We start from the raw sequence: 57,671 nt of genomic DNA on the forward strand, positions 1-57,671 counted from the left end.
GACCCCGAGCCGGGCGATGAGGCCCCCGACGGCGACGTCCGCCAGGTGACGACGGCCCGGGAGGCGCTCGACTCCGGCGAACCGTGCGTCGTCGACGCCGGGGCGCTGGAGCTGCTCGACGGGCCGCGGCCCCGGGCCGGCGCCCGCACCCTGCTCACGCCGCACGCGGGCGAGCTCGCGCGGCTCCTTTCGCGGATCGAGGGCGACGAGGTCACCCGCGAGGAGGTGCAGGCCGACCCCGTCGGGCACGCCCGCCGCGCCGCGAACGCCGTCCATGCGACCGTGCTCCTCAAGGGGTCGACGACCTACGTCGTCCCGCCGCAGGTCAGCGGCCTGCCGGTGCGGGTCGTCGCCGACGCGCCCGCATGGCTGTCGACCGCGGGATCGGGGGACGTGCTCGCCGGGCTCACCGGGACGCTGCTCGCGGCGGGTCTGGACCCGTACGACGCGGGCAGCGTCGCCGCGACGGTGCACGGGTTGGCCGGGCACGAGGCCAACCCGGGCGGACCGGTGCGCGCCCTCGATGTGGCGCACGTCCTGCCCCGCACGATCGCCGCCCTGCTGCGCCGTGCCGCTTCGTGAGAGAAGCTGAGAGAATAACTCTCCGGTAACGTCCACGAGCGACCGATGCGGAGGGCGAACGATACGCGGACCGGAGGTCTCGGCCCGCAGGAGGAGGTCTGCGATGCCGCCACGGGGCGTGCCCGAGCTGGGCAACAACGCATGGGACGGAGGCGACTGGGTCTCCCGGTCGGCCGTCGGCGTGGGGCTGGGGATGGCCGCCGCGGGGATCACCGCCGCCGCCGGGCTGGCCGCCGACCGCCTGAGCCGCGACCGGCGCACCGCCGTCGCGCTCGATGCGAACCTCGGCGAACGCCGTTTCAAGGAGACCCCCGACACCGAGCTGACCGTCCGGGCCACCGACGGGGTCGAGCTCCACGTCGAGATCGACGAACCCCGCGAGGGCAGCGGGGCGGGGCGGCCGACCGTCCTCCTCTCGCACGGCTACTGCCTCAACCTCACCTCCTGGGTGTTCCAGCGGCGGGCGCTGCGCGCGGCCGGGTACCGGGTCGTGCTCTGGGACCAACGCGGCCACGGCAGGTCCGGCATGGGGGAGAAGGAGTCCATCTCGATCGACCAGCTCGGCCAGGACCTCTACCGGGTCATCGAGGCGGTCGTGCCCACCGGCCCGATCGTCCTCGTCGGGCACTCGATGGGCGGCATGTCGATGATGGCGCTCGCCCTGGAGTACGAGGAGTTCGTGCGCTCCCGTGTCGTGGGCGCCGCGTTCGTCGCCACGAGCCCCGGTGACCTCTCCGGTGTGTCCTACGGGTTCGGCCCCCTCGGCGGAAAGCTCATCCGACGCCTCACCCCCCTGACGTCGTCGCTGCTCGCGCCGCGGCAGAAGCTCGTCGACACGGGCCTGCGCCAGACACGCGACCTCGTCGACTTCGTCGTCAACCACCTGAGCTTCGGCTCGCCGGTGCCGCTCTCGGTCGCGCAACTCGCGACCGACATGATCTTCGGGACCCGCATGGAGGTCATCGCCGCGTTCTTCCCCGTGTTCGACGAGCACGACAAGCGCGATGCCCTGCGGGCGTTCGACGGGGTCGAGACGCTCGTCATCAGCGGCACCGCCGACCGCCTCACGCCCCCCGAACACAGTGAGTCGATCGTGCGGTTCATCCCGGGCGCCGAGCACATCCTCGTCCTCGACGCGGGGCACCTCATCATGCTCGAACACCCCGACGTCGTGAACGAGCACCTGCTCGACCTGCTCGTCCGCGCCGGCCGCGTCCACTCCGGGCCTGCGCCGCGACGGGTGCGCCAGGAGGTCAGCGACGTCGCCGCCCGTCGGGCCGCCCGCCGGGCCCGACGCAGGGAGCGCCGTGACGCTACCGCCTGACGTGCCCGGCGCCGCCTCGTCGCCGGCCGGTTCGCCCCCCGGTCCCCCCTCCGACACACCGACGGTGAGGAGCCGGGAGCTCCTCGCGACCGACCTGCCCACCGCCGAGTCCACCCGCGACGTCGGGCGGTTCCTCGGCGGTGTCCTGCAGGCCGGGGACGTCGTCGTGCTCGTCGGCGAGCTCGGGGCCGGCAAGACGACCCTCACGCAGGGCCTCGCCGACGGGCTCGGCGTCCGGGGGCCGATCACCTCGCCGACGTTCGTGCTCTCCCGGGTCCACCCCTCCACGGTCGGCGGCCCGGCGCTCGTCCACGTCGACGCCTACCGCCTCGGCGATGCCGCCGAGCTGGAGGACATCGACCTCGATGCGACCGTCGCCGACTCCGTCACCGTCGTGGAGTGGGGGAGCGGCATGGCCGAACAGCTCTCCGACTCCCTGCTCGTCGTCGAACTCGTCCGCCGCACCGGTGCCGACGCCCTGCACGAGGCCGTGGAGGACACCGTGGACGTCGGCCCGCCGGAGCCCTCGACGGGCGAGATCGCCTCGGCGGTGCAGGACGCCGAGGACGACGTGCTCGCCGAGGACCACGACGACCCCCGTGCGATCCGCGTCATCGGTGTCGGCCCCCGCTGGCAGGACGTGCCGCCGCTCGGCTGAACGCGCCGCCGAAGGTTGGCTCGAGCGGGACCGGGGCGGCCACGGGAAGCCACCCCCCCTGCGCGCCCTGCGAGCGCCCACCGGAGCCCGGGCGCGTCTGGGTTGTCGGTGGGCTGGCCTACCCTGATCGGGTGCTGCTGCTCGCCCTCGACACCTCCACCTCCGCCGTCTCCGTCGCCCTCTGGGACGAGCGGGGACAACTCGCGTCCTCGCACGTCGTGGATCCGCAGGCCCACGGCGAGATCCTCGCGCCGGGCATCCGTGAGGTGTTCGCGACGGCCGGTCGGCGTCCTGCAGAGCTCACCCATGTCGTCACGGGGGTGGGGCCGGGGCCGTTCACCGGGCTGCGGGTCGGCATCGTCACCGCGCGCACGCTCGCCCACGTGGTCGGGCTCACCGCGGCGGGGCTGAGCGGGCTCGACGCCCTCGCCCACCGCGCGTGGACCTCCGGTGTCCGCGAGCGCATCCTCGTCGCCACCGACGCGCGCCGCAAGGAGGTCTACTGGGGCGTCTACGACCTCGACGCCGAGGGCATCCACGCCCACGACGATCCGCAGGTCGGACCGGCCGCCGAGCTGCCCGCAGACGTCCGCGCTCTCCCCAACGTCGGGCGTGGGGGCCTGCTCTACGCCGACGCCCTGCCCACCCGGGTCGTCGTGTGCGAGGACGCGCTCGACGTCGACGCCGCCGACCTCGCCGACCTCGCGCGCCGCCGCCTTGCTGCGGGACACGAGCTCCTGCCCGCCGAGCCGCTCTACCTGCGTCGTCCGGATGCGGTGCCGTCGGCGACCGTCAAGTCGGTGCTGCGGCGATGACCGCCGTTCGCACCCCGTCGCTCGACGTGCCGCCGCTGGTCTCCCCGCGTCTCGTCGAGGAGTTCGCGGCCCGCGGAGCGCGCCTGCGGGAGATGGCGTGGACCGACATCCCGGCCCTCGCGGCACTGGAACGGGAGGCGTTCGCCGACGACGCGTGGAGCGAGCAGTCCTGGTGGGCCGAGCTCGCCGGCCGACCACGGCGCGAGTACCTCGTGCTCGTGGGCGGCGCGCAGGCGCGCCCGTCCTCGCAGGGGCGTGCCCTCGACGCCGTCGCGAGCGTGGGCGTGGGGGGCGAGACGATCCTCGGGTATGCCGGGCTCGACCATTCCGGTGACACCGCCGACGTCATGACGATCACGATCGCGCCCGAAGGGCGGCGGCGCGGCCTCGGGCGACTGCTGCTCGACGTCCTCGTCGAGCGAACCCGCGCCCGCGGCGAGCACCACCTCCTGCTCGAGGTCCGGGCCGACAACGCGCCCGCCCTCGCCCTCTACGCCGCCGCCGGGTTCACCACGCTGACCACCCGGCGCCGCTACTACCCCGGAGACGTCGACGCGCACGTCATGCGTCTCACCCTCGAAGGAGTGTCATGACCACCTCTCCCACGCCCACGGCCCCGCTCGTCCTCGGCATCGAGTCCTCCTGCGACGAGACCGGCGTCGCGATCGTCCGCGGGCAGGAGCTGCTCGGCAACGCGGTCGCGAGCAGCCTGGAGGAGCACGCGAGGTTCGGCGGGGTGATCCCGGAGATCGCCTCCCGAGCCCACCTCGAGGCGATGGTGCCGATGATCGACGAGGCGTGCGATCAGGCGGGGGTGTCCCTCACCGACCTCGATGCGATCGCCGTGACGAGCGGCCCGGGTCTCGCGGGGGCGCTGCTCGTCGGCGTCGCCTCCGCGAAGGCCCTCGCGTTCGCGCTCGACAAGCCGCTCTACGGCATCAACCACCTCGTCGCCCACGTCGGTGTGGACGTGCTCGAGCACGGCACCCTGCCCACCCCGATGGTCGCCCTCCTCGTTTCCGGTGGGCACACGAACCTCCTGCTCGTACGCGATATCGGCAACGACGTCGTCTCCCTCGGCCAGACCATCGACGATGCGGCCGGCGAGGCGTACGACAAGGTCGCGCGGCTTCTCGACCTGCCCTACCCCGGAGGGCCGCACATCGACCGCCTCGCGGCCGAGGGCGATCCCACCGCGATCGCCTTCCCGCGCGGGCTCACCTCCGGACGTGACATGCAGCGCCATCGCTACGACTTCTCGTTCTCGGGGCTCAAGACGGCCGTCGCCCGGTGGGTCGAGACCCGGCGCGCCGCGGGGCAGGACGTGCCCGTCGCCGACGTCGCCGCGAGTTTCCAGGAGGCCGTCGTCGACGTCCTCACCCGCAAGGCCGTGCTGGCGTGCGCGGAGCACGGCGCGACGCACCTCCTCATCGGTGGCGGGGTCGCCGCGAACAAGCGGCTGCGGGCGCTCGCCGAGGAGCGCTGTGCCGCAGCGGGAATCACGATGCGGGTACCGCGGCCGGGTCTGTGCACCGACAACGGGGCCATGGTCGCCGCGCTCGGCGCCCAGCTCGCCATGGCCGGCGCCGCCCCCTCGCCGCTGGACCTGCCCACCGATTCCTCCATGCCGATCGAACTCGTCCACGTGGCCGACGTGGCCTGAGACGGGCCCCTCCTGCTCGGGCAGACCGCCGACACCCATGGATGTGGGGGTGTGCCCACGGGGTGGCCTGCCCTACGGTGATCGGGTCGGGCCTCGAGGCCACCACCGCGCGAGGGGGACGAGGATGGGGAACGAGATGCAGGGCACGCAGGAGTGGGGGTCCACGGGCATGGACACGAACACCGGAACGAGGCGGCCCCCCGAGACCGTCCGGGTCTCGGTGCCGTCCTCGACCGTCAGCGAGGCCGGGCCGCGCGGACGGTCCCGCCCGGGAAGGGCCCTCGCGCTCGCCGCGGCCTGCACCGTCGCGCTGACCGGGTGCGCCATCCCCGCGGAGCCGGGCTCGATCGCCTCCTCGGCCCGGGCGGCCCGCGGCGCGAACCCCGACGGCACCGACCCGCAGGACGGCGTCGGCGCGACGACGGCGCGGACCGAGAACGGCGCCGCCGGCGAGAGCGGCCCGGCGGCGCGCCGGCCTGCCCGGGATGTCGCCCTCGGCAACGCCCCCCTTGCCTCCGGGACTCATGCCGTCACCGCGGGAACGCTCACCGCCGGTTCGCCGCACGCGGCGACGACCCCGTCGTGGCGCACCCAGACGCGTCGGGAGATCGGGAACATGAGTACCCGAAGGCTCGCGCAGCAGCTCGTGGTCCCCAACTTCGGGTCGGTGGAGGCGGGCTCCCGCGGGGTGGCGGCCGGGTACGGCGGTGTCATCGTCATGCGGTCCTCGCTCGCCCCCGGGACGAAGGCCGCCGCGAGCGCCAAGGCGGCCAACAAGCGGTATGCCGCAGCGATGCGTGCCAGCGGGCGGTCGTGGCCCGCGTTCATCTCGATCGACCAGGAGGGCGGCCCCGTCACCCGCATCGACGCGCCGCTCACCGAGTTCCCCGCGGCCATGGCGCTCGGTGCCGCGACGGACCCGGGCCTCGCGACGCAGGTGGGGCGTGCCTCCGGCGCGGAGCTCACCGGGCTGGGGTTCACCGTCGTCATGGCGCCGGTCGCCGACGTGACGATGCCTGCCGACCGGACGATCGCCGTCCGGTCGCCGAGCTCCGACCCTGCGCGGGTCTCGCGTGTCTCGCAGGCCTACGTGGCCGGGTACCGCAGCGCCGGGATCGTGCCCGTCGTCAAGCACTTCCCCGGCCACGGCGGCGTCACCGCCGACACCCACCACTCCACGGCGGTCCTCACCTCGTCGCGGGCGGCGTTGGAGAAGCGGGACCTGCGCCCGTTCCGCGATCTCGTCAAGGCGGGGGCGCCGGCCGTCATGACCTCCCACGTCATCGCCACCGCGTTCGACCGCAGACGGCCCGCATCGCAGTCCAGGCCCGTCACCACCGACCTGCTCCGCAGGGACATGGGTTTCTCGGGTCTCGTCGTCACCGACTCGCTCGGGATGAACGCCGCCTCCGCGGGCCTCGCCCGAGGCGAGGAGACCGTCCGTGCCTTCGAGGCCGGTGCCGACGTCGCGCTCATGCCGCCGGACCCGCAGGCCGCCGTCAGCGCGGTGGAGAAGGCCGTGCGTAGCGGACGCCTCTCGCGGGCCCGGCTCGAGCAGTCGGCGATGCGGATGGTCGTCGCGCTCCGTACCCGTGGCGGCACGGTGCGTCCGGCGGCTCCCGGGGCGAACCAGGTCGTCGCGCGGCGCGTCGCCGCGGCGTCGATCACCCAGGTCGCCGGCACGTGCGGCAGTCGACTCGTGGGTCGGGCCGTGGCGGTCAGCGGAGGCACTCCGACAGACCGTGACCGGTTCACCCGCGCGGCCAGGGCCCGGGGACTGCGCATCGGCGGAGCGGGGGCCACCCGCGTCGTGCTGCTCGGGGGAGGGGCCTACCAGGTGGGCACGGGCAAGCAGTCGGGGGCGACCACGGGATCCGGGGACGTCCTCGTCGCCCTCGACGCGCCGTACGGTCTCACCCGGGGCAGGGCCAAGGCCCGCCTCGCAACGTACGGACGCACGCCCGTGACCTTCGACGGTCTGCTCGACGTCCTCACCGGGCGCACGACGGCGAGGGGGAAGCTGCCCGTCACCGTGGGGCACTGGCGGATCGGATCCGGTTGTGGCTGATCCCCGCCTGATCGTCGCCGGGGCCGTGCTCCATCGGCGGCACCTGCTCACCTCGATCGCCGCCGCGCTGCGGGTGGCGACCGAGGAACCGGGCGATCTCGCGGGCGCCGGGGCGCTCGCCGCGCTCGCCGCCGCCGCGACGGCGGGACGGACGGGGGTCGAGGTCGTCCTCGTCGCGAACGTCGGCGACGACGGCGTCGGGCGAGGGGCGGCGCAGATGCTGGCCGCGGAGGGGGTTCGCGCCCGACTGACCGATTCGGGCGCCACGGGGGAGTATCTCGTCCTCGACCCCGGCACCGGCGAGGTCGAGGAGGTGCTCGTCCTTCCCCGCACGGGGACCGTGGATCGGGCCATGGCCCTGGAAGAACTCGCGCGTTGCCACCCCGGTGATGTGCTCCTCGCCGACGCGCCCACGCTCGTGCACTGCCCCGAGCTCGTGCGCGCCGCCTACGACGCCGACGTCCAGGTCGTCCTCGACCTGCACCCGATGCTGTCCGAGGCGCTCGCGGACGTCGCCGCCCTCGCGGACGTCGCCGTCGTCGACGCCGCCGGCGCCGGTGCCATCGCCGATGCGACCGCGTCGCCCGCCTCGCTCGCCGTCCACGCACCGTTCGGGTCGTGGTGGGACGAGCTGCGCCACGAACCGCCGGCGGACGTGCCGGCCATGATCGACTCGGACGCTCCGCACCGCTTCGCCGGGGCCCTCGCCGCCGCCCTCGCCGCGGGATACGACCGTCCAGAGGCGTTCGAACTCGCGGTCCGCGCCGCCACCTCGCGTCCGACTCCGCTCGCCACCTGAAGCCGGGCCGAGCGCCACGTCGACGACGCGAGCGCGAGCCCGTGAGCGTCGACGGTGCGGGACACCGCACCTCGCGGCACCGACGCGCTTCGCCGACCGGACCCGAAACCCCGGTCATGGCGCTCGCCGCTGCCCCGGAGGCGCGGTGGCGACCTCATATCTCGTGATCAGAGGCTGCGACCGGCGGGCTCGGTGTCCTCGTGCGGGTCGAGGCCCTTGCCCCGCAGCAGGCGGTACCAGTAGACCGGCGGCTGGACGACGAGATCGAAGAACATCAGCGCCCTCAGCGGCCTGGCGAGGGAGAACGCCGAGAACGTGCGGTACTCGTGGCCGTCGCGCAGGCGCTCGGCGAGCATCAGGCGTCGGCGGTCGAGGGGGATCGGTGCGACCGTGTATCCGTCGTAGTGGAGGAAGGTCGCGCCGGAACGACGCGCGAAGATGTTGTGGGCGAGCACCGGCACCTGCGGCCGCAGACCACCGCCGGAACTCGGGGTCTCGAGCGTCGCGGCGTCGCCGAGTGCCCACAGGCCGGGGTGGTCGCGGTGCTCCAGCGTGCTGGGGTCGTTGGCGACGAGCGTCGTGTCGGGGTCGGTGAGACCGGACTCGACGAGCCAGGCGTGGCCCCGGTGCGGAGGCGCCAGGTGCATCGCGTCGTAGGGCAGGTCGAGGTGGCCGCCGCCCGCGACGGCGATACGCGCGAGGCGGTCGTCGGGGTCGATGCTCTCGATGCGCGCCGACGTGTGCAGCCGCACGCCGAGCCGACGGAGTTCGTCGCGGAGGCGGTCGTCGGCGCGGTCGAGACCGAACGGCTGCGCGTCCTCGAGGACGAGCGTGATGTCGATGTCGTCGAGGCATCCGGTGCGCCGCCAGTGGTCGGCCGCGAGGAACAACGGCTTGAGACCGACGCCCGGGCACGGGGTGTTGCGGTTGGAGACGAGGAACAGCGCCCGACCGCGGCGAAGGTCCCGCAGCACGGCCCAGGTGTGCGGCGCCAGCTCGGCGGTGTAGTTCGTCGAGCCGTAGGCCGAACGGCAGGCCTCCCGGGAGCCCGGGATCGCGTCCCAGTCGACGACGGTGCCCGGACACAGCACGAGGTCGACGGCGCCGATGACCTCGCCTCCGGCCGTGACGACCGTGTGGTGGTCCGGGTCCGCGTCCACCCGGGTGCGGGGGTCGGAGGCGGCATCGGCGGGGGTGGCGGCGGCGCCGGTGGTCCCGGAGGCACGGGGGACGACGCGGGTCACCGCATCGCGGATCCAGTCGCAGCCTCGGGGGATGAGTGAGGACTGCGGGCGGGTCGGGCGGTCGGGGTGCGCCATGCCCGCACCGACGTAGGACAGGAGCGGGCGGTACACGTGGGTGTCCTCGGGCGCGACGACCGCGATGGTGCGCCGCGCGTCCTGGCTCCGCAGGAAGGCCGCCAGGGAGATGCCCGCGTTGCCGCCGCCGACCACGACCACGTCGTAGGCCTGCGGTCTGTCCTCGCGTACGCCGGTCATCGCTGCTCCCTCGCTCGCGGCCTTCGGCCGTGGGTGTGTGCCTCGTCCGAGGCGGATGATGCGATCCCTGCGCCTCGATCCTAGGGCGCCGGGCCACGTCGCGCCCCCGGTGGAGGCCCTGTGCCGGCAACCACCGCATCGGCGACGACCCACGACGACCTGCCGCGTCGATGACCGCCGCGACGTCGATCTGCGCCTCCGCCGACCATGGCGACGGTGACCGGCACCGGCGACGATCGGCGGACATCCGGCCGTCTCTCGTCGGCGTCGGTGGCGCCCCGCGGCGCCCGTGTTGTCAGAATCGGGGGATGAACCCCCAGCAGGCGCTCGCCGGTGTCGTCGTCGACGAACTCGTCCGTCTCGGCGTCCGTGAGGTCGTCCTCGCGCCGGGGTCGCGGTCGGCGCCACTCGCGTACGCGCTGCACGACGCGGAGACCGCCGGGCGGGTCCGCGTGCACGTCCGTGTGGACGAGCGTTCGGCCGCATTCCTCGCCCTCGGTCTGGCCAAGGGGACCGGGATGCCCGCGCCGGTGGTGACCACGTCGGGAACGGCCGTCGCGAACCTCATGCCGGCGGTGCTCGAGGCGCACGAGGCCGGCGTGCCGATGCTCCTGCTCACCGCCGACCGGCCGCCGGAGCTCCGCGGCACCCGCGCCAACCAGACCACCGACCAGATCGGGTTCTTCTTCCGGTTCACGCGGTGGTCGCACGACCTCGGCGTGCCCGAGGCGCGGGTCGGGGCGCAGGCCGCATGGCGCACCGCCGTCGATCGGGCGGTGGCGGCGGCGACCGGTGCCCTCGGCGGCGACGCCGGCCCCGTGCACCTCAACGTGCCGCTCCGTGACCCCCTCGTCCCCGACGCCGCCGGCGGCACACTCGTCGGCGACGTCGCACGCCGGGAGGATCGGGGGACCCGAGCCGACGACGACGCTGCGCGCACCACCACCGCCACCGCCGGTGAGGCGGAAGGTGCGGCCGGAGGCGATTCATCTGCCGACCCGCCGGTCGTCGGGGAGGTCGTCGTCTCCGGGGTGCCGGGCGAGGCGGAGCGGGGGCGTCCGGGAGGTGCGTGGCCGGAGTCGCTCGACGGTCGTGCCGACGGCGGCCCCTGGACCCGGACCGACCCCCGTGCGCCGTCGTGGGGATCGCCGCCGCTGCGGCCGGAACCCCGGACCCTCGTCGTGCTCGGGGACGCCCCGCGGTATCTGGTCGACGACGCGATGGCGTGGGCGGCCCGCGCGGGGCATCCGGTGATCGGCGAGCCGTTCGGGCCGTCGGGCCCGTCGGTGGCGGAGCGTGCGCGCGGCGCGCACGGCGTCCGGCTCGAAGCCACCGGCGGAGCGGCGCAGGGCGGACGCCTCCCTCACGGGGTGCGCCTCGCCGCCCGTGTCGCGGAGGATGACGCGCTGCGGCCGGCGAGGATCGTCGTCGTCGGTCGACTCACGTTGTCGCGCAGCCTTGCCCGCCTCCTCCGGATCGAGGGGGTCCGGGTCGACCTGGTCACCGCCGACACCCGGTGGCCCGATCCCGGTCACGTCGTCCACGCGGTCCACGACCCCGGTGCACTTCGACAGCCGCCGACCGCCGAGGGCGTCGCCGACCCGACGGAGCGGGGAGCGCCGTCAGCCGCCGGAGCGTTCGACGAGCCCACGGCGCCCGCCGTCCATGGACTCGCCCACGTCGCCCCGAGGGGCCGCACGACCGCAGAGCCGGTGGACGAGGCGTTTCGGCGCGCCTGGGTGACCGCCTCGGCGGAGGAGTCGGCGTCCCTGCGGGCTCGACTCGACGACCCCCGCACGGGCGGCACCTCCGCGGGCAGCACCCACGCATCCGGCACCGACGCGGACGCCGCTCTCGTGGGCAGCCCTCGCGCAGGCCGCCCCGATGTCGGCGAGACCCACGCGCTCGGCACCGACGGGGGCGGTGTCAACGTGGTCGGCACCGCCGCGGACGGCCCCCCTGCGCCCGCCGCGCCCATCCACGAAGAGAGCCTCGCGTGGCCGAGCGGGCCTGCGCTGGCGGACGCGATGCTCACCGCGCTCCCCGAGCGATCTCGGCTGTTCCTCGGGTCGAGCAACGGAGTGCGACACGTCGACCTCGTGCGGGGCCTGCGTGGCGGGGACTGCGCGGAGGTCCTCGCGAGCCGGGGCCTCGCGGGCATCGACGGATGCGTCTCCACCGCGGCGGGTCTCGCTCTCGCCGACGACCGACCCACGTACGCGCTGCTCGGTGATCTCACGTTCCTCCACGACACGAACGGGCTGCTCATCGGCCCCGGAGAGCCGGTGCCGGACCTCACGATCGTCGTGGGCAACGACGACGGCGGCGCCATCTTCGGCGACCTCGAGTACGGGCAGGTCGACCGCCGCGAGAGGCACCCCGGGGTCTTCGAGCGCATGTTCCGCACCTCGACCGGCACCGACCTCGCCCCGTTGTGCGCCGCCCACGGCGTGCGACACGTCCGCGCCGAGACGCCCGAGGCCCTCACGGCCCAGGTGTCGCGGGTCCCGCGGGGTCTCACCGTCGTCGAGGTCCGGCTCCCCACGCCGATCCGGCGCTGACGCGCCGCGCCTTGCCGGACTGGGACCGCACGACGGCGCCCGGGGCCCTCGTCCTGCGGAAAGTCATTTGCCGCGGCGCGTGTGGCTGACGAGGCTGGGGCCGTGATCACGATGCGCCTCGCCACTCCCGACGACACGACGTCGGTCTTCGACCTCGACATGCTCGCGTTCGTGGGCGATCCGAGCCAGGTGTCGCCCGAGCAGGCGACCTCCGGCCTCGACGACGGCCGGACGTTCCTCGCCGAGCATCCCGACCTCCCGGGGGAGCTCGCAGGGGTGTACTCCTCCTACGACCTGCAGGTCCGGGTGCCCGGAACCCCCGCGCGGGGGACGTCCCTCGTGCCGATGAACGGGCTCACCTGGGTCGCCGTGCACCCTGACGTGAGGCGTCGCGGGGTGCTCAGCGCGATGATCCGGCATCACCTGGAGCAGGCCCGCGAACATGGCGAGGCGATGCTCGCGCTGCACGCCTCGGAGCCGGGGATCTACGGCAGGTTCGGGTACGGCGTCGCCAGCCACGACGTCGAATACACGCTCGCCCGTGGGACGCGGTTCGCGGCACCCCCGGTCGTGGCCGCGGAGGCCGACGGCACCGGCACCCGCCTCCTGCGCGACCTCGACGACGACGACGTCGCGGCCCGCCTGCGCGGGATCGAGCTCGACGCACCGACGCTCGGGACCGTCGTCTGCCCGCCGCGTTTCTGGCGCCGGCTCGTGCGGGACGTCCCGACGTTGCGCCCGGGCGCGGAGCCGTATCGCGCATTCGTCGCGACGCGTGACGGGCGCGACGTCGGGATGGCGGTGTTCAGTCGGTCACGCAGATGGGAGGCCGGTGCGGCGGACGGCACGGTCACCGTCCACCGGCTCGTGGCGAGCGACGCGGGCGCACTGCTCGCCCTCGGCCGACGTCTCGTCGACATGGACCTCATGTCCTCGGTCCGACTCCCGGGCCGGGGCCTCGACGACCCGCTCCTCGCCTGGGCCGGCGGCCCCCGCGAGCGTCGCCTCCGCGTCGGGGACGCCCTGTGGCTTCGGCCCGTCGACGTCGGGCGGATGCTCGAGGCCCGCGGTTACGCCTCGCCCCTCGACGTGCGCCTCGGCGTCACCGACCCTCTCGACGAGCACAACTGCGGCACCTGGCACCTGCGCGTCGGTGAGGACGGCACGGCGACGTGCGAACGCCTCTCCGCCCCCTCCGACGCGGGGCGCGCCGGGGTGCGGCCTCCCGAGTACGCGACCACCCAGCCCGCGACCGCCCAGCCCGCGACCGCCGTGGACGCAGCCGAGCAGGACGGTGACCTCGAGGTGACCGCCGACGTCAGCCTCGACGTCGGCCTGCTCGGGGAGATGTTCCTCGGCCTCACAGGCGCGCGCGCCCTCGCCGAGCAAGGTCGGCTCGTCGAGCACACCGCCGGCGCGGTGGCGGCGATGACCCGGGCCTTCGCCACCGGCGTGGCCCCGATCGGCGGTTCGTCCTTCTGACCCGCCTCACCCCCGCGGCCCCATCCCTCGGCGCATGACGTCATCGGTCCTGGGGCTCGGGCGCGGGCTCGGAGTGGGGAGGTGAGGGTGGGGAGGGGCGTCACGGGGCGGGGTAGGGTGCTCGGTTGTGACCTCGCCTGCTTCCCCTCGTCTCGTCGTGCGAACGCGTGAGGTGGGCGACGTCCCCGATCTCCTCCACCGCCTGCCTGCGGACGTGCCCGGGCGCGAGGTGATGTCGTGGGTCCGAGGCGGGGACGGGCTCGTCGGGTGGGGTCGGGCCGCTGGGATCGCGACCTGTGGCGCCTCCCGGTTCTCCGACGCCGAGGTCTGGTGGCGCGACACCGTCGCCGAGGCCGAGGTGCACGACGAGGTCGGTCTCGTCGGCACCGGACCCGTCGCGTTCGGCACGTTCGCCTATTCGGTCGACTCCCACGAGGAGTCGATGTTGGTCGTGCCCCGGGTCGTGCTCGGACGCCGCGACGGCCGAAGCTTCGTCACGACGACGTCGTGGTCGACCTCCCCGGTGTCGGACGCGCAGGTGCCCGACCCCCAGCCGGACCCGGCCTTCCCCGGTGTCGTGAGCTTCGCCGACGGGGCGCTTCCGGGCCCGACCTACCAGAGCGCCGTCGCCGAGGCCGTGCGCCGCATCGGCGGCGGCGACCTCGACAAGGTCGTCCTCGCCCGCGACCTGCTCGCCGAGGCCGAGTTCCCGATCGATCCCCGGTTCCTCCTGCGGCGCCTCGCCGAGTCCTACGCCAACACATGGGTGTTCGCCGTCGACGGCATGATCGGCGCCACCCCGGAGATGCTCGTCCGCCTCGAACGCGGCCTCGTCACCTCCCGCATCCTCGCCGGCACGATCCGGCGCACCGGCGACGACGACCGCGACCTCGCCCTCGCCGCGTCGCTCGCCCGCTCGAGCAAGGACCTCGAGGAACACGAGTACGCCGTGCGCTCCGTCGCCGACGTGATCGCCCGGTTCTGCACGAGCGTCAACACCCCCGAATCGCCCTTCGTGTTGCACCTGCCCAACGTCATGCACCTCGCCACCGACGTCGCGGGGCGGCTCACCAACGGCGGATCGGTGCTCTCGCTCGCGCAGGCCCTGCACCCCTCGGCCGCGGTGTGCGGTACCCCCAAGCCCGCGGCCGAGGCCGTCATCACCGAACTCGAGCACATGGACCGCGGCCGCTACGCCGGACCCGTGGGGTGGATCGACGCGCGCGGGGACGGCGAATGGGGGATCGCCCTGCGCAGCGGCGCGCTCGACACCGACGAGCGTCGCATGCGGCTCTTCGCCGGATGCGGGATCGTCGCGGGGTCGGACCCGTCCTCCGAACTCGCCGAGTCCGACGCCAAGCTCGTGCCCATGCGGACCGCACTCGCGGGGGCCGAACGGCTCGCCGGGGCCGAACGGCGGTAGACCGACGGATGAGGCCGTGGCGGCCACACCCACGTCGACCCGGGGTCGACGCCGTCGGTGCCGCCGTCCCGGCACCAGGAGAACGACGACGGAGAATCACACGCCCCCCGCGAGACCGCGGCCCGGACGCCGACGGACGCAGGACCGTTCCGCGGCCGGTCTGCGGGCCTCACGGCGGGTGAGAGGATGGGAGACATGATGCGTGCAGGCCTGGACAAGCAACCCTCGGACGTCGCCCGGATGTTCGACGCGGTCGCCGCCCGCTACGACCTCACGAACGACGTGCTGACCGGTGGTCTCGTGCGCTCCTGGCGCAGGACCGTCACGGAGGCCGTCGCGGCCGGTCCCGGCGACGTCGTCCTCGACATCGCCGCCGGCACCGGCACGAGCAGCGTGCCGTTCCGCGAGGCGGGCGCCCACGTCATCCCCGCCGACTTCTCCCTCGGCATGCTCCGCGAGGGCCGACGCCGCTACCCCGAGCTCGACTTCGTCGCCGCCGACGCCACGTCCCTGCCCCTCGCCGACGACTCCGTCGACGTCGTGACGATGTCCTACGGACTGCGCAACGTGCGCGACCACGCCTCGGCGCTCCGGGAGTTCCGCCGCGTCACGCGCCCGGGGGGACGCCTCGTCGTCTGCGAGTTCAGCGCGCCCGTGCAGCCGTGGTTCCGCGAGGTCTACACCCGCTACCTCATGGGGTCGCTCCCGGCGATCGCCCGCGCGGTGAGCTCGGACCCGGAGTCCTACGTCTACCTCGCCGAGTCCATCCGCGACTGGCCCGCCCAGGAGGGACTCGCGACGACGATGGGGCGTGCCGGCTGGCGGGGCGTGGAGTGGCGCAACCTGCTCGGCGGCATCGTCGCGATCCATCGCGCGTACGCCTGACCGGCACCGTCGAGGCCGAGACGTCGCGATTCGCCCCCGCGACGAAGCGACGAGGGCCGGGGCGATGGAGAACGACACGAGTCGACGACACGAGTCGACACGGACACCACGACGAGACGGAGAGACGTGCAGACCCACACCGCCGACGCGATCGTCGTCGGCGCCGGCCCCGCCGGTGCCACCGCGGCGGCCTACCTCGCCGATGCCGGGCTCGACGTCGCGCTGCTGGAGAAGGCGACGTTCCCACGGGACAAGATCTGCGGTGACGGTCTCACCCCGCGCGCGGTGCGCGAGCTCGTGAGCCTCGGGGTGCCACACCCGGAGTCGGAGGGGTGGATCCGCAACCGGGGGCTGCGTCTCATCGGCGGCGGGCACCTCGTCGAGATCGACTGGCCGGACGTCGCCGAATACCCCCCGTACGGACTCGCGATGCCCCGCACGGGCTTCGACCACGTCCTCGCCCGGCACGCGGAGTCCCGTGGCGCAGCGCTCGTCCAGGGCGCGTCGGTCACGGGCCCGGTGCACGACGCGGGGGGACGCGTGTGCGGCGTCGAGGTCAAGCACGTCGACGGCCGCGGTCGCGCGACGGGGGAGCGGAGCACGTGGCGTGCCCCGGTCGTCCTCGCCGCGGACGGCAACAGCGCGCGTCTCGCCGTCGCCGAGGGGCGCACGCGCCGCGAGGACCGCCCGATGGGCGTCGGGGTGCGCACGTACTACACGACTCCGCGCAGCGACGACGACTACATGGAGTCGTGGATGGAGCTGTGGGTCGACAAGGACCCCCGGGACCCGGGCGCGGGTCGCATCCTCCTGCCCGGGTACGGCTGGATCTTCGCCCTCGGCGACGGGACGAGCAACGTCGGGCTCGGGATCCTCGACACCTCACCGGCGTTCGGCACCGTCGACTACAAGGACGTGCTGCGCCGGTGGGTCGCGACCCTCCCGCCGGAATGGACCTTCGACGAGGAGCACCGCGCCGGCGACCTGCGCGGGGCCGCGCTGCCGATGGCACTCGGCCGCGTGCCCCACTACGCCGACGGGCTCCTCCTGCTCGGGGACGCCGGCGGCATGATCAGCCCGTTCAACGGCGAGGGCATCGCCCACGCGATGGAGGCCGCCCGCCTCGCCGCCGAGCTCGTCGCGCAGGCCCACGTGCGGGGCGACGCCGCCGCGCGCGACCGGGTCCTCGCCCGTTACCCGTCCGCGGTGCAGGACGAGATGGGTGGCTACTTCCGCCTCGGGTCCGTGTTCGCCTCCCTCATCGGACACCCCGAGGTCATGCGTCTGGCCGTGCGATACGGTCTGCCCCGGCGCACGCTCATGCGCTTCCTCGTCAAGATCATGGCCGGTCTCGCCGAGCCTCACGGCGGGGGGATCGACGATCGGGTCATCTCGACACTGGCGCGCCTGACCCCTTCGGCATGAGCGGCCGTGAGATTGCCTAGACTGTCGGGGACGTCACCGGTCCGCGTGCCCGGGACGTGCATTCGGGAGACCGAGCAGGAACGCCGCACCACCTACCGAAAGGGGAGCTCGTCGCCATGACCAGCCCCTACGTGCCGATCCTCATCTTCTTCGCCTGTGGGATCGGCTTCGCCGCACTGTCCGTGCTCGTCCTCGGACTCCTCCTCGGGCCCAGGCGCTACAACGCGGCCAAGAACATGGCCTACGAGTGCGGCATCCAGCCCTCGCCCCGGGCCGATCAGGGTGGTCGCTTCCCGGTCAAGTACGCCAACACGGCCATGCTGTTCATCATCTTCGACATCGAGGCACTGTTCCTGCTGCCCTTCGCGGTGATGTTCGACCAGGTCGGGCTCTACGGGCTCCTCGCGATGACGCTCTTCCTCGTCAACGCGTTCTTCATCGCCGACGCCTACGTGTGGCGTCGGGGCGGATTGGATTGGGACTGACATGACGAACGCCGAACACGCCTTCAGCCCCGAGGCGCTGCCCTCGGGTGTGATGACGGCCAAGATCAACGAGCTCGCCGGATTCCTCCTCAAGACCTCGGTCTGGCCGGCCACGTTCGGTCTGGCCTGCTGCGCGATCGAGATGATGGTCACGGTCTCGCCCGACACCGACATCGCCCGCTTCGGCATGGAGCGCTTCTGCGCCACGCCGCGCCAGGCCGACCTCATGATCGTCGCCGGCCGCGTGAGCCAGAAGATGGCCCCGGTCGTGCGCCAGGTCTACGACCAGATGCCCGAGCCCAAGTGGGTCGTCTCGATGGGCGTCTGCGCGAGCTCCGGTGGCATGTTCAACAACTACGCGATCGTGCAGGGCGTGGACCACATCGTGCCCGTCGACGTCTATCTCCCGGGCTGTCCACCGAGACCGCAGATGCTCGTCAACGCGTTCCTCAAGCTCCACGAGCAGATCCAGAAGTCCCCGCACGTCACCGACCGCGCGGCCGTCGCGCGTGAGGTGGAGCGGGCCGCGATGTCCGAGACTCCGCTCATCGAGATGAAGGGGCTGCTGGCGTGACCGACAAGAGCGCGAACCCGGGTTCCGCCGCGGACCAGGAGCCGAGCCAGGGCACCGGCGGCGCGGGTCTGCCCGCCGCCCCCGGCACGCACCCCGACCCCATCGTCGCCGGCGAACGCCACGGCATGTTCGGTGCGACCCGAGGCCAGGACACCACCGGCTACGGCGGCCTCGTCACCCGCACCCTGTTCCCCGGCGCCTCGGTGCGTCCCTACGGCTCCTACTTCGACGAGATCGCCGACGAGCTCGAGGCGGCTCTCGCCCGTCGTGGCGGCGTGACCATCGACAAGGCCGTGCCGATGGTGGTCATCGACCGCGGCGAGATGACGATGCACGTCGCTCGCGAGCACCTCGTCGCCGTCTGCTGGGCGCTGCGCGACGAGCCGACGCTCCGGTTCGAGATGTTCTCCGGCGTCTCCGGAGTGCACTACCCCCAGATGGAGGGGGAGGAGCTGCACGCGGTCTACCACCTGCTCTCGGTCACCCATGGCAGCCGCCGTCTGCGGCTCGAGGTGGCCTGCAGCGAGGAGGATCCGCACATCCCCTCGGTCGTCGAGTGCTATCCCGGCGCCAACTGGCACGAGCGTGAGACCTGGGACTTCTTCGGCATCATCTTCGACGGGCACCCCGCGCTCACGCGGATCCTCATGCCCGACGACTGGCCGGGACACCCCCAGCGCAAGGACTACCCCCTCGGCGGTATCCCGGTGGAGTACAAGGGCGCCACCGTGCCGCCGCCGGACCAGCGGAGGGCCTACAACTGATGAGCACCCACACCGACCACTCCCGCTCCGGCGGCGCCACCACCTCCGGGCATGCCGTCCCGGGGCCCTCGGCCACCGAGGGCGGTCAGGCGAGCGACGAGGCGCTGCGGTCGTTCACGACGACCGGTGGCGACTTCGAGGCCATCGCCGCGGAGGCCATCGAGCACAGCGACGAACGCATCGTCGTCAACATGGGCCCCCAGCACCCCTCCACCCACGGGGTGCTCCGCCTCATCCTCGAACTCGACGGCGAGCACGTCACCGAGGGCCGCGCCGGCATCGGCTACCTGCACACCGGCATCGAGAAGAACATGGAGTACCGCACCTGGACCCAGGGCGTGACGTTCTGCACCCGCATGGACTACCTCACGCCGATGTTCCAGGAGGCCGCCTACTGCATGGGCATCGAGAAGCTCCTCGGCATCACCGACGAGATCCCCGAGCGTGCCCAGGTCATCCGCGTGCTCATGATGGAGCTCACCCGCATGAGCTCCCACCTCATCTGCCTCGGCACCGGCAACATGGAGCTCGGCGCCACCACGGTGTTCACCACCGCCGCCCAGCAGCGTGAGCGCATCTTCCGCTTCATCGAGGCCGTCACCGGTCTGCGCATGAACAACGCCTACATCCGCCCCGGCGGTGTGGCCCAGGACCTGCCCGCGGGGTGGAAGGACCTCCTCGACGAGCAGCTGCCGCTGCTGCGCAAGGGCGTCAAGCAGATGGAGGCGCTCGTCCTCGAGAACCCCATCGCCAAGGGTCGCCTCGTCGACGTGGGGCACCTCGACCTCACCGGCTGCATGGCGCTCGGCATCACCGGTCCCATGCTTCGCGCGACGGGGTTCCCCCACGACCTGCGCAAGTCCGACCCCTACAGCGGGTACGAGACGTACGAGTTCGACGTCTGCACGTGGGACACCCCGGACGCCTACGGCCGACTCCGGGTGCGGTTCAACGAGATCTGGCAGTCGCTGCGCATCGTCGAGCAGTGCATCGAGCGCCTCGCGAGCGGCTCCGGCCCGGTCATGCACCCCGACCCCAAGATCGGGTGGCCGGCCCAGCTCGCCATCGGCGGCGACGGCATGGGCAACAGCCTCGACCACATCCGCCACATCATGGGCACCTCGATGGAGGCGCTCATCCACCACTTCAAGCTCGTCACCGAGGGTTTCCGCGTCCCGCCGGGCCAGGCCTACCAGGCGGTCGAGTCCGCCAAGGGTGAGCTCGCGTGCCACGTCGTCTCCGACGGCGGGACCCGCCCCTACCGGGCCCACTTCAAGGACCCCTCGTTCCACAACCTCCAGGCGGTCGCGGCCGTCGTCGAGGGTGGCAACGTCGCCGACGTCGTCGTCGCCGTCGCCTCCATCGACCCCGTGATGGGTGGTGTGGACCGGTGAGTGCGCCCGACCGGTGTCGGCGCCCCGGCTCGCGGGGTCGCGGGCCGGCTACCCACGCAGGACAGTTCGAGGAGATCCGATGAGCGGGCACGGTAACCGCCCCAACTACGGCACGGAGCCGGCGCGGCCCACCCAGCCGTACACCGCAGAGCAGCTCGCGCAGCTGCGGGAGGACGCGGCGCAGGTCGTCGGCCGCTACCCCGACAAGCGGTCGGCGCTCCTGCCGCTGCTCCACCTCGTGCAGAGCGTGGACGGGTACATCTCCCCGCGGGGCATCGACTTCTGCGCCGAGGTCATCGGGGTGCCCGCCGCGCAGGTCAGCGGCGTCGCGACGTTCTACACGCAGTACAAGCGGTTCCCCAACGGCGACTACACCGTCGGTGTCTGCACCAACACGCTGTGCGCGGTGATGGGCGGCGATGCCATCTGGCAGGCCGTGAGCGACCACCTCGGCATCGGCCACGACGAGACGACCTCCGACGGTCGCATCACCCTCGAGCGTGTCGAGTGCAACGCGGCGTGCGACTACGCCCCCGTCGTCATGGCGAACTGGGAGTTCTTCGACAACCAGACGCCGGAGACGACGATCGCGCTCGTCGACGCCCTGCGCGCCGGTGAGGACGTCCGCCCCACGCGGGGCGCCGACAAGGTCCACACGTTCACCGAGGTCTCCCGCGTGCTCGCCGGGTTCCCCGACGGCCACGTCCACGAGGGCCCCGGAGCCGGGCCCGCGTCGCTGCGGGGTCTGCGCCTCGCCCACGAGAAAGGGTGGACGGCGCCCCCGTCCGAGCAGCAGGAGCGCACGCGCTCCGAGGACACCTCCGAGGGACTGGCCCGCGGCCGCTACAGCTCGCAGGACACCCCGGCCAACGCCCCGAACGAGAAGCCCGGCGACGGGAAGGTCGACTGATGAACCGCCGTCAGGCGCCGAAGGGAGTGCGCTCATGACCGAGCTGACACCGATCCTCACGAACCCGTGGGGCGAGGAGCGCTCGTGGACCCTCGAGACCTACGAGCGGTTCGAGGGCTATCAGGCCCTTCGCAAGGCCCTGTCCACGCCCGCCGCCGATCTCGTCCAGATGGCGAAGTCCTCCGGCCTGCGCGGTCGCGGTGGCGCCGGGTTCCCCACGGGCATGAAGTGGGGCTTCCTGCCGGAGCCGGACGGCGGCCCCCGCTATCTCGTCGTCAACGCGGACGAGTCCGAGCCCGGGACCTGCAAGGACATCCCGCTGCTCATGGCGAGCCCGCAGTTCCTCGTCGAGGGCATGATCATCACGAGCTACGCGATCGGCTGCAACCACGCGTTCGTGTACGTGCGCGGTGAGGTCGTCCACGTGTACCGCCGCCTCATGGAGGCCGTCCGCGAGGCCTACGCGGCCGGGTACCTGGGCAAGGACATCCTCGGCAGCGGCTTCGACCTCGACATCACCGTTCACGCGGGCGCCGGCGCCTACATCTGTGGCGAGGAGACCGCGTTGCTCGACTCCCTCGAGGGCCGACGCGGCCAGCCACGCCTCAAGCCGCCGTTCCCGGCCGTCGCCGGCCTGTACGCCCGGCCGACCGTCGTCAACAACGTCGAGTCCATCGCCTCGGTGCCGCCGATCATCCTGCACGGCGCAGACTGGTTCGGCGGCATGGGCACCGAGAAGTCCAAGGGCTTCGGCATCTTCAGCCTCTCGGGCCACGTCGAGCGCCCCGGACAGTACGAGGCGCCCCTCGGCATCACCCTGCGCGAGCTCCTCGACATGGCGGGCGGCATCCGGGCGGGTCACCGCCTCAAGTTCTGGACGCCCGGCGGCTCCTCGACCCCGCTGTTCACCGACGAGCACCTCGACGTCCCCCTCGACTTCGAGTCCGTGGCGGCGAACGGCTCGATGCTCGGCACCCGTGCGCTCCAGATCTTCGACGAGACCGTCTCGGTCGTCCGCGCGGTCTCGCGGTGGATCGACTTCTACGCCCACGAGTCCTGCGGCAAGTGCACGCCCTGCCGCGAGGGCACGTACTGGTTGCGGGAGATCCTCACCCGCCTCGAACGAGGCCAGGGACGTCCGGGCGACATCGACAAGCTCGACGACATCGCGAGCAACATCCTCGGCCGGTCGTTCTGCGCGTTGGGCGACGGCGCCACCAGCCCGGTGAGCTCCGGCATCAAGTACTTCCGTGCAGAGTTCGAGCAGGCGATGACCACCCCGGTGGACGTGTCGTTCCCGCCGCAGAACTCGGTGCTGTTCGCGAAGGAGAGCGTGACCTCATGACCGTGCCGACCAGCCCCGCGTCGGGTGCCAACCCGACCTCCCAGGGTGGCGACGCGCAGGTGCCGCCGCCCGTGGAGATGGTCGAGGCGATGATCGACGGCATCTCGGTGAGCGTGCCCAAGGGCACGCTGATCATCCGCGCCGCCGAGCAGATCGGCATCGAGATCCCGCGCTTCTGCGACCACCCGCTCCTCGAGCCCGCCGGCGCGTGCCGCCAGTGCCTCGTCGACGTGAGCATGCCCGGGCGCGACGGCTCGCTGTCGAAGATGCCCAAGCCGCAGGCGTCCTGCACGATGACCGTCACCCCCGGCATGCAGGTGGAGACCCACCTCACCTCCGCGGTCGCCGAGAAGGCCCAGCGCGGGGTGATGGAGTTCCTCCTCATCAACCACCCGCTCGACTGCCCGGTCTGCGACAAGGGCGGCGAGTGCCCCCTGCAGAACCAGGCCCTCAGCCACGGCCAGGGCGAGACCCGGTTCACCGACGTCAAGCGCACCTACCCCAAGCCGGTCAACGTCTCCACCCAGGTCCTCCTCGACCGCGAGCGCTGCGTCCTCTGCCAGCGATGCACGCGCTTCTCCGACCAGGTGGCGGGCGACGCGTTCATCTCCCTCACCGAGCGTGGCGCGAACAGCCAGATCGGCATCTTCCAGGAGAAGCCGTTCCAGTCCTACTTCTCCGGCAACACCGTGCAGATCTGCCCGGTCGGGGCCCTCACGAGCGCGACGTACCGGTTCCGGTCCCGCCCCTTCGACCTCGTCTCCACCCCCGGTGTGTGCGAGCACTGCTCGGCCGGGTGCCACCAGCGCACCGACCACCGTCGCGGCACCGTCCTGCGCCGCATGGTGACGAACACCCCCGAGGTCAACGAGGAGTGGAACTGCGACAAGGGCCGGTGGGCGTTCGCCTACCAGAACCAGCCCGACCGGTACGCCTCCCCGCTGGTCCGCGAGGCCGACGGCACCCTGCGGGTGGCGTCCTGGCCCGAGGCCCTCGACGTCGCCGCCCGCGGCCTCACCCGTGCCCGTGGGAACGGGGGGGTCGGGGTGCTCACCGGTGGTCGTCTCACCGCCGAGGACGCCTACGCCTACGCCAAGTTCGCGCGTGTCGCCCTCGGCACGAACGACATCGACTTCCGCGCCCGCCCGCACTCGGAGGAGGAGGCGGCCTTCCTCGCCTCCCACGTCGTCGCCACCTCCCCGGAGACCGGTGCGGTGACCTACGCCGACCTCGAATCGGCGCCCTCGGTCCTCCTCGTCGGCTTCGAGCCCGAGGAGGAGGTGCCGATGATCTTCCTGCGGCTGCGCAAGGCCGCCCGCAAGAACAAGACGAAGATCTTCTCCATCGCGCCGTTCGCGAGCACCGGGCTCGTCAAGCTCATGGGCACGCTCGTGCAGGCCGCGCCCGGCACCGAGGCCGCGCTGCTGTCGGCCATCGGCGAGGACCGGGCCGAACTGGCGACGGTCTCCGAGGCGCTGACCGGTGAGGCGATCATCCTCGTCGGGGAACGCCTCGCCTCCACCCCGGGTGCCCTCTCGGCCGCGGCGGCCCTCGCCTCGCGCACCGGCGCGCGCCTCGCCTGGGTGCCGCGTCGTGCCGGTGAGCGTGGTGCGCTCGAGGCCGGTGCGTTGGGCTCGCTGCTGCCGGGTGGACGCCCACTGGCCGACGAGGGCGCCCGCGCCGACGTCGCCGCCGCGTGGGGTCTGACATCCCTGCCCGGCCGTGCCGGTCGCGACGGCAACCGCATCGTCGCCGACGCGGCGAGCGGTGCGCTGCCGGGCCTGCTCGTCGGTGGTGTCGAGCCGGGTGACCTGCCCGACCCCGACCTCGTGCACGAGGCCCTGCGCCGCGCGTTCGTCGTCTCCCTCGACATCCGCGCCGGTGAGATGACCGAGTACGCCGACGTCGTGCTCCCCGTCGCCACCCACGACGAGCGCTCCGGCGCCTTCGTCGACTGGGAGGGTCGTCTCGGGGAGTTCGGGCAGGCGCTCAAGAGCCACGCGATGTCCGACCACCGGGTCCTCGACCTCGTCGCCGGCGAGATGGGGGAGTACCTGGGGACGGCGAACATCGCCGTGACCCGAGCCGAGATGCACCGCCTCGGTGCGTTCTCGGGCTCGCGCCCCTCCGCGCCGACCGTCGCCCCCACGGGACTGTCCGCGCTGCGTGAGGGCGAGGCCGTCCTCGCCACCTGGCATCACCTGCTCGACGCCGGTGTCATGCAGGACGGCGAACCGTTCCTCGCCGGCACCTCCAAGCCTGCCGTCGCGCGTCTGTCGCCCGCCACGGCCGCCGAGGTCGGCGTCGTCGACGGTGCCCCGCTCACCGTGTCCACCCAGCACGGCGCCATCACCCTGCCGGTGGTGCTCACGCCCATGGTCGACCGGGTGGTCTGGCTGCCCACGAACTCGCCCCGGTCACGGGTGCGCGCCGGTCTCGGCGCGGTCGCCGGTGACGTCGTCACGCTCTCCAAGGGTGGTGCCGCATGACCTCCGTCCTCGCGTTCGCCGGCGTCCCGGTCCTCACGGGATCGGTGCAGGCCCTGTCCGGGCCGGTGGCCGACTTCTCCGATACCCCACTGTGGCTGTCGACGGTCAAGGCCCTCCTCGTGTTCATCTACCTGTTGCTCCAGGTCGTCGTCGTCATCTGGTTCGAACGACGCTTCGTCGGGTTCATGCAGCAGCGTCCCGGGCCCAACCGCTTCGGGCCGTGGGGCATCCTCCAGACCCTCGCCGACGGCTTCAAGCTCATGTGGAAGGAGGCCGTGCGGCCCGCGAACGCCGACCGGTTCACCTACACGCTCGCGCCGATCATCGCCGGGTCCACCGCGTTCATCTCGTTCTCGGTCATCCCGCTCGGCGGGCAGGTGAACATGTTCGGGCACTCGACACCGCTGCAGGTGACCGACAGCCCCGTGGCCGTGCTCATCGTGCTCGCGGCCGCCGGCGTCGGAGCCTACGGCTTCGTGCTCGCCGGCTGGTCCTCCGGTTCGACCTACCCGCTGCTCGGTGGCCTCCGCTCCACCGCTCAGGTGATCTCCTACGAGATCGCGATGGGGTTGTCGCTGGTGGCCGTGTTCCTCTTCGCGGGGTCGATGTCGACCTCCACGATCGTCGAGGCCCAGCGCGGGTTGTGGTTCGTCATCCCCGCGTTCTTCAGTTTCCTCGTCTACCTCGTCTGCATGGTCGGCGAGACCAACCGTCTGCCGTTCGACCTCGCCGAGGGCGAGGGTGAGCTCGTCGGTGGTTACCACACCGAGTACTCCGGCATGTGGTTCGGCATGTTCTTCCTCGGCGAGTACGTCAACATGTTCACCGTCTCCGCGCTGGCCAGCACGTTGTTCCTCGGCGGGTGGCACTCCCCGATCCCCGGGTTCCTCGACGACGGCTGGTGGGGCCTCCTCTGGCTGACCCTCAAGATGTGGATCTTCATGTGGGGATTCGTGTGGCTCCGCGGCACCCTGCCCCGCACCCGCTACGACCAGTTCATGGCCTTCGGATGGAAGTTCCTCATCCCCGCCACGATCGTCTGGGTCCTCGCCGTCGCGTTCATGCACGGTGCGCGCCTCGGCTTCTTCGGCCCCCACAGCTTCATCGCGACGCTCGCCGTCGTTCTCGTCGTCGCCGTCCTCGCGCTCGGCGCGGCCATGAAGTGGGACGCGGCCCAACAGGCCAAGCGGCGTCCCGTCGAGATCCCCGAGGAGATCGACCCCTACGCCGGTGGATACCCTGTTCCGCCGATGCCCGGCCAGCGGCTCGTCGAGCCGCGCCGCGACCACGCCCTCACCGGCACGGTCCGCTCGGCGGAGCCCGCGCGCCCAGACGGCGGGTCCGACGCCACCCCCGACGCCACCACCCACGAGGAGGGCCACCGTGGCTGAGTCCACCCCGACCCCGGAGGAGAACCCCCGCTCCGAGGTCGCCCGTCGCGAACGTGCCGACGCGCCGTCGGTCTACGGGCCGGAGCAGCAGGCCGCCGAGAGCAGCGGTGGGTTCCTGTCCGACCTCCTTGCTCCCGTCGCGGGCTTCGGCGTCTCCTTCACCAACCAGTTCCGCAAGCGGCCGACCGAGGAGTACCCCGAGGAGAAGCGGCCCACGCAGCCGCGCTACCACGGGCGTCACCAGCTCAACCGCCACCCCGACGGTCTGGAGAAGTGCGTCGGGTGCGAGCTGTGCGCCTGGGCGTGTCCCGCCGACGCGATCCTCGTCGAGGGCGCCGACAACGACGACACCCCGCTCGAGCAGGGCGGCACCGGCCGCTTCTCCCCGGGCGAGCGGTACGGCCGCGTCTACCAGATCAACTACCTCCGCTGCATCTTCTGCGGCCTGTGCATCGAGGCGTGCCCCACCCGCGCGCTCACGATGACGAACTTCTACGAACTCGCCGACCACCGCCGCGAGGACCTCATCTTCGAGAAGGACCAGCTCCTCGCGCCGCTGTCCGAGGGCATGGTCTCCCCGCCGCACCCGATGGTCGACGGCATGGAGGAGCGCGACTACTACCAGGGCAAGGTCGCCAAGGCCACGCCCGAGCAGGAGGAGTTCGCCCGCCGTCGCGGCACGGAGGACACCGAACCCGGCGCCTCCGCCCCCAGCGGTGGGCCCGACCCCAAGGACGTGCGCACCAAGCCCCGCGATGAGGGCGGTCTGACGGAAGGCGGTACCCGGCGATGACCGGAACGGGAGAGGCGGTCCTCTTCTGGATCGCGGCACCTCTCATGGTGCTCGGGGCCCTTGGCCTCGCGTTCAGCAGGCGTGCGGTCTACGCCGCCCTGTCGATGGTGATGGTGATGATCCTGCTCGGGGTCGTGTACGTCGCCCAGGGCGCCGAGTTCCTCGGCATCGTGCAGATCTTCGTCTACTCCGGCGCCGTGATGATGCTGTTCATCTTCGTCGTCATGATGGTCGGCGTCGACGCCTCCGAGACCCGCCTCGAGACGATGCGGGCCCACCGGTGGGTGTCGGTCCTCGTGGGTCTCGGCCTGATGCTGCTGCTCGGCAGCACCCTCGGCGGGGTCGCCTACCGGGGTGGCGTCCCGCTCGACCAGCTCAACGCGGGAGGCAACGTCGTCCTCCTCGGCCAGATGATCTTCGGTCCCTACATGGCCGCGTTCCAGCTCATCGGCGCCCTCCTCGTCGTCGCCGCGGTCGCCGCCATGGTGCTCGCCCACCGCGAACGGCTGCTGCCCAAGCCCGACCAGCGGGCCTGGAGCCGCCGCCGCATCGCCGAGAACAAGAACGTCGCCGGCCTCCCGGCGCCCGGTGTCTACGCCCGGCACAACGCCGTCGACACCCCCGCGCTGCTGCCCGACGGCACGCCGAGCGAGCTGTCGGTCTCGCGCATCCTCGTCGCGCGCGACCAGCTCTCCCGGCCCACGACGTTCAGTGAGGCGACCACGGAGATGGAGCACGAACTCGAGGAGGGCAGCCAGCGATGAGCCTGTCGAACTACCTCTACCTCGGCATCGTCCTCTTCTCCCTCGGCGCGACGATCGTCCTCCTGCGCCGCAACGCCCTCATCGTCTTCATGGGCATCGAGCTCATGCTCAACGCCGTCAGCCTCATGATCGTCACCTTCGGACGCATGAACGGCACGATCGAGGGTCAGGTCATCGCGCTCTTCGTGCTCGCGGTCGCCGCGGCCGAGGTCGTCGTCGGGCTCGCGATCATCATGACCATCTTCCGCACCCGCCGCTCGGCCTCGGTCGACGACGCCAACCTGCTCAAGCTGTAAGGAGCGCACAGAGTGAACCCCACCCTCCTCACCGGTGCGCTGCAGCCCGTGAGCCTGGCCGCGGCGGACATCGCCCACCAGCAGCCGGCCTCGGGAGTGACGGCCCTCATGTGGCTCGTCATCGCCCTGCCGTTGCTCGGTTCGGCGCTCCTGCTCGTCGGGGGCCGCCGCACCGACTCCTTCGGCCCGTTGCTCGCGACGGTCCTCTCGTGGTCCGCCTTCGTCGTGGCCGCCCTCACGCTCGTCGCGATGCTCGGCATGGATGCCGCCGACCGCAGCCGGCACGTGTCGCTGTGGTCGTGGATCGCGACCGGCACGTTCAACCTCGAGGCCGGTCTCCTCGTCGACCCGTTGTCGTTGACGTTCGTCCTCCTCGTGACGTTCGTCGGGTCGCTCATCCACGTGTACTCCCTCGGGTACATGGCGCACGACCCCGACAAGCGCCGGTTCTTCGCCTACCTCAACCTGTTCGTCGCGGCGATGCTCACGCTCGTGCTCGCGGACTCCTACCTGCTGCTCTACCTGGGCTGGGAGGGCGTCGGTCTCGCCTCGTACCTGCTCATCGGGTTCTGGAACTGGAACCCCCCATACGCGAGCGCCGCCAACAAGGCGTTCATCATGAACCGCATCGGTGACTTCGGTCTCGGCCTGGCGATCATGCTGATGTTCGCGACCTTCGGCACCGTCACCTTCGCCGGGGTCGCCCAGGCCGCCGGCGACGCGGGCACGACCACCATGACGATCATGGGGCTGCTGCTCCTGCTCGCCGCCTGCGGCAAGTCGGCCCAGTTCCCGCTCCAGGCCTGGCTGGGCGACGCGATGGCGGGCCCGACGCCCGTCTCGGCGCTCATCCACGCGGCGACGATGGTGACCGCGGGTGTCTACCTCGTCGTGCGCAGCGCCCCGATCTACAACCTCACGCCCGACGCGCAGCTCGTCGTCGCGATCGTCGGCGCGATCACCCTGACCTTCGGTGCGATCGTCGGGTGCGCCAAGGACGACCTCAAGAAGGCGCTCGCCGCCTCGACGATGAGCCAGATCGGCTACATGATGCTCGCCGCGGGTCTCGGCCCGATCGGCTACGCCGTCGCGATCTTCCACCTCGTCACGCACGGCTTCTTCAAGGCGGGGATGTTCCTCGGCGCCGGCTCGGTCATGCACGGCATGAACAACCGCGTCGACATGCGCACCTTCGGTGGGCTCTCGGCCAAGATGAAGACCACCTGGATCACGTTCGGCCTCGGCTGGCTCGCGATCATCGGCTTCCCGTTCCTCTCCGGCTTCTGGAGCAAGGACGCGATCATCGAGGCCGCCTGGGTCGGCGAGGGCTGGCGCCCGTGGGTGTTCGGCGGCATCACGACCCTCGTCGCCGGTCTGACCGCCTTCTACATGTCGCGCCTGTTCTTCATGACCTTCCACGGCAAGGCCCGGTGGCTCGAGCACGACCACCCGCACGAGTCGCCCGCCACGATGACCATCCCGATGGTGATCCTCGCGGTCGGTTCGGTCGGCCTCGGCGCCTTCCTCAAGTTCGTCGGCTTCTCCGACTGGCTCGCCCCGGTCACCGGCCACGCCCACCACCACGAGCCGGTGCTGCCGCCCCTGGTCATCACGGCGCTCGTGCTCACCCTCATGGTGATCGGCGTCGCCCTCGCCTGGGTGCGCTACGCCAAGGAGGACGTCCCGGTCGTCGCGCCGGAGGGCTCCCTGCTCACCCGGGCGGCGCGCCACGACCTCTTCCAGGACATGGTCAACGACGACGTCTTCGTCAACCCGACAATGTCCCTCGCCCGTGGGGTCTCGAACGACCGCGGCGTGGACAACGGCCTCATGGGGATCGGTGCCGGTGTCGCCGGCCTGTCCGGCGCCCTGCGCCACATCCAGAACGGCCTCGTCCGGTCCTATGCCATGACGATGCTCATGGGCATCGTCGCGATGTTCCTCTTCGTGTGGATGGTGCAGCGATGACTTTGACCTCCTCCATGCCCCTCCTCACGATCCTGGGGATCATCCCCCTGATCGGGGCGCTCGTCGTGTGTGTCGCGCCCGAGCGGTCGGCGCGCGTCATCTCCTTGGCGTTCTCGGTCGTCACGCTGCTCGGCACGCTGTTCCTGTGGGCGAACTTCGACACCGCGCCCGAACGACAGCAGTTCCAGTTCGAAGAGGTCTACCCGTGGATCCCGCAGTGGGGTGTGTCCTACGCGGTCGGCATCGACGGCATGGCCCTCGCGATGATCGTCATGGCGGCGATCCTCGTGCCGATCTGCCTGCTCGCCGCGTGGGAGGACGTGCCGTTCTCCGGCGGTCGCCGGCACCGCGGGTACTTCGCCTGGATGCTCGTGCTGGAGACGATGATGATCGGGGTCTTCGCGGCCACCGACGTCTTCCTCTTCTACGTCTTCTTCGAGGTCATGCTCGTCCCGGTCTACTTCCTCATCAACAACTACGGTGGCGAGAACCGCGGCCCGGCGGCCCTCAAGTTCCTCCTCTTCTCCCTCGCCGGTGGGCTCGTCATGCTCGCCGCGGTCATCGCGGTGTTCTTCCAGGGGGCGGGTGGTCCGCAGGGCTTCCTCGTCGCCAACCTCACCGGTCTGCAGATGTCCCCGCTGACCGAGAACCTGCTGTTCCTCGGCTTCTTCATCGCGTTCGCGGTCAAGGCGCCGATGTGGCCGGTGCACACGTGGCTGCCCGACGCCGCTGCGGCGTCGCGTCCGGCCACCGCGGTGTTGCTCGTCGGCGTGCTCGACAAGGTCGGCACCTACGGCATGATCCGGTTCTGCCTGCAGATGTTCCCGAACGCCAGCGAGTGGGCCACCCCGGCGATCCTCGCGCTCGCGCTCGTCTCGATCGTCTACGGCGCGGTCCTCGCGATCGGCTCGACCGACATGATGCGGCTCATCGCCTACACCTCGGTCAGCCACTTCGGGTTCATCGTGCTCGGCATCTTCGCCGTGACGTCGATGAGCGTGTCGGGCTCCGTGCTCTACATGCTCAACCACGGCTTCTCCACCGCTGCGCTGTTCCTCCTCGCGGGCATGCTCATCTACCGCCACGACAGCAAGGACGTGCGGGACTACGGCGGGTGGCAGCGCGTCACCCCGCTGCTCGCCGGCTCGTTCCTCATCGCCGGGCTCTCCGGCATGGCGCTGCCCGGTCTGGGCGCGTTCGTGTCCGAGTTCCTCGTGATGATGGGCACCTTCCAGCGCTACCCGATCGTCGCGGCGATCTCCTCCGTGGGCATCGTGCTCGCGGCGACGTACATCCTCGTGCTGTACATGCGCGTGTTCACCGGGCCCGCGCCGGGCGGGCGCCTGGTCGAGAACGACGGCGTCGTGTCCTACGACGACCCGCGGTTCGAGGCGCACGGCCGCGACGCGCAGGGTCACGACGCAGGCGGCGCGCAGACGCCCGTCGGCGGCGCCCACGCCGCCCGCGACACCGGCACGGTGAGCACCGACACGATGGCCCGGGAGGAGACGTCCGCGTCGGTCGGCGTCGACACCCTCGAGCGTCCTCGTCCGCTGCGGGGGCAGGTGCCCGACCTCATCGGCCGGGAGAAGCTCGTCGTCATCCCGCTCATCGCGCTGTTCCTCGTCCTCGGGTTCTACCCGCGGGTGGCGCTCGACGTCATCAACCCCGCGGTCACCCAGACGCTCCACCTCGTGGGCGTCACCGATCCCGCCCCCACCGCCGGGGCACAGAACGGGAGTGTCAAGTGATGCCCGTGCCGGAGTTCGTCCCCGCCGACATCAACGCCCTGGCCGTCGCCCCGGTCGCGATCGTGCTGGCTGCGGCGCTCCTCGGGGTGCTGCTCGAGGCGTTCGCACCTCGTCGGGTGCGGCACACGACCCAGGTCGTGCTCGCCGTCCTCGCTCTCGCGGCCGCGTTCGTCGTGCTGTCGTTCAACTCGGCCGCGATCACCGGCCCCACGCTCGCGGGCGCGCTGGTCATGGACGGTCCGGCGATCGTGCTCCAGCTCCTCGTCCTGCTCATGGGTCTGGTCTCGCTCATCATCGTGGCCGAGCGTTTCGACGGCCGCCTCGCCGATGCGATCACCCCCTCGGGAGCCTCCGTCCCCGGCTCCCACGCGGAGGGCGTGGCCGAGCGTCTGGGGTCGACGACCGAGGTCTTCCCGCTCATGCTCTTCTCCATCGCGGGCATGATGATCTTCCCGGCCGCCGGCGACCTGCTCACGATGTTCATCGCGCTCGAACTCCTCTCCCTCCCGCTCTACGTGCTCTGCGCGCTGGCGCGTCGCAAGCGGCTGCTCTCGCAGGAGGCGGCGCTGAAGTACTTCCTGCTCGGGTCGTTCGCCTCGGCGTTCTTCCTCTTCGGTTCGGCCCTTCTCTTCGGGTACGCGGGTTCCATGCAGTTCCGGCGCATCGCCGAAGCCATCGGCATGTACCCCGGCATGAACCCACTGCTCGTCCTCGGCTGCGCGAGCATCCTCGTCGGCCTGTTCTTCAAGATGGGCGCCGTGCCCTTCCACAGCTGGACCCCCGACGTGTACCAGGGGGCCCCGACGCCGATCACCGGGTTCATGGCCGCCTGCACCAAGGCCGCGGCCTTCGGGGCGGCGCTGCGTGTGCTGTACACGGGCATCGACGCCGCGCGCTGGGACTGGCTGATGATCATCTGGGTCGTCGCCGGGCTCACGATGGTGATCGGCTCGATCCTGTCGGTGACGCAAACCGACATCAAGCGCATGCTCGCCTACTCCTCGATCGCCCACGCCGGCTTCGTCCTCGTCGGCGTGATGGCGTTCGACGTCAGCGCGGTCGGGGCCGTGATGTTCTACCTCGCGGCCTACGGGTTCTCGGTCATCGCCGCGTTCGGCATCATCACGCTCGTGCGCTCGCGGGACACCGGGGCCGAGGCGACCTCGCTCACCCAGTGGACGGGCCTCGGCAAGCGGTCGCCGCTCGTCGCGGGCACGTTCGCCTTCCTCCTCATGGCATTCGCGGGTCTGCCGCTCACCTCGGGCTTCACGGCCAAGGTCGCGGTCTTCTCCGCAGCGATCGCCCACGCCGGCATTCCCGGGGTGATCCTCGTGGTGCTCGGTGTGCTGTGCAGTGCGATCACCGCCTACGTCTACTTCCGGGTCGTCCGCATCATGTTCACCGCACCCGCCGAGGGCGTGACGGCGACGACGGAGGGCGGGGTCGGCGTTCTCACACCGTCGGTCGCGACGACCAGCGCGATCACCCTGAGCGTGGCGCTCACACTCCTGCTCGGTGTGTTCCCGGGCCCGCTGCTCGACCTCATGTCGTCGCTCTCGATCTTCATCCGATGAGCGCAGGCACCACGACGGTCCCGCTGCCGGGGCTCGACGCGGAGACGACGACGACCCTCGTCGACGGGCTCGCGCGCGTCGAGGCGTTCCTCGAGAGCCGGGTCCGCCACGACGACCCGTTCATCGCCGAGGCGTCCGGCCACCTCCTGGCCGCCGGTGGCAAGCGCGTGCGGCCGGTGCTCACGCTGCTCGCGTCGCAGTTCGGCACGGGTATCGACGACGACGTCGTCGCGGCCGCCGCGGCCGTGGAGCTCACGCACCTCGCGTCGCTCTACCACGACGACGTGATGGACGAGGCGGCGCTGCGTCGCGGGGCCCCCTCGGCCAACGCCGTCTACGACAACTCCACAGCGATCCTCGTGGGCGATCTGCTCTTCGGGAACGCCTCCGACGTCGTCGCGGACCTCGGCGCCGAGGCCGTCAAGATCCAGGCGCAGACGTTCATGCGGTTGTGCTCGGGGCAGATCCGCGACGACCGTCCCTGCCCGCCGTCCGAGGACGCCGTCGAGTACTACATCGGGGTCCTCCGCGACAAGACCGGCGCCCTCATCGCGACCGCGGCCCGGTTCGGGGCGATGTTCGGTGGCTGCGACGAGCAGACCGTCGCCCTCTTGCAGGAGTACGGCGAGTTGCTCGGCATCGCCTTCCAGCTCGCCGACGACCTCCTCGACATCGAGTCCCGCCCCGGCGTGTCCGGCAAGACCCCCGGCACGGACCTGCGGGAGGGTGTCGACACCCTGCCCGTGCTCCTCGTGCGACGAGCGGCGCGGCCCGAGGACGCTCGGCTGCTCCAACTGCTCGACTCCGACCTCGCGCACGACGACGCGGGTGTGGCCGAGGCGCTCGACCTCCTGCGGCGTCACCCCGCCATGGAGGAGGCCAGGTTGTCGACACGGGCCATCGCCGCCAGGGCGCAGGAACAGCTCACGCCGCTCGGGGAGGGTCCGGTCGTCGATGCGCTGCGAACCTTGGCCGCGAGCGTCGTCGACCGCGCCGTCTGAGCGGGATCTCTCACGTCACGACACCTCGAGAACGCGCACACCGCGACGACCGCCGGGCCTCGTGCCCGGCGGTCGTCGTCGTTGCCGGCGCGAGGGGGGCGGCGCTTCGTCGGAATCACGCCTGGGTGCTCACAGCTCGACAGCTGTTGTGTGGGGTGAAACACGAGGTGGGCGTGTGTTTCACGGTCCTGTCTGCCGTTCAGGTAGGGTGCCGAGAAGCGGTCTCGGTGAGATGCGCTGAAGAACAAGGGTTTTGGACCTGAGGACCGGCGATTCGGTCACCGTCGGGGGCGAGCGGGCGCCAATGAGCCCCCTATTGGCGGAAGCCCGACAGTGTCGGATAAAGGTTCGATAACGCCCAGGTATGAGCACAGTAAGAGGGCCGACCTGGGGTGCTGGACGCGGGTGCTTTGCACCTACAGTGCTGGTTATGCCCAGAGTTCCCGCAGACCGCCGACGTGAACAGCTCATCGCTGCCACGATCGATCTCGCGATCGAAGAAGGTCTCGCCGCTGCGTCCGTGCGCCGTATCGCCGAGCGGGCGAACGTCTCCCTCGGTGTCGTCCACTACTGCTTCAGCAGCAAAGAGGCGCTGCTCAACGCCGTCGCGGAGTCGTTCCTCAACCCCATCCTCGGCCCGGTGGCCGAGGCGCTCGAAGAGGTCGCCGACCAACCCATGCGGACCAAGGCGCGAGCCGCCGTCGAAGCGTTCTGGAACACGACGATCTCCGATCCGGGACGTCAGCTGCTGAGCTACGAACTCGCTTCCTGGTCGGTCCGTGGGGACGGTGAGGCGGCGCGGCTGCTCTACAAGACCTACCTCGACGTCATCGAGGCCTTCATCACCGAGGGCCTGGGCATCCAGGGCACCGACGAGATGTCGACGCGCACCGTGGCGCGCATGGTCCTCACGCTCACCGACGGCGCCATGCTCGCCTGGCTCGTGGACCGCGACGACGAGTCCACGAACGAGGTCATGGAGGCCTACCTCACGATGATCCTCAGCTACATCGAGGGCGTGATGAAGGACGGCAAGATCAGCCTGCGTCGGGAGCCACCGACCCAGACGCACGCCGCCGTGTGAGGTCCTCGGACACGTTCGACAGGGCGCTCCACCTCGTGGTGGGGCGCCCTTCGTCGTGTCGGCCCGACGGAGATCTTTCCCGTTCCCGGCCCCGCCCGTCGAACCGCACCGGGGCCCGCGTCTCACCCGTGGACGCGCCCCTGGCGGGCCCGGAAGGAGTCCGTGACGAGACACAGCAGGGCCACCCACACGATGGCGAACCCGGTCCAGCGGGCGGGCGTCATGTGCTCGCCGAGGGCGAGTCCCGTGACGAACTGCAGCACGGGGGAGATGAACTGGAGCAGGCCGATGGTCACCAGCGGCACCCGCCGCGCCGACATGGCGAACAGCAGCAGGGGGACCGCGGTGACGAGCCCGGTGCTCGCGAGCAGGGCGACGTGCACCGGTCCGGCGTCAAGGGTCGAGGTGCCACTCACGCCGAGGGTGAGGATCGCGACGAGGGCGAGAGGGGTGAGCAACGCCGACTCCGCGGTGAGGCTCCCGAGGGCGCCGAGGTCGGCCGGCATCCGCTTCTTGACCAGTCCGTAGAAGCCGAACGACGTGGCCAGGAGGAACGCGATCCAGGGCACGTGTCCACCCGCGACGGCGAGGAACAGTCCACCGACGGCACCGATCCCCACGGCGAGTGTCTGGAGGCGCCTCAGCCGCTCCCGGAGCACGAAGAAGCCCAACGCGACGCTCACCAGGGGGGTGAGGAAGTACCCGAGGGCGGCCTCGGTGACCCGGCCCGAGGTGACGGCGAGTAGGTAGGTCACCCAGTTCGTCGCGATGAGGATCGAGGCGAGCGCGATGGTGAGCAGCTCGCGGGAGGGACGGCGCCACGATGGCAGACGTCGACCCCGCATGTGCAGCAGCAGCGCGCACACGAGGAAGCTCCACACGATGCGGTGCGCGAGGATCTCCCACGGTCCGGAGGGGGCGAGGAGTCCGAAGTACAGGGGCATCGCGCCCCAGATGAGATAGGCGCCGAGACCGTAGGCGAGGCCCAGCTCCGCCGGCGTACGGACCCGCCGCCCGGTGCCGGCGGATCGGGGAGCGCCGGCCCGAGGGTCGGTCCGTCCCGGATCGGTCGTCCCGGGATCGGTCGGCCCGGCGCCGGTGGTCGGTTCGGGACCGACCCCGGCGGGCGGTGAGTCCGGCGCGGAACTCGACGCGCCGGAGGAGGAACCGTCGGCAGGGTTCCCCGCGCCGGGATCAGGAGGGTTCAGCCGACCGTCCACGTGTCCTTGCCTGCGAGCAGTCCGGCGAGGTCGTCGTCGTCGGGAAGACCACCGTGGTCGGCGACGGCACCCGCGACCTGGCCCCGGACGAGGTCGTCGTACGTCGGGTGCGACACCGAGCGGAAGATGCCGAGGGGCACGTGCTCACCGTCGAGTTGGGCGAGGGCGAACGCAGCCGTGGGGTCCTCGCGGGTCGCGTCGTGAACGACGACCCGGCTGGGGTCGGCCCCGGCCGCCCCGACGACGTCGAGGCCTCCGCGCTCACCGCGGACGACGACGTGATGGCCACCCGCGCGGATCGGCTGCCCCTGCTCGAGCCGGAGGATCCGTGCCTCCGCGGACTCCTTGTCCTTGAGCATCTCGAACGCGCCGTCGTTGAAGATCGGGCAGTTCTGGTAGATCTCCACGAGCGAGGCGCCGCGGTGCTCGGCCGCGGCCTTGAGCGTGGCGGTGAGGTGCGTGCGGTCGGAGTCCATCGTGCGGGCGACGAACGTCGCGCCCGAGCCCAGCGCGAGGGCGACGGGGTTGAACGGCGCGTCGACCGACCCGAGCGGGGTCGACTTCGTGACGATCCCGGGCTGGGAGGTGGGGGAGTACTGGCCCTTGGTGAGGCCGTAGATCCGGTTGTTGAACAGCAGGATCGTGAGGTTGACGTTGCGGCGCAGCGCGTGGATGAGGTGGTTGCCGCCGATGGACAGGGCGTCGCCGTCGCCGGTGACGACCCACACCGACAGGTCGGGGCGCGAGATCGCCAGACCGGTCGCGATCGACGGCGCACGGCCGTGCACCGAGTGCATCCCGTACGTGTCGAGGTAGTACGGGAATCGCGAGCTGCAGCCGATGCCCGAGATGAACGCGATGTTCTCGCGCTTGAGGCCGAGGCTGGGCAGGAACGACTGGACGGCGGCGAGGATCGCGTAGTCGCCGCACCCGGGGCACCAGCGCACCTCCTGGTCGGAGGTGTAGTCCTTCTTCGTGGCGGTCGGTTCGCCCGCCGGGAGGCGGGGGATGCCGTGCAGCCCGCTCGTGGGCATGCCGAGGTCGATGCTCATGCAGAGGCTCCGTTCTGGTCGGAGGCGTCGCCGGTCCCGTCGTCGCCGGTGGCGTCGTCACCCGTGTCGGTGACCTCGGCCACGGCGGCGGCGATGACCTCGACGAGTTCGGTGGAGGTGAAGGGGAGTCCGCGCACCGCGGTGTGCGAGCGCACGTCGACGAGGAACCGGCCACGCAGGAGGAACGCGAGCTGACCGAGGTTCATCTCGGGCACGATGACGCGGGAGTAGCCCTTGAGGATCTCGCCGGTGTTGGCCGGCAGGGGGTTGATGTGGCGCAGGTGCGCCTGCGCGACCGGGATGCCCGACCCGCGGAGCGACCGCACGGCCGCGCTGATCGGCCCGTACGTCGACCCCCACCCGAGGACGAGCACGTCGGCGGCGCCGCTCGGGTCGTCGACCGTGAGGTCCTCGATCGTGTCGGCGATGCGCGCAATCTTGGCGGCGCGCAGGCGCGTCATGAGGTCGTGGTTGTCGGGGTCGTAGCTGATGTTGCCGGTGATGTCGGCCTTCTCGATGCCGCCGAGGCGGTGCTCGAGGCCGGGGGTGCCGGGAACGGCCCACGGCCGGGCGAGGGTCTCGGGGTCGCGCACGTAGGGGTGGAACGTCGGGTTGCCCTTGGCGTCCGTCGCGTTGGGCTCGGTGGCGAATTCGACGTCGAGGCGCGGGAGGTCGGCGATGTCCGGGATGCGCCACGGCTCGGAGCCGTTCGCGAGGTACCCGTCGGAGAGCAGGATGACGGGCGTGCGGTAGGTCGTCGCGATGCGCACCGCCTCCATCGCCACCTCGAAGCAGTCGGCCGGCGTGGCGGGGGCGAGCACGGCGACGGGCGCCTCACCGTTGCGGCCGAACAGCGCCTGGAGAAGGTCGGCCTGCTCGGTCTTGGTGGGCAGGCCGGTCGAGGGACCACCGCGTTGCACGTCGACGACGACGAGCGGGAGCTCGGTGGAGACGCCGAGGCCGATGATCTCGGACTTGAGCGCGAGGCCCGGGCCCGAGGTCGTCGTCACGCCGAGCGCGCCGCCGAACGAGGCGCCGAGGGCGATCCCGATGCCCGCGATCTCGTCCTCCGCCTGGATCGTGGTGACGCCGTAGCGCTTGAGTCCCGAGAGCGTGTGGAGGATGTCGGAGGCCGGGGTGATCGGGTAGCTGCCGAGCACGAGCGGCAGGCCGCTGCGGTGGGAGGCGGCGGTGAGCCCGTACGCGGTGGCCGTGTTGCCGGTGATGTTGCGGTAACGGCCCGGTGGCATGGGCGCGGGTGCGATCTCGTAGCTGACCGCGAAGTCCTCGGTGGTCTCGCCGTAGTGGTGACCGGCCTGGAGCGCGGTGAGGTTGGCTCCGAGCACCTCGGGCTTCTTGGCGAACTTCGCGGTGAGGAAGGCCCGCGTGCCCTCCAGCGGCCGGGTGTACAGCCACGACAGGAGTCCGAGCGCGAACATGTTCTTCGCGCGTTCCTTCTCCTTGCGGGTGAGGTCGAAGTCCGCGAGCGCCTTGATCGTCATCGAGGTGAGCGGCAGCGCGTGCACGTGCCACGACTCGAGCGCGTCGCCCTCGAGCGGGTTCTCGGTGTATCCGGCCTTGATGCACGCGCGAGTGCCGAAGGCGTCGGAATCGGCGAGGATCGTGCCTCCGCGCGGCAGGTCGCGGATGTTCGCGGCGAGCGCGGCGGGGTTCATCGCGACGAGGACGTCGGGGGAGTCCCCGGGCGTGAGCACGTCGTGGTCGGCGAAGTGGAGCTGGAAGCTCGAGACGCCCGGCAGGGTGCCCTGGGGGGCGCGGATCTCAGCGGGGAAGTTCGGCAACGTCGACAGGTCGTTGCCGAGGACGGCGGTCGCGCTCGTGAAGCGGTCGCCGGTGAGCTGCATGCCGTCACCGGAGTCGCCAGCGAACCGGATGACGACGCGGTCCAGGTGCTCGACGGTCTTGGGCGTGGTCGTGGTCACGATGGGCTTTCGTTGCTCGGGAGTGGCGCGTCCCTGGCAGGGGGTGCGCCGATGCTCGGCCATCCTAGCCACGCCGGGTGAGGTTCACCTGAGTGGCAGGGCCCCGCCCTTCTCGCGGGGCGCTCGTGGGGATGATCGCCCTCGGGAACGGAGGGGGCCCCGGCGGCGTTGGACGTGTCATGCACCGCCATTACAACGGACTCAAGACCGCCCTGCTCTTCGGCGCGATCATCGGCGTGCTCCTCGCCATGGGCTCGCTGTTCGCGGGCGGGCGCTACCTATGGATCTTCCTGCTCATCGGCCTCGCGACCACCGCCTACGGCTACTGGAACAGCGACACCATCGCCATCCGCGCGATGCGCGCACGGCCCGTCACCGAGGCGGAGGCCCCCGCGATGTACCGCATCGTCCGTGAGCTGTCGATGCGCGCAGGGCAGCCGATGCCCCGGCTGTACGTGTCCCCCACGCAGGCGCCGAACGCGTTCGCCACCGGACGCAACCCCGCCAACTCGGCGGTGTGTTGCACCGAGGGCATCCTCGGCCTGCTCGACGAGCGCGAGCTGCGGGGCGTCCTCGGTCACGAGCTCATGCACGTGTACAACCGCGACATCCTCACGAGCTCGGTCGCCGCGGCGATCGCCGGGATGATCACGAGCGCCGCGCAGATCCTCATGTTCTCGAGCATGTTCGGCGGCTCCGACGAGAACCGGCCCCACCCCATCGCCGCGCTCCTCATGTCGCTCCTCGCGCCGATGGCCGCGATGGTGATCCAGATGGCGATCAGCCGCACCCGCGAGTACGACGCGGACGAGGACGGGGCCCGCCTCACCGGCGACCCCCTCGCGCTCGCCTCGGCGCTGCACAAGCTCCAGTACGGAGTCGCCGCCGCCCCGCTCGCGCCGGAGCAGCAGGTCGTCAACGCCTCGCACCTCATGATCGCCAATCCCTTCCGCGCCGGTGACGTCACCTCGCTGTTCGCGACGCACCCGCCGATGGAGCAGCGCATCGCCCGTCTCGAGAACATGGCGGGGGGCGGCCCCGGGGTCATCGACCACCGCGGCTGAGGTTCACGTCGGCCACCGGCGGGTCGATCACCCCAGCTCGGTACGCGCGACCTCGGCGGCGAGCCGGGTGAGGAGGGGTCCGGCCTCGGCCATGCACCGGCTCTCGTCGGGCTCGAGGTCGGTGAGGCGGTAGAGGCGGTCGAATCCGGCCTCCCTCGCGTCCTCCTCCGAGAGCAACGCGCGGCCGCAGACGGCGACGATCGGGACCTCGGCGCGTCTCGCCGCCCGGGCGACCCCGGCGGGGGCCTTGCCGAGGAGGGTCTGCAGGTCCAGGGACCCCTCCCCGGTGACGACGAGGCGTGCCCCCTGGGCGAGGGCGTCGAAGTCGTTGAGGTCGAGAACGATCTCGATGCCCGGGCGCATCGTCGCGCCGAGGACGCACAGGGCCGCCCATCCCACGCCCCCGGCGGCGCCGGCGCCGGGCTGGTCGGCGACGCGACGCCCGGTCTCCGCCTCGACGAGCTCCGCGAGCCGCGCGAGACCCGCGTCGAGGAGGTCGACGTCCTCCGGGGTCGCCCCCTTTTGGGGTCCGAAGATCGCCGCGGCGCCCTGCTCGCCGAGCAGGGGGTTGTCGACGTCACAGGCGACCGTGATCCGTGACGCGGTGAGGGCAGGGTGGAGTCCAGCGAGGTCGACCGAGGCCAGCCGTGTGAGCGACCCACCCCCCGGCGGTAGCTCGACGTCCTCCGCGTCGAGGAACCGCGCACCGAGGGCGGTGAGCATCCCGGCACCGCCGTCGGTGCTCGCGCTGCCGCCGATCCCGATGACGAGGTCGCGGATCCCGGCGTCGAGCGCGGCGGCGACGATCTCTCCCAGGCCCGCGCTAGAGGCCTCGAGGGGGCGACGCTCCCCGCCAGGGAGGCGCCCCAGGCCGCAGGCGTCGGCCATCTCGACGACGGCCTCGCCGCCGCGGCGCACGTAGCGGGTCTGGACCGGCTCGCCGGTCGGTCCGGTGCACTGCACCGGCTCGGGGGTGAACCCCGCGCTCTCCGCGGCGTCGAGGGTGCCGTCGCCGCCGTCCGCGACGACCACCGATCGCACCTCCACCCCGGGCGCCCCCTCGCGCAGGCCCTCCTCCAGCCGCGCGATGACCTCGTGCGCCGTCAACGACCCCTTGAACTTGTCGCAGGCGATGAGGACGTGTCCGGAGTCGCTGGCCATCGGTGTCTCCTCGGGGGTCGGGGTCGGATGTCGGGGTCAGGGGTGTCGGGGGGATGCTCGGCGCCGGTGTCGGTGGTGGTCGGGGTCAGTGCGTGTCGAAGACGCGTTGCAGCTCGGCGGTGTCCGCGGTGCGGGTGAGCGCGAGGGCGAGGAGGACGCGGGCCTTGCCGGGCGGCAGGTCGCCGGCGGCGACCCAGTCGTGGGCGTCGTCGTCGATCGCGTCGCCGCGTCCGACGACTCCCGCACCCGTGCGCGAGGCCCGGACGACGGCGAGGCCGGCCGCACGCGCCTCGTCGAGTGCGGTGATCCCCGCGGCGCACACGTTCCCGCCTCCGGAGCCCACGTGGACGAGCCCCGCGGGCCGTGACTCGACGACGGCCCGGCCGATGAGCGAGGACTGCTCGGGGTGGGTCGCGAGCATCTCGACCCGCGGGAGGGTGCCCGGGAGGTCGGCGACGGGAAAGGTCCCGCGGACGCGGCGCGAGGCGGCGTGGACGTGCACCCGACCCGCGACGATCTCGCCCAGCGGGCCGTGCAGTGAGGAGAACGCGTCCAGCGTGCTCGCCGCGCGCTTGACGACGTCCCGGGCGCCGTGGACCAGGCCGCCGAACACGACGAGCACCCCGAGCCCCCGGGCTGCCGGGTCGGCGGCGACGCGCACCGCGTCGAGGAGGTTCGCAGGGCCGTCGGCGCCGGGGTCGTCGGCCGGCCGCATCGCGCCGGTGAGCACGACGGGGATGTCGGTGTCGAGGACGAGGTGGAGCAGGTAGGCGCTCTCCTCCATGGTGTCGGTGCCGTGGGTGACGACGACGCCGTCGACACGTCCGAGGGACGCCAAGGCCGAACGGCGCCGCCGCCCCTCGTCGTCCGCCGCCGGGTCGCTCCCGGTGAGGATCTCGGCGAGCGCGCGGGCGAGCGCGACGCGGCGTCCGAGGTCCATCTCCACGGAGTCGACGGAGGACACCGTGGTCGTGACGATGTCGGCGACCGCCTCGAGCCCGGGAACGGCCGCGGTGAGATCGTCGACCGAGAACACACCCGCTTCGTAGTGATGCCCGTCGGCGGCGGCGGACGACCCGGCGATCGTCCCCCCGGTGCCGACGACGGCGATGCGGGGTCGGGGCGTGGTCATGTCGTCATCCTGCCGCAGCCCGAGGGCGCCGGTCGGCACATCGCCGAACACCGGGTCCACCCCTCAGCCGACGTCCGGGCTCGACCCCCAACGCGCCACCCAGCGGCGCCGCAACGCGCGGTGCACGGGGTCGAGCACGACGCCCTCCTCGCGCCGGGCCGCCCTGCGGGAGGTGACCACGCCCGCCACGCCGACCAGCAGCATCGGGAGTTGGACGGCCATCGCGAGGCGGTAGGCCGTCGCGGGCGAGGCGCCGAACGCCTGCTCGGCGAGGTCGACGAGCAGGCCGACGAGGAGGATCGCGACGAGGGCCCCGCCGAATCCGCCCATGATGACGAGGCCGTTGGCGGTACCCCAGCGATGCGGGGGGTTGAACGTGCGGGCGTAGTCGAACCCGATCCCCGACCCCGGTCCGCCGGTCGCGAGGCCCAGCGCGAGGAGCGCGAGCAGGGCGAAGGGGGCGGGGCCGGGCCAGGCGAGGACGAGGACCCAGGGCACGACCGTCACCGTGACGACCGTGAACACGAGGACGCTGCGGCGGTAGGGGTAGCGAGCGGTGAGGGTGCCGATGATCGGTCCACAGGGGAGGGACGCGATGACGTGCAGCGCGAGGAGCGCGCTCGCCTCGGCCGGGGTCCGCCCCTGCCCGACGACGAGGAACGGCACCCCCCACATCATCGCGAACATCAGCGGCGGGAAGCAGCACACGTAGTGGGTCCAGAACCCCAGCCGGGTGCCGGGACGCCGGACCGTGTCGGCGACGGCCCGTAGGAGTCCCCCGCCGGTGGGGACGACGTGGACCCGACTCCCGCCGGGAGCGTTCCGCACGACGACGATCCCGAGGACGGTCGCCGTCGCCGAGGCGAACGCGGCGCCCAGAAAGCTCGTCGACCACCCGAGGTGGTGCAGGGCGTAGGCGAACGGGATCGCGGAGGCGAGTTGGCCGCTCTGCCCGAGCAGCCCGGTGATCTGCGTGATGAGCGGGACGCGGCGGGCGGGGAACCACGCGGGCACGAGGCGGATGACGCTGCCGAACGTCATCGAGTCGCCCGCACCGACGAGCACCCTCGCGACGGCCCCCTCCGGAACGGTGTCCGCGACGGCCATGCCGAGGTGCCCGGCGAACATGATGCTCGCGCCGAGCGACATGAGTGCCCGGGAGCCGAACCGGTCGAGGAGCACGCCGACCGGCACCTGCAGGCCTGCGTACACGACGAGCTGGAGGACGACGAACGTCGACAGCACCGCCGCGGGGGCTCCGAACCGCGCGGCGGCATCGACGCCGGCGACGCCGAACGTCGTCCGTCCGAACACCGCGACGGCGTAGACGACCACCCCGGCACCCCAGATCACCCAACCTCGCACGCCGGACAGTGTGACAACCCCGCCTCCGCCCGCCCACCCCAGGTCGGATGACGTCATCGGATCAGGGGCCGTCACCCCCGAATCGATGACCTCGTCGGTGACGTCATCGACTCGGGGGAAGGGGTGAGGGGGTGGGGTCAGGCGCCCTTGAGCTCGGGGAAGTCGCTGTCGCGGTATTCGCCGTCGGGGCGGCCCTCGCCGCCGGCGAGTTGCTCCTCGCGCTGGCGGAGCTCCACCCGGCGGATCTTCCCCGAGATCGTCTTCGGCAGCTCGCCGAACTCGAGGCGCCGGATGCGCTGGAAGGGCGCGAGGCCCTCACGGCAGTGCTTGAGGATGTCGAAGGCCGTCTGCTCGTTCGCCTCCCACCCGCTCGCGAGTACGACGTACGCCTTCGGTACGGCGAGGCGCACCTCGTCGGGCGCGGGCACGACGGCGGCCTCGGCCACGGCGGGGTGCTCGATGAGGACCGACTCGAGCTCGAAGGGGCTCACCTTGTAGTCGCTGGCCTTGAACACGTCGTCGGTGCGGCCGACGAACGTGATCGCGCCGCGTTCGTCACGCATGGCGATGTCACCGGTGTGGTAATAGCCGCCGGCCATCGACTCGGCAGCCCGCTCGGGGTCGCCCTGGTAGCCGGCCATGAGGTTGACAGGGTTCTTCGAGAGGTCGAGGCACAGCTCGCCCTCGGTGTCGGTGGGCTCGCCGGAGACGGGGTCGACGAGCACACTCGGCACGCCGGGCAGCGGGCGGCCCATCGACCCGGGGATGACGGGCTGGCCGGGGGTGTTGCCGATCTGCACGGTGGTCTCGGTCTGGCCGAAGCCGTCGCGGATCGTGAGGCCCCAGTGCTTCTCCACCTGCCCGATGACCTCGGGGTTGAGTGGCTCGCCGGCGCCGATGACCTCGCGCAGGGACCCCTTCCGGCCGTCGAGGTCGGCCTGGATGAGCATGCGCCAGACGGTCGGGGGCGCGCAGAACGTCGTCACGCCGGCGCGTTCCATCTGGGTGAGCAGCGCGGCGGCGTCGAAGCGCGTGTAGTTGTAGACGAAGAGGCATGCCTGTGCGATCCACGGGGCGAAGAAGCAGCTCCACGCGTGCTTCGCCCAGCCGGGCGAGGCGATCGTGAGGTGGACGTCGCCCGGCTGCTGGCCGATCCAGTACATCGTCACGAGGTGCCCGACGGGGTAGCTGACCTGCGTGTGCATGACGAGCTTGGGCTTGGAGGTCGTCCCGGAGGTGAAGTAGAGAAGCAGGGGGTCCTCGACGTCGGTCTGCTCCTCCCACGCCGGGGCGGAGTCGCGCTGCTGCGCCTCGCGGACGTCGTGCCAGCCGTCGGCGGGCCCGACGGAGAACAGGTGCACGCCCGGCACCTCCGGATCGTCGCCCTGCGCCCAGTAGAGCTTTCCGGCCTCCTCGGCGTTGGCGATGATGCCTCGCGCGGAGGCCCGCGCGATGCGCTCCTGAGGTCGGCCGCGCCGAGGGCCGTGGTCGTGGGTGCGATGACCGCACCGATCTTCATGAGCGCGAGCATCGAGTCCCACAGCTCGACCTGGTTGTCGAGCATGACGAGCACGGGATCGCCCTTGCCGATACCCCGATCGACGAACCACGCGGCGAGTTTGTCGGACCTCGTGGCCATGTCGTCGAAGGAGTAGGTGTCCTCGCTGCCGTCCTCCCCGACGATCCACCGGGCCGGCGCGTCGTTCCCTCGGGCGATGACGTCGAACCAGTCGGTGGCCCAGTTGAACCGCCCCTCGATCCGCGGCCATTCGAAGCCCTCGCAGGCTGCCTCGTAGTCCTCGCGGTGCTCGAGCAGGAAGTCGCGGGCCGCCTTGTACGTTTCGTGCGCAGTCGTCATGTGAGCGATCTAACAGGCCAGGTCATCGCGCCGGGGAGCCGTCGCGCCCCCACGCGGCGATCGGTCGCTCGGAGTCGCCGAGCGGCTCGTCTCGTTCGGCCCGCCGTGCATGCGACCCGAGTGCCCCCGTCCGTCACGACGGCCCGAGCGGGGGTGCGTGGTCCTCGGGATTCTCACCGTGGGGCGAGCGGACGGCGGCGGCCCGCCCCCGGCAGAGCGGGGCGGGCCGTCGTCGCGTTCACCGCTCGGAGTCGAGCGGCTCATTGTCGAGGGCGGCCTTCTGCGCACGCTGGTGGCTCTCGGCGAGAAGCTGGTACCCGGGGAGCATGTGCGTCCACAGCTCCATCCACGCCATGGCGTCCTCGCGCTTCCAGGTGCGCTGGACCTCGGACACGACGGCGGTGACGTCCATCGGCACCGCACCGGCCTGCACGAGACGGGCCGTCGTCAGCCGCTCGGCCAACTCCGTTGGGGCGCCCGAGGCGTCCGGGACGAAGAACACCTCGTAGCCCTCGGCGAGCGCGGAAAGCGTCGGGAAGGCCATGCAGACCGTGGTGAGGGTGCCGGCGATGACGAGCTGACGCTTGCCGGTCGCGTGGACGGCGTCGCGGAAATCCTCGCAGTCCCAGGCGTTCACCTCACCTCGGCGGGCCACGTAGACCGTGTGCGGGGCTTCCTGCTGGATCTCGGGGATCAGTGGCCCGTTGGGGCCCTGCGGGACCGAGGCGGTCGCCACGACCGGCAGCTTCGCCAGGGTGGCCAGCTTGGTGGCGTTCCTGCGCAGCGTCGGCACGTCCAGGTCACCGACGACCTGGAACAGGCCACTCTGATGATCGACGAGGAGCAGGGCGACGTCATCGGGATCGATGACGGGGGCTTTGGGTCGCTCGTGCTCGTGAACGGCCGGGGGGGATCGTCGGGGTGGGGTCACTCATCGGGGCCTCCTGGGGTGGTCGCGCACTTGGGTGCACGTGCACTTACTTTGGCGCATGTGTTCAGGACGCGAAACCCCATCCACGAAGGACCGGCCCGGTCGTGAGGGGTGAGGGTTTCTCGTGGTGCAGGCGGCCCGCGCTCACAGTGCCGGGGGGAGGCCGGCCTCGCGAAGATCCGCCAGGACCCACGCGTCACCGACACTCTCGTGCGACTCGGGGTGGGCACGCCCCTCCAGCGCACCATCGGCGCCCTGGAGATGCTCGGCGGAACGGGCCTCGTCGTCGGTATCTGGCTGCTCATGCTCGGCGTGGCGGCCTTCGTCAGCGGTCTGTTCCTCGAGATCCTCGACATGCCGGTGCTCAGCACCGCCCTGCCGATCCTGGGCGAGCACTTCGGCGCCGAACTGCCCGAGCTATAGTGTCTCGTCACGGCGTACCTGGTCAGCCTCGTCGGCTTCATTCCCGCCTCGGGGTGAGTCGCCGACCGGTTCGGCGACAAGCAGACCTTCGTGTTCGCCCTCGGGGTCCATACCGCGGCCAACCTGTGGGCCGGATTCGCCGGGTCGATGGGTGAACTCATCGCCGCACGCGTGGTCCAGGGTGTCGGTGGAGGACTCCTCACCCCGGTCGGGATGGCCATGCTCTTCCGGGCCTTCCCGGTCGCCGAGCGGGCGCGCGCCTCGGCCATGCTGTCGATCCCGACGACCTTGGCGCCGATGCTCGGCCCGGTCCTGGGTCAGCGCCCTCGTGCTGCGGCGCGGTGAACGACTCACCACGGGAGAGTTCGACCTCCTGGGATTCCTCACCGGCGGAATCGGTCTGGCCACCCTCCTGCTCGGTCTGGAGAGGGGCGCGAGTCAGGGGTGGGGTGACCGGTCGACGGTGTTCATCCTCGGCGTCGGAGTCTCCCTCGTCGTCGCGGAGCTCCGTGTGCGCGCCCCGATGATCGACGTGCGGTTGCTGCGAGAACGCACCTTCGCCATCGGCAACGCCGCTCTTCTCCCGGCAGCGGGCGCCACGATGGGCGCGCTGCTCGTCGTGCCTCTGCTCGTGCAGACCCACCAGGGGCTCAGCGCGACCGAGTCGGGGTTGCTCACCGCATTCCAGGCGATCGGCATGCTCACGCTGCTGCCGTTCACCAACCGACTCTTCCAGCGGTTCGGCGGACGCGCGCTGCTCGTCACCGGCTTCACGCTCATCACCGCCAGCCAGTTCGCCCTGATGCTGCTCGGGCCAACCACCTCCCTGAGCGTCATCCGCGCGTCGATGTTCCTCATGGGTATGGCCGGCGCCCTCGTCATGGTGCCGCTCCAGGCGATGGCCTTCTCCCGGATCTCCCTGCCCGACACCGCTCGCGCGTCGGCCCTGTTCTCCACCACCCGTCAGGTGGCGGCCAGCCTCGGCGTGGCCGTCATCGCCACGACTCTCACGGTGAGGACGGCCGTACACGTCGCCGACCTTCCGGCACAGGCGTCCGCGGCGCAGCGCAGCGCGGCGGTGTTCGGGGCCTATCAGGACGTCTTCCTCGTCAGCGGACTCCTCGGCATCCTCGGTGTGGGGCTCGCGCTGCTGCTCACCGGCGGGGGCGTCGGGCCTGCCGGCCGGGTGGGCCGGAGCTCCTGACACGCGGACGGGCTCGGGTCGGCCCGACCGCGGCGGCTCAGCGGTAGTTCGTGAACTGGACCGCGAAGTCGAGGTCGGCGTTCTTCAGCATCTGCTGGACGGCCTGGAGGTCGTCCTTGCTCTTGCTGCTCACGCGGAGCTCGTCGCCCTGGATCACCGGCTTGACGGTCTTGCCGAACTCGTCGCGGATGAGCTTGGAGACCTTCTTGGCGTTCTCCTGGCTGATGCCGTCCTTGAGCGCCGCGTCGAGCCGGTAGATCTTGCCGGAGGCCTTGGGCGTGCCCTCGCCGGTGTCGAGCGACTTGAGCGAGACACCCCGCTTGACGAGCTTGGTCTGGAGCACGTCGAGGACGGCGAGGCACCGCTCCTCGCTGTTGGCCTTCATGACGATGCTGTCGCCCGAGAGTTCGACCTCGGCGTCGACACCCTTGAAGTCGTAGCGCTGGGCGATCTCCTTCTGCGCCTGGTTGACGGCGTTGGCGACCTCCTGGTGGTCGACCTTGCTCACGATGTCGAACGAACTGTCGGCCATGCGAACCTCCTGAGGGTGGCGGTGTGCGTCGGTGAGTCGGCGTGGCTCACCGGCGCCGGTCTCTCGAGTCATTGTGCCCGCCACGCCGCGCGCGAGGGGATCGCGCCCTCGCACGCCCGAGGGGTGCCCGCAGGGGGCGCAGCGATTGGACGCCACCCGGGGCGATGTTGCTATCCTCGGACACGCACCACGGCAGGTTGCCCGAGCGGCCAATGGGAGCGGACTGTAAATCCGTCGCGAAAGCTACCAAGGTTCGAATCCTTGACCTGCCACGCCGAGCGAGGGCCCTGGATCCAGCAGGATCCGGGGCCCTCGTCGTGCACGGCGATCCCACGCCGGCCGGCGCACGGTCGGGTCGGTCGGACACGAGAGGGCGCCGTCCCGGGCAGGATGGGGGTGTGCGAGACGACCAGGGGACGTTCATCACCGTCGACGGACCGCCCAGGCGGGTGGTGAGCCTCGTGCCGTCCCTCACCGAGGCGATCGCCGTGAGCGCGCCGGGGATCCTGATCGGCGCGACGGAGTGGTGCACCCATCCTGCCGACCTCGACGTCCCCCGGTTCGGGGGGACGAAGAACCCCGACGTCGAGGGCGTCACGGCGGCCGCCCCGGACCTCGTCGTCATGAACGAGGAGGAGAACAAGCCCGAACACGTCGCGGCGCTGCGGGAGGCCGGGGTGGCGGTGTGGGTGACGGACATCCGCACCGTGGGGCAGGCGCTCACGTCGTTACGCGGCCTGCTCGAGGCGCTCGAGGCGCCCGAGCGCGACTGGCTCGCCGACGCCGAATCGGCCTGGGGTGGGGCCGCGCTCGTCGAGAAGAGGCGGCGCGCCGCGCTCGTCCCGATCTGGCGTCGACCGTGGATGGCGCTCGGGCGCGACACCTATGCCGGCGACGTGCTCGCCCGCCTCGGGGTCGACAACGTCCTCGCGCAGACGCCCGAGCGCTACCCCCGGGTCGACCCGGGGGAACTCGCCGGCCGGGTCGACCTCGTCGTCCTCCCCGACGAGCCCTACCCCTTCACCGGCGACGACGGTCCCGAGGCCTTCCCCGGTCTGCCGTGCGCGCTCGTGAGCGGCCGTCACCTCACCTGGTACGGACCGGCGATGGTCGAGGCGCCGCGGGTGCTCGCCGACGCGATCCTGGCGGCGGTGGCCCCCTCGTGCGGGGGACGCTCCGACCACTGAGCCGGGGCGCCCACCCTTCTGGCCTCCCGCGCGGGGTCGGGTCGCCTACCCTCACACGGTGAGGGAGGTGGCGCTCCGCCCGAGCGCCCCCGGCCTCCTGCCCGCCACCACGGTGACCCCGGCTGCCACCGGGGGATCCCGGCCCGTGACCCGAGGAGACGACGATGGACAGCACCGAGGACCTCATCATCGAGCGCGAGGGCGCGGTCGTCACGGTCACCTTCGACCGTCCCCACCGTCGCAACGCGTTCACCACCCCGATGTACGACGGGCTCCGTCGTCTTGCGATCGAGGTTCGCGACGACCCGTCGGTGCGTGCTCTCGTCCTCCAGGGCTCGGGCGGGGCGTTCGCGGCGGGTAACGACATCGGCGAGTTCGCCGAGATGACCACGGGCGCGGAGGCGGTCGCCTACGAGGCCCGGGTGCAGGACCTGCTCGTCGCCCTCTCGCGGTTGCCGCAGGTGACGATCGCCGCCATCGACGGGCTCTGCGTCGGCGGTGGACTCGCCGTCGCCACCTGTTGCGACCTGCGCGTCGCCACCGCCGACTCCCGCTTCGGGTACCCCATCGCCCGGACTCTCGGCAACGCCTTGTCACGCCCCCTGCTGGAGCGCTGCGTCCACGTCTTCGGGGAGTCGATGACGCGTCAGATGCTCCTCACCTCCCGCCTCGTCGACGCCGAACGCGCCTACGGGGTGGGGGCACTGCTCGCCGTCTCGCCCACGAGCGAGGGGCTGCGCGCCGAGGTGGGCTCGATCGTCGACGGCCTGCTGCGGGCCGCGCCGCTCACGCTCACGGCGACCAAGACCCAGCTCGACGCGATCACGGCCTCTCCGCTGCTCACCGACGCCGAGGCGCGGGCCGCCGACGACGCCCTCCTGGAGGGCGTGTACGGCAGTCCCGGGTTCCGAGAGGGCGTGCGGGCGTTCCTCGCCAAGGAGAAGCCGAACTTCGAGGTCGTCTCCGCGGCCCACTCCCAGACCGGGGCGGCCGGCCCCGCCTGACGCCCGCGTCGGGGTGCACCAGCCAGTGAGGTCGCCCTTCCGTCGTACACCGATGGCTGCCCTCGACGACCCCGGTGGACGATGCCCTGGTCAGGACGTCGCTCCCCGTCGGCGGAGCCGTGGCACCACATCGATGTATGACGGAAGGCCCCCGTCGGAGGCGAACCGGGACACGCGGGGGAGGGCTCCGTACCCTGAAGACATGGCGACGACGCAGAGGTCTGAGACGGATTCCGGGGTGGCCGAGGCGCAGGCTGCGCGTGAGGCGGGGTACCGCAATCCCTCGGGACCGCGGCCGCCGCGCCAGCGCGTGTGGGAGCGATCCCGGGACGTCCTCAAACAGCCGATCGTCAACCGCGGCACGGCGTTCACGCACGAGGAACGGCGCGAGCTGGGGCTCATCGGGCTGCAGCCGAGCGGGGTCGTCGACATCGTCGGCCAGATGCGGCGCCTCTACGAGCAGTTCCACACCCAGCCCGACGCCCTCGCGCAGAACCTCTTCCTCTCCGCTCTGCGGGACCGGAACGAGACCCTCTTCTACCGGCTGCTCTCGGAGAACCTCGAGGAGATGCTGCCGATCATCTACACCCCCACGATCGGGGAGGCCATCGAGAGGTTCAGTCACTTCTACGCGCGCCCGGCGGGGGTGTTCCTCTCGATCGACCAGCCCGACGACATCGAGGAGTCCTACCGCAACTTCGGTCTGTCCCCGGACGAGGTGGACCTCGTCGTCGTCACCGACTCCGAGGGCATCCTCGGGATCGGCGACCAGGGCGTCGGCGGGGTGATGATCGCGAGCGGCAAGCTCGCGGTCTACACGGCGGCGGCCGGTATCCACCCTCGGCGCGCGATCCCGGTCGTGCTCGACGTCGGCACCGACAACCTCGGCCTGCTCAACGACGACCTCTACATCGGAGCCCGCCACGCCCGGGTGCGCGGCGAACGGTACGACGCGTTCGTCGAGCGCTTCGTCGAGGTGACGACGGAGCTCTACCCCCACGCGATGATCCACTGGGAGGACTTCGGCGCGGGCAACGCCCACCGCATCCTCTCCACCTACCGGGATCGGTGCTGCACGTTCAACGACGACATCCAGGGCACCGCGGCCGTCGTCCTCGCGGCGGCCTTGTCGGCATGCCGCAGCGCCCACCTCCCGATCCAGGAACAGCGCGTCGTCATCCACGGCGCCGGCACGGCGGGCGTCGGGATCGCCAAACTCATGCGCGACGAGATGATGCGCGCCGGACTCACCCTCGAGGAGGCCAACGCCCGATTCTGGTGCCTCGGCAGCCGGGGCCTGATCTCCGAGCACCTCGGAGACCACGTGCGTGACTTCCAGCGCCCCTTCGCGCGCACGAGCGCCGAGCTCGCCGGGTGGCGGGTCAAGGATCCGACACGCATCGAGCTGGCCGAGGTCGTCCACCACGCGCAGCCGACGATCCTCATCGGCACGTCCGCGCAGGCAGGGGCCTTCACCGAGGAGATCGTCCGCGACATGGCGAGGACCGCCGAGCGGCCGATCATCTTCCCGCTGTCCAACCCCACCTCGCGCGTCGAAGCCGTGCCGGAGGACCTGCTGCGCTGGACCGACGGGGCCGCACTCATCGCCACCGGTTCGCCGTTCGCACCCGTGGAGCACGGCGACGTCACCTACGAGATCGCCCAGGCCAACAACGCCCTCGTCTTCCCGGGCATCGGGCTCGCGGTCACCGTGTGCCGCCCCACCCGCGTCACCGACCACATGATCGCGGCGGCGGCCGAGGCCGTCGGGCGGATCGGCAGCCGCGGCGGCCCGGGGTCGAGTCTGCTGCCACCGGTCGACCTGCTGCGCGCCGTGTCCGGGTCGGTCGCGATGGCCGTGTGCGCCGCGGCCGAGGAGGACGGCGTCGCCCGAGTGCACGTCGAGAACCCGGTGCAGGACGTCTTCGACCTCATGTGGCAACCGACCTACCGTCCCATCGACGCCGTCTGACGGGAGCCGGTCCCGCCTCACGGCCCCACCGATGCCCGAGGTGCCCCGAGGGCGTCCCGGCGCGGCGTGACCGGTGTCTCCTCACCCTGGGCGGCGCATCCGCGCGCGCGGGGGGGTCGACCTGTGCCATCCTCCTGCGGGCGACACGGGTCGCCGTGGAGGAGACCGCGTCGGGGTCCTCCGGCGAGGAGGACACGATGGGCGCAGGGTCGAGTGCGGGGATCGCCGGGGAGCGGGGACTGAGTCGCACCGAGCGGCTCGACCGGCTCTCGTTCAACCGGGCACACGGACGTCTGCTCGTCGGGGCCGGTGTGGGATGGGCACTCGACGCGATGGACGTCGGGCTCATCTCCTTCGTCATGGTCGCGCTCGCCAGGCAATGGCAGCTCGACTCGGGCACGCTCTCGGGAATCGCGTCGATCGGGTTCCTCGGCATGGCGATCGGGGCGGGGCTCGGCGGCCTGCTCGCCGACCGCATCGGACGCCGCCAGGTCTTCGCGCTCACCCTCCTCGTCTACGGGATCGCCACGGGTGCCTCGGCGCTCGCAGGCTCCGTGGCCGTGCTCATGGCGTTGCGGTTCCTCGTCGGGTTGGGCCTCGGTGCGGAGCTCCCGGTGGCCTCGACGCTGGTGAGCGAGTACTCGCCGAAGGCGATCCGTGGGCGGGTCGTCGTCGCGCTGGAGTCGTTCTGGGCGCTGGGCTGGATCCTCGCCGCGCTCGTGGGCTACCTCGTCGTCCCCACGAGCCCCGACGGCTGGCGGTGGGCGCTCGCGATCGGCGTCGTCCCCACGCTCTACGCCGTCGTCGTGCGGTGGGGTCTGCCCGAGTCCGTCCGGTTCCTCGAGGGCAAGGGCCGCCACGCCGAGGCCGAGAAGGCGGTGCGGCAGTTCGAGGCGCCCGCCGGCATCGTCCACGACACGCCGCTACCGCAGGACGACGCCGCCGCGGCGCGCATGGCCGCCCCGTCCGCGCGCACGAGAGGCCGCAGGGTTCGGGCCGGGCTCTGGACCGCGGAGTTCCGTCGCCGCACCGGCGCCCTGTGGGTGGTGTGGTTCATGGTGAACCTCTCCTACTACGGCGCGTTCATCTGGCTGCCCACGTTCATCGCCGGTCAGGGCTACGGCCTCGTGAAGTCCTTCGAGTACACGCTCATCATCACCCTCGCCCAGGTGCCCGGGTACGCGCTCGCGGCCTGGCTCATCGAGGTGTGGGGCCGCCGCGCGACCCTGGCGTCGTTCCTCGTGGGCTCGGCGGCGGCCGCCGGGTCGTTCGGTGCGGTGGGCTCGGGCGCGTTCTCCGTGCTGTCGGGACCGGGATGGCTCATCGCCGCCGGGTGTCTGCTCTCGTTCTTCAACCTCGGCGCCTGGGGCGCGCTCTACGCGGTGTCCCCGGAGATCTACCCCACCCGCATCCGCAGCACGGGCGCCGGGGCCGCCGCGGCGTTCGGACGCATCGCCTCGATCCTCGCGCCGATCGTCGCCGACCGTCTCGTGCGTGTCGGCGGACAGGGCCTCGTGTTCACCGTGTTCGGCATCGCGTTCGCGACGGCCGCCGTCGCCGCCCTGTTCCTGCCGGACCTCCGGCAGGCCGCCCTGGAGGAATGACCCGGCCCCGGCCCGCGCGCCACACCTGTCGCCTGCCACCGCGGCGTCCGCCCGGGCGCTTCCGACCGGTGCCAGACTTGACCGCATGATCACGACGACGCGTCCCCTCGTGGGGGTGCTCAACGGTCCGAACCTCAACCTCCTCGGCACCCGCCAGCCCGAGATCTACGGGCGCACGAGCCTGGCCGACATCGAGGCCCGCTGCGGCCGGATGGGCCGGGAACTCGGTCTCGCCGTCGAGTGCGCCCAGAGCAACCACGAGGGTGCCCTCGTCGACCAGGTGCAGGAGTGGCGTTCGCGGGCCTCGGCGTTCGTCGTCAACGCCGCGGCGTACACGCACACCTCGATCGCGCTGCGGGACGCGTTGCTCGCCACCGACCTGCCGTTCGTGGAGGTCCACCTGTCGAACGTCCACGCCCGCGAGGAGTTCCGGCACCACTCCTACCTCGCCGACGTGGCGATCGCCGTCATCGCCGGGTGCGGCGCCGACGGGTACGAATTCGCTCTTCGCCACCTCGCGGGCCGCCTCGTCCCGACGGTGGGGGCCTGACGCCCCGCCCCCGTCGACCTCACACCGGTGACCTCACACCGGAGGGTGGCTCTGAGACCGGCGGCGATACCGTCCGGTCTCAGCGCCACCCTCCGGTTCGAGGTCTGGTCGGCTGGGAGAACTCAGAGCCTGCGCTGCTCAGAGTTCGCGAAGGATGTCGTCGACGCGATCCTTGGCGTCGCCGAAGAGCATCTCGGTGTTCTCCTTGAAGAACAGGGGGTTCTGCACCCCCGCGTAGCCGGTGTTCATCGAGCGCTTGAACACGATGACCCGCTCGGCCTTCCACACCTCGAGCACGGGCATCCCCGCGATGGGGGAGGTGGGGTCGTCCTGCGCCGCGGGGTTGACCGTGTCGTTGGCGCCGATGACGAGCACGACGTCGGTGTCCGGGAAGTCGTCGTTGATCTCGTCCATCTCGAGGACGACGTCGTAGGGCACCTTGGCCTCGGCGAGGAGGACGTTCATGTGTCCCGGCAGACGCCCCGCGACGGGGTGGATGCCGAACCGGACGTCGACGCCGCGCTCCCGCAGGCGGGCGGTGAGGTCGGCGACGGGGTACTGCGCCTGCGCGACCGCCATGCCGTACCCGGGGGTGATGATGACCGAGCTGGCCTCCTTGAGCGCCTCGGCGACCTCGGCGGCCGTGGTCTCCTGGTGCTCGCCGTACTCGGTGTCACCACCGCCGACGGCGGCACCGTCGGAGCCGAAGCCCCCGGCGATGACGTTGAGGAACGACCGGTTCATGCCCTTGCACATGATGTAGCTGAGGTAGGCACCCGAGGAACCGACGAGCGCACCGGTGATGATGAGCAGGTCGTTGGCGAGCAGGAAGCCTGCTGCCGCGGCCGCCCATCCGGAGTAGCTGTTGAGCATCGAGACGACCACGGGCATGTCGCCGCCGCCGATGGCCGCGACGAGGTGGAACCCGAGGAACAGCGCCGCGAGGGTGAGCACGCCGAGGAGCGACTGACGGAGGAACAGTTGTTCCTGCGGGACGAGCACGTACACCACGGTGAGCACGACGAACGCGATGAGGATGCCGAGGTTGATGAGGTTGTGCTTGGGCAGCATCATCGGCGCGGACTTCATCCGACCGGACAGCTTGAGGAACGCGACGATCGAGCCGGTCAGGGTGACGGCACCGATGAAGACGCCGACGAACACCTCGGCGTCGTGGACGCCCGCGTGCTCCAGCGGCCGCTCGTAGGAGGAGTTCCACCCGACGAGCACGGCGGCGAGGCCGACGAAGCTGTGGAGCAGGGCGATGAGTTCGGGCATCCCGGTCATCGCGACGTTGCGGGCCCGCCAGATGCCGATGACGGCGCCGATGGCCATCGCGAGGAGGATGAGGCCGAGGCCGATGACACCCGAGCCCTCTCGGGCGGAGGCGGCGGCGTTCGACTGTACGCCGAGCACGGCGGCCGCGATCGTGACGAGCAGGGCGATGCCCATGCCGGCGACGCCGAATCGATTCCCGCTGCGGGCGGTCTCGTGGGTCGAGAGCCCGGCGAGGCTGAGGATGAACAGCAGGCCCGCGATGATGTACGTGCCCTGCAGGAGAGTGAGCTGGAGCATCAGGCGTCGCCCTTCTTGAACATGTCGAGCATCCGTGCGGTGACGGTGAAGCCACCGAAGACGTTGATGCTGGCGACGAGGATGCCGAGGAACGCGAGCACGGAGATCAACGGATGGCTCGGATGCC

At 71.7% G+C, this 57,671-nt stretch carries 48 protein-coding genes, 1 tRNA gene and 2 pseudogenes (2 of these 51 cut by a window edge); 39 read left to right on the forward strand and 12 right to left on the reverse strand.

The window, feature by feature from the left end:
• The 8 genes from RT054_RS09485 to RT054_RS09520 all read left to right on the forward strand — a co-directional run.
• Positions 1-582, forward strand: the final stretch of a protein-coding gene (locus RT054_RS09485) for an NAD(P)H-hydrate dehydratase (RefSeq protein ID WP_313023292.1). The gene continues 966 nt to the left of window position 1, outside the view; only the last 582 of its 1,548 coding nucleotides appear in the window; the start codon falls outside the window, past its left edge; it ends in the stop codon at positions 580-582.
• 103 nt (positions 583-685) lie between these two features.
• Complete coding sequence (locus tag RT054_RS09490) at positions 686-1,906, forward strand: alpha/beta hydrolase (RefSeq protein WP_313023294.1); 1,221 nt, start codon at positions 686-688, stop codon at positions 1,904-1,906.
• Between the two features lie 64 nt (positions 1,907-1,970).
• The gene (gene tsaE / locus RT054_RS09495; protein ID WP_313023295.1) at positions 1,971-2,564 is read left to right on the forward strand and encodes a tRNA (adenosine(37)-N6)-threonylcarbamoyltransferase complex ATPase subunit type 1 TsaE; all 594 of its coding nucleotides are present in this window, start codon (positions 1,971-1,973) and stop codon (positions 2,562-2,564) included.
• Positions 2,565-2,695: 131 nt separating this feature from the next.
• Positions 2,696-3,379, forward strand: coding sequence for a tRNA (adenosine(37)-N6)-threonylcarbamoyltransferase complex dimerization subunit type 1 TsaB (tsaB, locus tag RT054_RS09500; protein WP_313023296.1), 684 nt, complete (start codon positions 2,696-2,698; stop codon positions 3,377-3,379).
• The gene (locus RT054_RS09505; RefSeq protein WP_313023298.1) at positions 3,376-3,972 is read left to right on the forward strand and encodes a GNAT family N-acetyltransferase; all 597 of its coding nucleotides are present in this window, start codon (positions 3,376-3,378) and stop codon (positions 3,970-3,972) included. Before tsaB ends, RT054_RS09505 begins: the two co-directional genes overlap by 4 nt.
• Entirely contained in the window at positions 3,969-5,042 is a 1,074-nt protein-coding gene (gene tsaD / locus RT054_RS09510) for a tRNA (adenosine(37)-N6)-threonylcarbamoyltransferase complex transferase subunit TsaD (RefSeq protein ID WP_312719295.1), read from the forward strand. The genes RT054_RS09505 and tsaD overlap by 4 nt, the downstream gene beginning before the upstream one ends.
• 136 nt (positions 5,043-5,178) lie before the next feature.
• Positions 5,179-7,110, forward strand: coding sequence for a glycoside hydrolase family 3 N-terminal domain-containing protein (locus RT054_RS09515; RefSeq protein WP_313023300.1), 1,932 nt, complete (start codon positions 5,179-5,181; stop codon positions 7,108-7,110).
• Positions 7,103-7,909 (forward strand): hypothetical protein, encoded by an 807-nt coding sequence (locus tag RT054_RS09520; protein WP_313023303.1) that lies wholly within the window; start codon positions 7,103-7,105, stop codon positions 7,907-7,909. The genes RT054_RS09515 and RT054_RS09520 overlap by 8 nt, the downstream gene beginning before the upstream one ends.
• Positions 7,910-8,076: 167 nt before the next feature.
• Here the strand turns inward: RT054_RS09520 and RT054_RS09525 are convergent, their stop codons facing one another.
• On the reverse strand, positions 8,077-9,408 hold the full coding sequence (locus RT054_RS09525) for an FAD/NAD(P)-binding oxidoreductase (protein WP_313023304.1): 1,332 nt from the start codon (positions 9,406-9,408) through the stop codon (positions 8,077-8,079).
• Positions 9,409-9,716: 308 nt separating this feature from the next.
• Between RT054_RS09525 and menD the strand changes: the two genes are divergently transcribed.
• The 21 genes from menD to RT054_RS09630 all read left to right on the forward strand — a co-directional run bounded on the left by menD (position 9,717) and on the right by RT054_RS09630 (position 35,767).
• Positions 9,717-11,969, forward strand: a complete 2,253-nt coding sequence (gene menD, locus RT054_RS09530) for a 2-succinyl-5-enolpyruvyl-6-hydroxy-3-cyclohexene-1-carboxylic-acid synthase (RefSeq protein ID WP_313023305.1) — start codon at positions 9,717-9,719, stop codon at positions 11,967-11,969.
• Between the two features lie 111 nt (positions 11,970-12,080).
• Complete coding sequence (locus RT054_RS09535) at positions 12,081-13,451, forward strand: GNAT family N-acetyltransferase (protein WP_313023354.1); 1,371 nt, start codon at positions 12,081-12,083, stop codon at positions 13,449-13,451.
• Between the two features lie 157 nt (positions 13,452-13,608).
• A complete protein-coding gene (locus RT054_RS09540; protein ID WP_313023306.1) occupies positions 13,609-14,874 on the forward strand; it encodes an isochorismate synthase in 1,266 nt (421 codons plus the stop codon).
• Positions 14,875-15,069: 195 nt separating this feature from the next.
• Positions 15,070-15,759, forward strand: a complete 690-nt coding sequence (locus RT054_RS09545) for a demethylmenaquinone methyltransferase (RefSeq protein ID WP_313023307.1) — start codon at positions 15,070-15,072, stop codon at positions 15,757-15,759.
• Between the two features lie 126 nt (positions 15,760-15,885).
• Complete coding sequence (locus RT054_RS09550; RefSeq protein WP_313023308.1) at positions 15,886-17,184, forward strand: geranylgeranyl reductase family protein; 1,299 nt, start codon at positions 15,886-15,888, stop codon at positions 17,182-17,184.
• A 116-nt stretch (positions 17,185-17,300) separates the two neighbouring features.
• The gene (locus RT054_RS09555) at positions 17,301-17,669 is read left to right on the forward strand and encodes an NADH-quinone oxidoreductase subunit A (RefSeq protein WP_312719312.1); all 369 of its coding nucleotides are present in this window, start codon (positions 17,301-17,303) and stop codon (positions 17,667-17,669) included.
• A gap of 1 nt (position 17,670) precedes the next feature.
• Complete coding sequence (locus tag RT054_RS09560; RefSeq protein ID WP_313023309.1) at positions 17,671-18,243, forward strand: NADH-quinone oxidoreductase subunit B family protein; 573 nt, start codon at positions 17,671-17,673, stop codon at positions 18,241-18,243.
• Positions 18,240-19,007, forward strand: a complete 768-nt coding sequence (locus RT054_RS09565; protein WP_396837256.1) for an NADH-quinone oxidoreductase subunit C — start codon at positions 18,240-18,242, stop codon at positions 19,005-19,007. Before RT054_RS09560 ends, RT054_RS09565 begins: the two co-directional genes overlap by 4 nt.
• Positions 19,007-20,401 (forward strand): NADH-quinone oxidoreductase subunit D, encoded by a 1,395-nt coding sequence (locus RT054_RS09570; RefSeq protein ID WP_313023310.1) that lies wholly within the window; start codon positions 19,007-19,009, stop codon positions 20,399-20,401. The genes RT054_RS09565 and RT054_RS09570 overlap by 1 nt, the downstream gene beginning before the upstream one ends.
• Before the next feature lie 79 nt (positions 20,402-20,480).
• Positions 20,481-21,311 (forward strand): NADH-quinone oxidoreductase subunit NuoE, encoded by an 831-nt coding sequence (gene nuoE, locus RT054_RS09575; RefSeq protein ID WP_312722161.1) that lies wholly within the window; start codon positions 20,481-20,483, stop codon positions 21,309-21,311.
• A gap of 34 nt (positions 21,312-21,345) precedes the next feature.
• Complete coding sequence (gene nuoF, locus RT054_RS09580; protein ID WP_313023312.1) at positions 21,346-22,656, forward strand: NADH-quinone oxidoreductase subunit NuoF; 1,311 nt, start codon at positions 21,346-21,348, stop codon at positions 22,654-22,656.
• Positions 22,653-25,145 carry an NADH-quinone oxidoreductase subunit G gene (locus RT054_RS09585; protein ID WP_313023314.1) on the forward strand — a complete coding sequence of 831 codons (2,493 nt, stop codon included), beginning with the start codon at positions 22,653-22,655 and terminating at the stop codon, positions 25,143-25,145. The genes nuoF and RT054_RS09585 overlap by 4 nt, the downstream gene beginning before the upstream one ends.
• The gene (nuoH, locus tag RT054_RS09590) at positions 25,142-26,536 is read left to right on the forward strand and encodes an NADH-quinone oxidoreductase subunit NuoH (RefSeq protein WP_313023316.1); all 1,395 of its coding nucleotides are present in this window, start codon (positions 25,142-25,144) and stop codon (positions 26,534-26,536) included. Before RT054_RS09585 ends, nuoH begins: the two co-directional genes overlap by 4 nt.
• The gene (nuoI, locus tag RT054_RS09595; RefSeq protein WP_312722169.1) at positions 26,529-27,329 is read left to right on the forward strand and encodes an NADH-quinone oxidoreductase subunit NuoI; all 801 of its coding nucleotides are present in this window, start codon (positions 26,529-26,531) and stop codon (positions 27,327-27,329) included. Before nuoH ends, nuoI begins: the two co-directional genes overlap by 8 nt.
• Complete coding sequence (locus tag RT054_RS09600; RefSeq protein ID WP_313023319.1) at positions 27,326-28,093, forward strand: NADH-quinone oxidoreductase subunit J; 768 nt, start codon at positions 27,326-27,328, stop codon at positions 28,091-28,093. The genes nuoI and RT054_RS09600 overlap by 4 nt, the downstream gene beginning before the upstream one ends.
• Positions 28,090-28,389, forward strand: a complete 300-nt coding sequence (gene nuoK / locus RT054_RS09605; RefSeq protein WP_312722173.1) for an NADH-quinone oxidoreductase subunit NuoK — start codon at positions 28,090-28,092, stop codon at positions 28,387-28,389. Before RT054_RS09600 ends, nuoK begins: the two co-directional genes overlap by 4 nt.
• Before the next feature lie 108 nt (positions 28,390-28,497).
• Positions 28,498-30,357: an NADH-quinone oxidoreductase subunit L gene (nuoL, locus tag RT054_RS09610; RefSeq protein WP_313023356.1), complete on the forward strand. Its 1,860-nt coding sequence runs from the start codon at positions 28,498-28,500 to the stop codon at positions 30,355-30,357.
• The gene (locus RT054_RS09615) at positions 30,354-32,108 is read left to right on the forward strand and encodes an NADH-quinone oxidoreductase subunit M (RefSeq protein WP_313023320.1); all 1,755 of its coding nucleotides are present in this window, start codon (positions 30,354-30,356) and stop codon (positions 32,106-32,108) included. Before nuoL ends, RT054_RS09615 begins: the two co-directional genes overlap by 4 nt.
• Entirely contained in the window at positions 32,108-33,682 is a 1,575-nt protein-coding gene (nuoN, locus tag RT054_RS09620; protein ID WP_313023322.1) for an NADH-quinone oxidoreductase subunit NuoN, read from the forward strand. The genes RT054_RS09615 and nuoN overlap by 1 nt, the downstream gene beginning before the upstream one ends.
• Complete coding sequence (locus RT054_RS09625; RefSeq protein ID WP_312719817.1) at positions 33,679-34,683, forward strand: polyprenyl synthetase family protein; 1,005 nt, start codon at positions 33,679-33,681, stop codon at positions 34,681-34,683. The genes nuoN and RT054_RS09625 overlap by 4 nt, the downstream gene beginning before the upstream one ends.
• Before the next feature lie 430 nt (positions 34,684-35,113).
• Entirely contained in the window at positions 35,114-35,767 is a 654-nt protein-coding gene (locus RT054_RS09630) for a TetR/AcrR family transcriptional regulator (RefSeq protein ID WP_312719816.1), read from the forward strand.
• 122 nt (positions 35,768-35,889) lie between these two features.
• Here the strand turns inward: RT054_RS09630 and rarD are convergent, their stop codons facing one another.
• The 3 genes from rarD to RT054_RS09645 all read right to left on the reverse strand — a co-directional run bounded on the left by rarD (position 35,890) and on the right by RT054_RS09645 (position 39,982).
• Positions 35,890-36,711, reverse strand: a complete 822-nt coding sequence (rarD, locus tag RT054_RS09635; protein ID WP_396837257.1) for an EamA family transporter RarD — start codon at positions 36,709-36,711, stop codon at positions 35,890-35,892.
• Positions 36,712-36,971: 260 nt separating this feature from the next.
• Positions 36,972-38,039, reverse strand: coding sequence for a 2-oxoacid:ferredoxin oxidoreductase subunit beta (locus RT054_RS09640; protein ID WP_313023324.1), 1,068 nt, complete (start codon positions 38,037-38,039; stop codon positions 36,972-36,974).
• The gene (locus tag RT054_RS09645; protein ID WP_312719812.1) at positions 38,036-39,982 is read right to left on the reverse strand and encodes a 2-oxoacid:acceptor oxidoreductase subunit alpha; all 1,947 of its coding nucleotides are present in this window, start codon (positions 39,980-39,982) and stop codon (positions 38,036-38,038) included. Before RT054_RS09645 ends, RT054_RS09640 begins: the two co-directional genes overlap by 4 nt.
• 179 nt (positions 39,983-40,161) lie before the next feature.
• Here RT054_RS09645 and htpX point away from each other — a divergent pair, with 179 nt between their 5' ends.
• Positions 40,162-41,046: a zinc metalloprotease HtpX gene (gene htpX / locus RT054_RS09650; protein ID WP_312719810.1), complete on the forward strand. Its 885-nt coding sequence runs from the start codon at positions 40,162-40,164 to the stop codon at positions 41,044-41,046.
• Between the two features lie 27 nt (positions 41,047-41,073).
• Here htpX and RT054_RS09655 read toward each other — a convergent pair whose 3' ends face one another.
• The 5 genes and pseudogenes from RT054_RS09655 to RT054_RS09675 form a co-directional block, all read right to left on the reverse strand.
• Positions 41,074-42,207 carry a glycerate kinase gene (locus tag RT054_RS09655; RefSeq protein WP_313023325.1) on the reverse strand — a complete coding sequence of 378 codons (1,134 nt, stop codon included), beginning with the start codon at positions 42,205-42,207 and terminating at the stop codon, positions 41,074-41,076.
• Between the two features lie 85 nt (positions 42,208-42,292).
• On the reverse strand, positions 42,293-43,339 hold the full coding sequence (locus RT054_RS09660) for an asparaginase (RefSeq protein ID WP_313023326.1): 1,047 nt from the start codon (positions 43,337-43,339) through the stop codon (positions 42,293-42,295).
• A gap of 63 nt (positions 43,340-43,402) precedes the next feature.
• A complete protein-coding gene (locus RT054_RS09665) occupies positions 43,403-44,704 on the reverse strand; it encodes an MFS transporter (RefSeq protein WP_312719805.1) in 1,302 nt (433 codons plus the stop codon).
• Positions 44,705-44,841: 137 nt separating this feature from the next.
• A pseudogene (locus RT054_RS09670) lies at positions 44,842-46,562 on the reverse strand (AMP-binding protein).
• A gap of 238 nt (positions 46,563-46,800) precedes the next feature.
• Positions 46,801-47,493: an isochorismatase family protein gene (locus tag RT054_RS09675; RefSeq protein WP_313023327.1), complete on the reverse strand. Its 693-nt coding sequence runs from the start codon at positions 47,491-47,493 to the stop codon at positions 46,801-46,803.
• A gap of 111 nt (positions 47,494-47,604) precedes the next feature.
• Between RT054_RS09675 and RT054_RS16515 the strand changes: the two genes are divergently transcribed.
• The 3 genes and pseudogenes from RT054_RS16515 to RT054_RS09690 all read left to right on the forward strand — a co-directional run bounded on the left by RT054_RS16515 (position 47,605) and on the right by RT054_RS09690 (position 49,120).
• Positions 47,605-47,916: a DoxX family protein gene (locus RT054_RS16515; RefSeq protein ID WP_396837258.1), complete on the forward strand. Its 312-nt coding sequence runs from the start codon at positions 47,605-47,607 to the stop codon at positions 47,914-47,916.
• Positions 47,917-47,988: 72 nt separating this feature from the next.
• Positions 47,989-48,261: pseudogene (locus tag RT054_RS09685) on the forward strand (MFS transporter); the annotation flags it as partial.
• On the forward strand, positions 48,245-49,120 hold the full coding sequence (locus RT054_RS09690) for an MFS transporter (RefSeq protein ID WP_313023329.1): 876 nt from the start codon (positions 48,245-48,247) through the stop codon (positions 49,118-49,120). The pseudogene RT054_RS09685 and the gene RT054_RS09690, both read left to right, overlap by 17 nt.
• 37 nt (positions 49,121-49,157) lie before the next feature.
• On the opposite strand, the gene RT054_RS09695 is transcribed toward RT054_RS09690, so the two are convergent.
• Complete coding sequence (locus RT054_RS09695; RefSeq protein ID WP_312719800.1) at positions 49,158-49,652, reverse strand: YajQ family cyclic di-GMP-binding protein; 495 nt, start codon at positions 49,650-49,652, stop codon at positions 49,158-49,160.
• A gap of 191 nt (positions 49,653-49,843) precedes the next feature.
• On the opposite strand from RT054_RS09695, the gene RT054_RS09700 reads away from it, so the two are divergent.
• From RT054_RS09700 to aroQ, 6 genes are all read left to right on the forward strand, one after another.
• Positions 49,844-49,924 (forward strand) — tRNA-Tyr (locus RT054_RS09700).
• Positions 49,925-50,050: 126 nt separating this feature from the next.
• Positions 50,051-50,839, forward strand: a complete 789-nt coding sequence (locus tag RT054_RS09705) for a helical backbone metal receptor (RefSeq protein ID WP_313023330.1) — start codon at positions 50,051-50,053, stop codon at positions 50,837-50,839.
• Positions 50,840-51,003: 164 nt separating this feature from the next.
• The gene (locus tag RT054_RS09710) at positions 51,004-51,843 is read left to right on the forward strand and encodes an enoyl-CoA hydratase-related protein (protein ID WP_312719797.1); all 840 of its coding nucleotides are present in this window, start codon (positions 51,004-51,006) and stop codon (positions 51,841-51,843) included.
• Positions 51,844-52,045: 202 nt separating this feature from the next.
• Positions 52,046-53,815 (forward strand): NAD-dependent malic enzyme, encoded by a 1,770-nt coding sequence (locus RT054_RS09715; RefSeq protein WP_312719795.1) that lies wholly within the window; start codon positions 52,046-52,048, stop codon positions 53,813-53,815.
• A 197-nt stretch (positions 53,816-54,012) separates the two neighbouring features.
• On the forward strand, positions 54,013-55,419 hold the full coding sequence (locus tag RT054_RS09720; protein ID WP_312719793.1) for an MFS transporter: 1,407 nt from the start codon (positions 54,013-54,015) through the stop codon (positions 55,417-55,419).
• An 85-nt stretch (positions 55,420-55,504) separates the two neighbouring features.
• Positions 55,505-55,969 carry a type II 3-dehydroquinate dehydratase gene (gene aroQ, locus RT054_RS09725; protein WP_312719792.1) on the forward strand — a complete coding sequence of 155 codons (465 nt, stop codon included), beginning with the start codon at positions 55,505-55,507 and terminating at the stop codon, positions 55,967-55,969.
• Between the two features lie 138 nt (positions 55,970-56,107).
• Here aroQ and pntB read toward each other — a convergent pair whose 3' ends face one another.
• Both pntB and RT054_RS09735 read right to left on the reverse strand, forming a co-directional pair.
• The gene (gene pntB, locus RT054_RS09730; RefSeq protein WP_312719791.1) at positions 56,108-57,544 is read right to left on the reverse strand and encodes a Re/Si-specific NAD(P)(+) transhydrogenase subunit beta; all 1,437 of its coding nucleotides are present in this window, start codon (positions 57,542-57,544) and stop codon (positions 56,108-56,110) included.
• Positions 57,544-57,671: the 3' end of a Re/Si-specific NAD(P)(+) transhydrogenase subunit alpha gene (locus RT054_RS09735; RefSeq protein ID WP_312719789.1), read on the reverse strand. Its footprint extends 1,453 nt past the window's final position; only the last 128 of its 1,581 coding nucleotides appear in the window; its start codon lies beyond the right edge, outside the window — the gene reads right to left on this strand; the stop codon is at positions 57,544-57,546. Before RT054_RS09735 ends, pntB begins: the two co-directional genes overlap by 1 nt.

Source organism: Mobilicoccus sp. (assembly GCF_032060985.1).
Classification (GTDB): Bacteria; Actinomycetota; Actinomycetes; order Actinomycetales; family Dermatophilaceae; genus Mobilicoccus.

Coding starts and splice junctions, on each gene's coding strand:
- RT054_RS09555 (WP_312719312.1), top strand. CDS start 17,301: ATGACCAGCCCCTACGTGCCGATCCTCATCTTCTTCGCCTGTGGGATC.
- nuoK (WP_312722173.1), top strand. CDS start 28,090: ATGAGCCTGTCGAACTACCTCTACCTCGGCATCGTCCTCTTCTCCCTC.
- RT054_RS09525 (WP_313023304.1), bottom strand. CDS start 9,408: ATGACCGGCGTACGCGAGGACAGACCGCAGGCCTACGACGTGGTCGTG.
- RT054_RS09655 (WP_313023325.1), bottom strand. CDS start 42,207: ATGGCCAGCGACTCCGGACACGTCCTCATCGCCTGCGACAAGTTCAAG.
- pntB (WP_312719791.1), bottom strand. CDS start 57,544: ATGCTCCAGCTCACTCTCCTGCAGGGCACGTACATCATCGCGGGCCTG.
- RT054_RS09660 (WP_313023326.1), bottom strand. CDS start 43,339: ATGACCACGCCCCGACCCCGCATCGCCGTCGTCGGCACCGGGGGGACG.
- rarD (WP_396837257.1), bottom strand. CDS start 36,711: ATGCCCCTGTACTTCGGACTCCTCGCCCCCTCCGGACCGTGGGAGATC.
- nuoN (WP_313023322.1), top strand. CDS start 32,108: ATGCCCGTGCCGGAGTTCGTCCCCGCCGACATCAACGCCCTGGCCGTC.
- RT054_RS09535 (WP_313023354.1), top strand. CDS start 12,081: ATGCGCCTCGCCACTCCCGACGACACGACGTCGGTCTTCGACCTCGAC.
- RT054_RS09570 (WP_313023310.1), top strand. CDS start 19,007: ATGAGCACCCACACCGACCACTCCCGCTCCGGCGGCGCCACCACCTCC.
- RT054_RS09625 (WP_312719817.1), top strand. CDS start 33,679: ATGAGCGCAGGCACCACGACGGTCCCGCTGCCGGGGCTCGACGCGGAG.
- RT054_RS09600 (WP_313023319.1), top strand. CDS start 27,326: ATGACCGGAACGGGAGAGGCGGTCCTCTTCTGGATCGCGGCACCTCTC.
- RT054_RS09640 (WP_313023324.1), bottom strand. CDS start 38,039: ATGAGCATCGACCTCGGCATGCCCACGAGCGGGCTGCACGGCATCCCC.
- RT054_RS09715 (WP_312719795.1), top strand. CDS start 52,046: ATGGCGACGACGCAGAGGTCTGAGACGGATTCCGGGGTGGCCGAGGCG.
- menD (WP_313023305.1), top strand. CDS start 9,717: ATGAACCCCCAGCAGGCGCTCGCCGGTGTCGTCGTCGACGAACTCGTC.
- RT054_RS09720 (WP_312719793.1), top strand. CDS start 54,013: ATGGGCGCAGGGTCGAGTGCGGGGATCGCCGGGGAGCGGGGACTGAGT.
- nuoF (WP_313023312.1), top strand. CDS start 21,346: ATGACCGAGCTGACACCGATCCTCACGAACCCGTGGGGCGAGGAGCGC.
- RT054_RS09505 (WP_313023298.1), top strand. CDS start 3,376: ATGACCGCCGTTCGCACCCCGTCGCTCGACGTGCCGCCGCTGGTCTCC.
- tsaD (WP_312719295.1), top strand. CDS start 3,969: ATGACCACCTCTCCCACGCCCACGGCCCCGCTCGTCCTCGGCATCGAG.
- RT054_RS09515 (WP_313023300.1), top strand. CDS start 5,179: ATGCAGGGCACGCAGGAGTGGGGGTCCACGGGCATGGACACGAACACC.
- RT054_RS09710 (WP_312719797.1), top strand. CDS start 51,004: ATGGACAGCACCGAGGACCTCATCATCGAGCGCGAGGGCGCGGTCGTC.
- nuoE (WP_312722161.1), top strand. CDS start 20,481: ATGAGCGGGCACGGTAACCGCCCCAACTACGGCACGGAGCCGGCGCGG.
- aroQ (WP_312719792.1), top strand. CDS start 55,505: ATGATCACGACGACGCGTCCCCTCGTGGGGGTGCTCAACGGTCCGAAC.
- RT054_RS09545 (WP_313023307.1), top strand. CDS start 15,070: ATGATGCGTGCAGGCCTGGACAAGCAACCCTCGGACGTCGCCCGGATG.
- htpX (WP_312719810.1), top strand. CDS start 40,162: ATGCACCGCCATTACAACGGACTCAAGACCGCCCTGCTCTTCGGCGCG.
- RT054_RS09560 (WP_313023309.1), top strand. CDS start 17,671: ATGACGAACGCCGAACACGCCTTCAGCCCCGAGGCGCTGCCCTCGGGT.
- RT054_RS09490 (WP_313023294.1), top strand. CDS start 686: ATGCCGCCACGGGGCGTGCCCGAGCTGGGCAACAACGCATGGGACGGA.
- nuoL (WP_313023356.1), top strand. CDS start 28,498: ATGTGGCTCGTCATCGCCCTGCCGTTGCTCGGTTCGGCGCTCCTGCTC.
- RT054_RS09630 (WP_312719816.1), top strand. CDS start 35,114: ATGCCCAGAGTTCCCGCAGACCGCCGACGTGAACAGCTCATCGCTGCC.
- nuoH (WP_313023316.1), top strand. CDS start 25,142: ATGACCTCCGTCCTCGCGTTCGCCGGCGTCCCGGTCCTCACGGGATCG.
- RT054_RS09615 (WP_313023320.1), top strand. CDS start 30,354: ATGACTTTGACCTCCTCCATGCCCCTCCTCACGATCCTGGGGATCATC.
- RT054_RS09585 (WP_313023314.1), top strand. CDS start 22,653: ATGACCGTGCCGACCAGCCCCGCGTCGGGTGCCAACCCGACCTCCCAG.
- RT054_RS09695 (WP_312719800.1), bottom strand. CDS start 49,652: ATGGCCGACAGTTCGTTCGACATCGTGAGCAAGGTCGACCACCAGGAG.